44 protein-coding genes, 1 rRNA gene and 1 riboswitch (1 of these 46 only partly in view) are annotated in these 52,499 nt (G+C 55.7%); of the genes, 22 read left to right on the forward strand and 23 right to left on the reverse strand.

The genetic code is table 11. From position 1 onward, the window contains the following. A protein-coding gene (gene cpxR / locus PI91_RS05740; protein WP_006179159.1) for an envelope stress response regulator transcription factor CpxR crosses the window boundary here: on the reverse strand, positions 1-237 show its beginning. Its footprint begins 462 nt before the window's first position; only the first 237 of its 699 coding nucleotides appear in the window; it begins with the start codon at positions 235-237; its stop codon lies beyond the left edge, outside the window. Positions 238-387: 150 nt separating this feature from the next. Between cpxR and cpxP the strand changes: the two genes are divergently transcribed. After that, positions 388-894, forward strand: a complete 507-nt coding sequence (gene cpxP, locus PI91_RS05745; protein WP_021242802.1) for a cell-envelope stress modulator CpxP — start codon at positions 388-390, stop codon at positions 892-894. A gap of 145 nt (positions 895-1,039) precedes the next feature. On the opposite strand, the gene PI91_RS05750 is transcribed toward cpxP, so the two are convergent. Continuing rightward, positions 1,040-2,548, reverse strand: coding sequence for a polysaccharide pyruvyl transferase family protein (locus PI91_RS05750; protein ID WP_039265636.1), 1,509 nt, complete (start codon positions 2,546-2,548; stop codon positions 1,040-1,042). 487 nt (positions 2,549-3,035) lie between these two features. On the opposite strand from PI91_RS05750, the gene fieF reads away from it, so the two are divergent. From fieF to PI91_RS05775, 5 genes are all read left to right on the forward strand, one after another. Continuing rightward, positions 3,036-3,929: a CDF family cation-efflux transporter FieF gene (gene fieF / locus PI91_RS05755; RefSeq protein WP_039265637.1), complete on the forward strand. Its 894-nt coding sequence runs from the start codon at positions 3,036-3,038 to the stop codon at positions 3,927-3,929. Positions 3,930-4,103: 174 nt separating this feature from the next. Then, entirely contained in the window at positions 4,104-5,066 is a 963-nt protein-coding gene (gene pfkA, locus PI91_RS05760) for a 6-phosphofructokinase (protein ID WP_008501816.1), read from the forward strand. 209 nt (positions 5,067-5,275) lie between these two features. Then, positions 5,276-6,265: a sulfate ABC transporter substrate-binding protein gene (locus tag PI91_RS05765; RefSeq protein WP_021242803.1), complete on the forward strand. Its 990-nt coding sequence runs from the start codon at positions 5,276-5,278 to the stop codon at positions 6,263-6,265. Positions 6,266-6,372: 107 nt separating this feature from the next. Beyond that, positions 6,373-7,116: a CDP-diacylglycerol diphosphatase gene (locus PI91_RS05770; RefSeq protein ID WP_025912303.1), complete on the forward strand. Its 744-nt coding sequence runs from the start codon at positions 6,373-6,375 to the stop codon at positions 7,114-7,116. A 73-nt stretch (positions 7,117-7,189) separates the two neighbouring features. Then, positions 7,190-8,494 carry an SLC13 family permease gene (locus PI91_RS05775; RefSeq protein ID WP_039265638.1) on the forward strand — a complete coding sequence of 435 codons (1,305 nt, stop codon included), beginning with the start codon at positions 7,190-7,192 and terminating at the stop codon, positions 8,492-8,494. 81 nt (positions 8,495-8,575) lie between these two features. On the opposite strand, the gene tpiA is transcribed toward PI91_RS05775, so the two are convergent. After that, positions 8,576-9,343 (reverse strand): triose-phosphate isomerase, encoded by a 768-nt coding sequence (gene tpiA / locus PI91_RS05780; protein WP_003862019.1) that lies wholly within the window; start codon positions 9,341-9,343, stop codon positions 8,576-8,578. 111 nt (positions 9,344-9,454) lie between these two features. Further along, on the reverse strand, positions 9,455-10,051 hold the full coding sequence (locus tag PI91_RS05785; RefSeq protein WP_021242806.1) for a DUF1454 family protein: 597 nt from the start codon (positions 10,049-10,051) through the stop codon (positions 9,455-9,457). Between the two features lie 112 nt (positions 10,052-10,163). Between PI91_RS05785 and PI91_RS05790 the strand changes: the two genes are divergently transcribed. Next, positions 10,164-10,583 carry a DUF805 domain-containing protein gene (locus PI91_RS05790; protein ID WP_008501811.1) on the forward strand — a complete coding sequence of 140 codons (420 nt, stop codon included), beginning with the start codon at positions 10,164-10,166 and terminating at the stop codon, positions 10,581-10,583. Here the strand turns inward: PI91_RS05790 and fpr are convergent, their stop codons facing one another. From fpr to PI91_RS05810, 4 genes are all read right to left on the reverse strand, one after another. Further along, the gene (gene fpr / locus PI91_RS05795; protein ID WP_021242807.1) at positions 10,584-11,330 is read right to left on the reverse strand and encodes a ferredoxin--NADP(+) reductase; all 747 of its coding nucleotides are present in this window, start codon (positions 11,328-11,330) and stop codon (positions 10,584-10,586) included. Positions 11,331-11,426: 96 nt separating this feature from the next. Continuing rightward, positions 11,427-12,440, reverse strand: coding sequence for a class II fructose-bisphosphatase (glpX, locus tag PI91_RS05800; protein ID WP_039265639.1), 1,014 nt, complete (start codon positions 12,438-12,440; stop codon positions 11,427-11,429). A gap of 118 nt (positions 12,441-12,558) precedes the next feature. Further along, entirely contained in the window at positions 12,559-14,067 is a 1,509-nt protein-coding gene (gene glpK / locus PI91_RS05805) for a glycerol kinase GlpK (RefSeq protein WP_008501808.1), read from the reverse strand. Positions 14,068-14,088: 21 nt separating this feature from the next. Continuing rightward, positions 14,089-14,934, reverse strand: a complete 846-nt coding sequence (locus PI91_RS05810) for an MIP/aquaporin family protein (protein WP_014885705.1) — start codon at positions 14,932-14,934, stop codon at positions 14,089-14,091. Positions 14,935-15,344: 410 nt separating this feature from the next. Here PI91_RS05810 and zapB point away from each other — a divergent pair, with 410 nt between their 5' ends. Then, positions 15,345-15,584, forward strand: coding sequence for a septal ring assembly protein ZapB (gene zapB, locus PI91_RS05815; protein ID WP_023326318.1), 240 nt, complete (start codon positions 15,345-15,347; stop codon positions 15,582-15,584). Between the two features lie 584 nt (positions 15,585-16,168). On the opposite strand, the gene rraA is transcribed toward zapB, so the two are convergent. The 7 genes from rraA to priA all read right to left on the reverse strand — a co-directional run bounded on the left by rraA (position 16,169) and on the right by priA (position 24,128). Then, entirely contained in the window at positions 16,169-16,654 is a 486-nt protein-coding gene (gene rraA, locus PI91_RS05820) for a ribonuclease E activity regulator RraA (RefSeq protein ID WP_008501805.1), read from the reverse strand. Positions 16,655-16,746: 92 nt separating this feature from the next. Further along, on the reverse strand, positions 16,747-17,667 hold the full coding sequence (gene menA / locus PI91_RS05825; RefSeq protein ID WP_008501804.1) for a 1,4-dihydroxy-2-naphthoate polyprenyltransferase: 921 nt from the start codon (positions 17,665-17,667) through the stop codon (positions 16,747-16,749). A gap of 68 nt (positions 17,668-17,735) precedes the next feature. Then, entirely contained in the window at positions 17,736-19,070 is a 1,335-nt protein-coding gene (gene hslU / locus PI91_RS05830; RefSeq protein ID WP_008501803.1) for an HslU--HslV peptidase ATPase subunit, read from the reverse strand. Positions 19,071-19,079: 9 nt separating this feature from the next. After that, positions 19,080-19,610 carry an ATP-dependent protease subunit HslV gene (hslV, locus tag PI91_RS05835; RefSeq protein WP_008501802.1) on the reverse strand — a complete coding sequence of 177 codons (531 nt, stop codon included), beginning with the start codon at positions 19,608-19,610 and terminating at the stop codon, positions 19,080-19,082. Positions 19,611-19,704: 94 nt separating this feature from the next. After that, positions 19,705-20,694 (reverse strand): cell division protein FtsN, encoded by a 990-nt coding sequence (gene ftsN, locus PI91_RS05840; protein ID WP_032622950.1) that lies wholly within the window; start codon positions 20,692-20,694, stop codon positions 19,705-19,707. 93 nt (positions 20,695-20,787) lie between these two features. Next, positions 20,788-21,813, reverse strand: a complete 1,026-nt coding sequence (gene cytR / locus PI91_RS05845; protein ID WP_008501800.1) for a DNA-binding transcriptional regulator CytR — start codon at positions 21,811-21,813, stop codon at positions 20,788-20,790. 119 nt (positions 21,814-21,932) lie between these two features. After that, positions 21,933-24,128, reverse strand: coding sequence for a primosomal protein N' (gene priA, locus PI91_RS05850; RefSeq protein WP_039265640.1), 2,196 nt, complete (start codon positions 24,126-24,128; stop codon positions 21,933-21,935). A gap of 200 nt (positions 24,129-24,328) precedes the next feature. On the opposite strand from priA, the gene rpmE reads away from it, so the two are divergent. Beyond that, entirely contained in the window at positions 24,329-24,541 is a 213-nt protein-coding gene (rpmE, locus tag PI91_RS05855) for a 50S ribosomal protein L31 (protein ID WP_003862040.1), read from the forward strand. A 48-nt stretch (positions 24,542-24,589) separates the two neighbouring features. On the opposite strand, the gene metJ is transcribed toward rpmE, so the two are convergent. Then, the gene (gene metJ / locus PI91_RS05860; protein WP_003862042.1) at positions 24,590-24,907 is read right to left on the reverse strand and encodes a met regulon transcriptional regulator MetJ; all 318 of its coding nucleotides are present in this window, start codon (positions 24,905-24,907) and stop codon (positions 24,590-24,592) included. Positions 24,908-25,183: 276 nt separating this feature from the next. Here metJ and metB point away from each other — a divergent pair, with 276 nt between their 5' ends. The 4 genes from metB to katG all read left to right on the forward strand — a co-directional run bounded on the left by metB (position 25,184) and on the right by katG (position 32,221). After that, positions 25,184-26,344 (forward strand): cystathionine gamma-synthase, encoded by a 1,161-nt coding sequence (metB, locus tag PI91_RS05865; RefSeq protein WP_021242813.1) that lies wholly within the window; start codon positions 25,184-25,186, stop codon positions 26,342-26,344. Positions 26,345-26,346: 2 nt separating this feature from the next. Then, entirely contained in the window at positions 26,347-28,779 is a 2,433-nt protein-coding gene (locus PI91_RS05870) for a bifunctional aspartate kinase/homoserine dehydrogenase II (RefSeq protein WP_039265641.1), read from the forward strand. Between the two features lie 226 nt (positions 28,780-29,005). After that, positions 29,006-29,893 (forward strand): methylenetetrahydrofolate reductase, encoded by an 888-nt coding sequence (gene metF, locus PI91_RS05875; RefSeq protein ID WP_039265642.1) that lies wholly within the window; start codon positions 29,006-29,008, stop codon positions 29,891-29,893. Positions 29,894-30,040: 147 nt separating this feature from the next. Beyond that, entirely contained in the window at positions 30,041-32,221 is a 2,181-nt protein-coding gene (katG, locus tag PI91_RS05880; RefSeq protein ID WP_039265643.1) for a catalase/peroxidase HPI, read from the forward strand. Between the two features lie 91 nt (positions 32,222-32,312). Here katG and PI91_RS05885 read toward each other — a convergent pair whose 3' ends face one another. The 5 genes from PI91_RS05885 to argE all read right to left on the reverse strand — a co-directional run bounded on the left by PI91_RS05885 (position 32,313) and on the right by argE (position 39,128). After that, entirely contained in the window at positions 32,313-33,416 is a 1,104-nt protein-coding gene (locus PI91_RS05885) for a glycerol dehydrogenase (protein ID WP_039265644.1), read from the reverse strand. Positions 33,417-33,428: 12 nt separating this feature from the next. Continuing rightward, positions 33,429-34,091: a fructose-6-phosphate aldolase gene (gene fsa, locus PI91_RS05890; protein WP_039265645.1), complete on the reverse strand. Its 663-nt coding sequence runs from the start codon at positions 34,089-34,091 to the stop codon at positions 33,429-33,431. Between the two features lie 128 nt (positions 34,092-34,219). After that, positions 34,220-34,984, reverse strand: coding sequence for an AraC family transcriptional regulator (locus PI91_RS05895; protein ID WP_008501792.1), 765 nt, complete (start codon positions 34,982-34,984; stop codon positions 34,220-34,222). A gap of 94 nt (positions 34,985-35,078) precedes the next feature. Beyond that, the gene (ppc, locus tag PI91_RS05900) at positions 35,079-37,730 is read right to left on the reverse strand and encodes a phosphoenolpyruvate carboxylase (protein ID WP_023345106.1); all 2,652 of its coding nucleotides are present in this window, start codon (positions 37,728-37,730) and stop codon (positions 35,079-35,081) included. 246 nt (positions 37,731-37,976) lie between these two features. Continuing rightward, a complete protein-coding gene (gene argE / locus PI91_RS05905) occupies positions 37,977-39,128 on the reverse strand; it encodes an acetylornithine deacetylase (RefSeq protein ID WP_008501790.1) in 1,152 nt (383 codons plus the stop codon). Between the two features lie 88 nt (positions 39,129-39,216). Between argE and argC the strand changes: the two genes are divergently transcribed. From argC to oxyR, 4 genes are all read left to right on the forward strand, one after another. Beyond that, the gene (argC, locus tag PI91_RS05910; protein WP_025912295.1) at positions 39,217-40,221 is read left to right on the forward strand and encodes an N-acetyl-gamma-glutamyl-phosphate reductase; all 1,005 of its coding nucleotides are present in this window, start codon (positions 39,217-39,219) and stop codon (positions 40,219-40,221) included. 6 nt (positions 40,222-40,227) lie between these two features. Then, positions 40,228-41,004: an acetylglutamate kinase gene (gene argB / locus PI91_RS05915; protein ID WP_023616404.1), complete on the forward strand. Its 777-nt coding sequence runs from the start codon at positions 40,228-40,230 to the stop codon at positions 41,002-41,004. A 105-nt stretch (positions 41,005-41,109) separates the two neighbouring features. Then, a complete protein-coding gene (gene argH / locus PI91_RS05920) occupies positions 41,110-42,483 on the forward strand; it encodes an argininosuccinate lyase (protein WP_039265647.1) in 1,374 nt (457 codons plus the stop codon). 294 nt (positions 42,484-42,777) lie between these two features. Then, the gene (oxyR, locus tag PI91_RS05925; protein WP_039265648.1) at positions 42,778-43,695 is read left to right on the forward strand and encodes a DNA-binding transcriptional regulator OxyR; all 918 of its coding nucleotides are present in this window, start codon (positions 42,778-42,780) and stop codon (positions 43,693-43,695) included. Here the strand turns inward: oxyR and sthA are convergent. Continuing rightward, positions 43,678-45,078 (reverse strand): Si-specific NAD(P)(+) transhydrogenase, encoded by a 1,401-nt coding sequence (gene sthA / locus PI91_RS05930; protein ID WP_039265649.1) that lies wholly within the window; start codon positions 45,076-45,078, stop codon positions 43,678-43,680. The two genes, oxyR and sthA, sit on opposite strands and share 18 nt — an antisense overlap. Before the next feature lie 196 nt (positions 45,079-45,274). Here sthA and fabR point away from each other — a divergent pair, with 196 nt between their 5' ends. Both fabR and PI91_RS05940 read left to right on the forward strand, forming a co-directional pair. Then, a complete protein-coding gene (gene fabR, locus PI91_RS05935) occupies positions 45,275-45,913 on the forward strand; it encodes an HTH-type transcriptional repressor FabR (protein WP_008501784.1) in 639 nt (212 codons plus the stop codon). Positions 45,914-45,922: 9 nt separating this feature from the next. Then, a complete protein-coding gene (locus tag PI91_RS05940; protein ID WP_008501783.1) occupies positions 45,923-46,282 on the forward strand; it encodes a YijD family membrane protein in 360 nt (119 codons plus the stop codon). 79 nt (positions 46,283-46,361) lie between these two features. Here the strand turns inward: PI91_RS05940 and trmA are convergent, their stop codons facing one another. After that, positions 46,362-47,462 carry a tRNA (uridine(54)-C5)-methyltransferase TrmA gene (trmA, locus tag PI91_RS05945; RefSeq protein ID WP_039265650.1) on the reverse strand — a complete coding sequence of 367 codons (1,101 nt, stop codon included), beginning with the start codon at positions 47,460-47,462 and terminating at the stop codon, positions 46,362-46,364. A gap of 104 nt (positions 47,463-47,566) precedes the next feature. Further along, positions 47,567-47,743, forward strand: a riboswitch (cobalamin riboswitch). 65 nt (positions 47,744-47,808) lie between these two features. Between trmA and btuB the strand changes: the two genes are divergently transcribed. The 3 genes from btuB (at position 47,809) to PI91_RS05960 (ending at position 52,372) form a co-directional block, all read left to right on the forward strand. Then, positions 47,809-49,656 (forward strand): TonB-dependent vitamin B12 receptor BtuB, encoded by a 1,848-nt coding sequence (btuB, locus tag PI91_RS05950; RefSeq protein ID WP_023326300.1) that lies wholly within the window; start codon positions 47,809-47,811, stop codon positions 49,654-49,656. Further along, a complete protein-coding gene (gene murI, locus PI91_RS05955; RefSeq protein WP_023293583.1) occupies positions 49,601-50,452 on the forward strand; it encodes a glutamate racemase in 852 nt (283 codons plus the stop codon). The genes btuB and murI overlap by 56 nt, the downstream gene beginning before the upstream one ends. Positions 50,453-50,833: 381 nt before the next feature. After that, a 16S ribosomal RNA gene (locus tag PI91_RS05960) occupies positions 50,834-52,372 on the forward strand. The last annotated feature ends 127 nt before the right edge of the window (positions 52,373-52,499 follow it).

Here is a 52,499-nt window from a genome sequence, read left to right on the forward strand (position 1 = left end):
CGCGGTCAGCATGATAACGGGAGTCTGGTGTGTCTGTCGAAGCTCTTTCAGCGTATCAATGCCGTTTTTCTTCGGCATCATCACGTCGAGCAAAAGTAAATCGATGCTGTCGTCAAGGAGACTCAGCGCCTGCTCGCCATCATGGGCAACCAGGACGTTGAAACCTTCCATGTCGAGCAACTCCTTTAAAAGGGATGTGAGCTCTCGGTCATCATCAACTAACAGGATTTTATTCATTGTTTAAATACCTCCGAGGCAGAAATTACGACATCAAGGCTGTCTAATCCATGACTTTACGTTGTTTTACACCCCCTGACGCATGTTTGCAGCCTGAATCGTAGACTGTCTCTCGTTGAATCGCGACACGAAAGATTTTGGGAGCAAGTGATGCGCAAAGTTACCGCTGCCGTCATGGCCTCAACGCTGGCGTTCAGTGCGTTTAGCCAGGCTGCTGTAGCTATCATCAGCGATAACGGTCCCTTACAAGAGGGCGCAACGCAGAACAGCAGCCAAAGCCATATGTTTGACGGCATAAGTTTAACCGAACATCAGCGTCAACAGATGCGAGATCTGATGCAGAGGGCGAGACACGACCAGCCCCCTGTTAATGTTAGCGAAATGGAGACAATGCATCGCCTTGTCACCGCAGAAAATTTTGACGAAAGCGCTGTGCGCGCTCAGGCCGAAAAAATGGCACAGGAACAGGTTGCTCGCCAAGTAGAGATGGCGAAGGTCCGCAACCAGATGTTCCACCTGCTAACGCCGGAGCAGCAAGCGGTTTTGAACACCAAACATCAGCAGCGTATGGATCAGCTGCGTGAGGTTGCACGGATGCAGCGAAGCTCAGAAACCTCGTTTTTCAGTAGCAATAGCAGTACCCGTAGTAACCAGTAAACCCTGTTTTCCTTGCCATAGACACCATCCCTGTCTTCCCCCACATGATGTGGGGGTTTTTTTTGCCTGTTGATTCTTCACATCATGAGAAAATGGTATTGAGCGTTCCTCGTTGCTATTACCAGGGAGTTTTCATGTCCCTGTATTATTTTATGAGTGCATTTTTTATTTTTAATTTTATGTTATTAATGGTTTTAATCAAATTATAGGTCCTTGATTTTTTCATTTCATCAATCCATTTTTCAGCATCGGATTTTTGTTTAAATAATTCTTTGTTTTGCAGTTGAAGGGCGTTGAATGTATCCTGCAATTCATTGTTGGCTCTACTAAAGGTATTGAGATTGTCCTTCAACTCAATATTCAACTTACATAATTCGGCGTGTTTATCCTGTAGCTCTACATATTTTATGTGGGTGTCTCTACTGAGATTATCCAGTTGACTGAACTCGGATTGTAATGTACTGAAAGATTTGTTTATATTGGATATGGTATTAGAAAAGCTAATAAGGAAATTATCACTTCCTTTCTCTCTCGTTTTAGTTGATACGAGTAAGTCAATAATAGTGTCAAAGTGCTGATGCAGAGATGCTATTTTATCATCTAAAATAACTGGAGACATTTTTTTGTGACATTGTACTGTACGCTCGTATAGGAAATTAGAATCAGTTATGTAATAATCCTGAAGATCTAACATCTTGAAGAGATCTTTAGTTTTTCCGTTCAGCATATAATCAAAGGCCACAACTTTTTTCCCATGACAGGCTGCGGTAATTGCGCCATGGAAACTCACACCAATATAAGTGTGGCAACCTGCCAGCATGCTCATAATTTCGTACATATTGAGTTCTTTTTCATAAAGAGTATATCGGGAATCTGCGTTTTGATTTATCTCCCTAAGAATGCTTTCATCATCATGAGTATATGCCAGTGGTAACAGTATGATTTCAAAGTCTAAGTTGTAAAAATAGTCTAATGATTTTACAACATCAGGAATTGCACTTTTGGGTAGGAATCTATTCGCGTGATAAACAATGTATTCTTTATCGCTGTTTCTTAAATTATTTAACGATTTTTCAATAATTTCATGAGGAATGCATTCTGTCATCATAAATGCAGAATCAGGAAATACGTTAATTAATGTATCCTCTATGCCACTATCAGTCAGGATTTTTTTAGTATAGTTGTCCCGGACTGATATATAGTCAATAGGGTCGCATAAGGCCTGAGTAAGTTTCTGATAAAATGGTGAGAAATCATGGTAGCCGCCAAGTAGATTCCAGATTAGTTTTATGTTGTGTTTGTATGCAACAATCGAAGGAATAACCCATGTTTCAAACACTGGGTAGTCTACGAACTCGTCCGAGTCTCTTTTTATTTTTTGTTGCCCACTTGCATAGTGGAATATTCCACCGCCACCAACAATAATTGCATCGAAATTATGTTTTAGATGCAATGATTCCATCTCATTTAATGGGTAGACAATCTCATTTAATGATAGGCTTTGTGTTCCCCCCACCGGTGAGAAAAGATAAAGTTTGATATTCAGACCTTTCATTTTCATGATTTTATCGAAAATAATCGGAAATAAATGATCTCCATAATTTGCGATATCATAAACGCCAGTAAACGCAATTTTTAGTGGTTCATTAGACATATATATTCTCTTAAGATAAATTTTTCCAGTACAACATGTATAGCATCAAGTGTACTATATCGCTGAAATTAAAAAATATTAAGTTATCCTATAAATTTAATAAAGAACAATGAGTTAGATGGTGTGGTGGTTTTTCAGAGTAGTGGCAGGTTTTATTGTTTGACACAATGCAATAGCATCTGTTGAGCGATTGGATACGGAAGCAACTTATCCTTTCAGTATTTTCTAAGTCGCAGTGACAGTGTCGTCGATGGTGCATATCAACGTAACAACCAAACCGGATGTGTAGTCTGGATGTAACGGGTTGTTGTAATAAAATTCTTTTAATACAAGTGGTTATTTTTTTTCTTTCTTCTCTGTTCCTGTCTTCTCCCACATCAGGGTGGCTCTGCACCATATTCTGGTTTGTTAACCGTTTATTCATCTATTCATCCTTCGACTCCACAAGCTTCCGTTATACTACCGGCATGACATGACAGGAGCGTTTATGAATCAATCCTATGGAAGACTGGTCAGCCGGGCCGCCATCGCGGCGACCGTCATGGCATCCAGCCTGTTACTGATTAAAATCTTTGCCTGGTGGTATACCGGCTCGGTCAGTATTCTGGCGGCGCTGGTGGATTCGCTGATGGACATTGCCGCCTCATTGACCAACCTGCTGGTCGTACGTTACTCGCTGCAGCCAGCGGATGAAGAGCACACCTTTGGGCACGGTAAAGCGGAGTCGCTGGCCGCGCTGGCGCAAAGCATGTTCATATCCGGTTCTGCGCTGTTCCTGTTTCTCACCGGCATTCAGCATCTCGTCTCGCCGACACCGATGAACGATCCCGGCGTCGGCGTCGTTGTGACGGTCGTTGCACTTATTTGCACACTTGTTCTGGTAACGTTCCAGCGCTGGGTCGTTCGCAAAACGCAAAGTCAGGCCGTACGGGCGGATATGCTTCATTATCAATCTGATGTTATGATGAATGGGGCTATTCTTATTGCGCTCGGTCTGGCCTGGTATGGCTGGCATCGGGCCGATGCGTTGTTTGCGTTAGGGATTGGTATCTATATTTTATATAGCGCCCTGCGGATGGGGTATGAAGCAGTGCAATCGCTGCTTGACCGCGCCCTCCCGGACTCAGAACGTAATGAAATTTTTTCTATCGTGACCGCCTGGCCCGGCGTCAGCGGTGCACACGATCTTCGAACGCGGCAGTCAGGGCCGACCCGCTTTATTCAGATTCATATTGAAATGGAAGACAACCTGCCACTGGTTCAGGCTCACATGATTGCTGAGCAGGTCGAGCAGGCGATATTGCAGCGTTTTCCTGGTTCAGACGTCATCATTCACCAGGATCCCTGCTCGGTTGTACCCGGACATGTTGGGCTTTCGTAATTCGTTGTAAAAAAGTGAGCCAGGCCAGCTTTTTGTGTATAAATTACCGCCATTTGGTCTGACCTGAATCAATTCAGCTGGAAGGGATTGATATACTATTTGCAGTATTCGTTGGTCGATAAGTTTCTTCCGGCAACAGATTTCAATTTTGCATTCCTAAGTTCAGAGGTAGTCATGATTAAGAAAATCGGTGTGTTGACAAGCGGCGGTGATGCGCCGGGCATGAACGCGGCAATTCGTGGGGTTGTCCGCGCGGCGCTGACGGAAGGTCTGGAAGTTTTTGGTATCTATGATGGTTACCTGGGTCTGTATGAAGACCGTATGGTTCAGCTCGACCGTTACAGCGTGTCTGACATGATCAACCGTGGCGGTACCTTCCTTGGGTCTGCGCGCTTCCCGGAATTCCGTGATGAACACGTTCGTGAAGTGGCTATCGAGAACATGAAAAAACGTGGACTGGACGCCCTGGTGGTTATCGGCGGTGACGGCTCGTACATGGGTGCAAAACGTCTGACTGAAATGGGCTTCCCGTGCATCGGCCTGCCGGGCACCATCGACAACGACATCAAAGGCACCGACTACACCATCGGTTACTTCACCGCGCTGGGCACCGTTGTGGAAGCAATTGACCGCCTGCGTGACACCTCTTCTTCCCACCAGCGTATCTCTATCGTTGAAGTGATGGGGCGTTACTGCGGTGACCTGACCCTGGCTGCGGCAATTGCGGGGGGCTGTGAGTTTGTCGTGGTTCCGGAAGTGGAGTTCAGCCGTGAAGATCTGGTAGCTGAAATCAAAGCGGGCATCGCGAAAGGCAAAAAACATGCGATCGTGGCTATCACCGAGCACATCTGTGACGTAGACGAGCTGGCGAAGTACATCGAAACCGAAACCAAGCGTGAAACCCGTGCAACCGTACTGGGGCACATCCAGCGTGGCGGCTCCCCTGGCCCGTATGACCGTATTCTGGCGTCCCGTATGGGCGCGTACGCAATCGAACTGCTGCTGCAGGGCCACGGCGGCCGCTGCGTCGGTATTCAGAACGAGAAACTGGTTCACCATGACATCATCGACGCGATTGAAAACATGAAGCGTCCGTTCAAAGGTGACTGGCTGGACTGCGCGAAAAAACTGTACTGATTGGCTCTGTTGCCCGGTGGCGCTGCGCTTACCGGGCCTACAAAAGCACGACTCGTAGGCCGGGTAAGGCGTAGCCGCCACCCGGCTTTTTTATGCGTGCACGCTTTTTTATTCCACTACGTTATAGCCAATCTTTTTTTATTCTTTAATCCTCGATTCGCTTTCTGGCACGCTGCATTCATCAAAACACTACACAAGAGAGCTGGGCGATGAATAAATGGGGCGTGGGTTTAACATTATTGCTGGCATCGACCAGCGTTCTGGCTAAGGATATCCAGTTACTGAACGTGTCATACGACCCGACGCGTGAACTGTATGAACAATACAACAAAGCGTTTGCGGCACACTGGAAGCAGGAAACCGGCGACAATGTCGTGGTTCGCCAGTCTCACGGTGGTTCTGGCAAGCAGGCGACCTCCGTCATCAACGGTATTGAAGCCGACGTGGTGACCCTGGCGCTGGCCTACGATGTTGACGCGATCGCCGAGCGTGGCCGTATCGACAAAAACTGGATCAAACGCCTGCCGGATAACTCCGCGCCCTACACCTCGACCATCGTTTTCCTGGTACGTAAAGGCAACCCGAAACAGATCCATGACTGGAATGACCTGATTAAGCCGGGCGTGTCAGTTATTACCCCTAACCCGAAAAGCTCCGGCGGCGCACGCTGGAACTATCTGGCCGCCTGGGGCTATGCACTGCACCACAACAACGGTGACCAGGCTAAAGCCCAGGAGTTCGTGAAAGCGCTGTACAAAAACGTGGAAGTGCTGGACTCCGGCGCGCGCGGTGCAACCAACACCTTCGTGGAGCGCGGCATTGGTGACGTGCTGATTGCGTGGGAAAACGAAGCCCTGCTGGCGACCAACGAACTGGGTAAAGATAAGTTTGAGATCGTGACCCCAAGCGAATCTATTCTGGCTGAGCCGACCGTTTCCGTGGTCGATAAAGTGGTGGAAAAGAAAGACACCAAAGCGGTGGCGGAAGCCTACCTGAAGTACCTCTACTCGCCGGAAGGTCAGGAGATTGCAGCGAAGAACTTCTATCGTCCACGCGATGCGGCTGTGGCGAAGAAATATGACGGCGAATTCCCGAAACTGAAGCTCTTCACCATTGATGATGTTTTCGGTGGCTGGACGAAAGCGCAGAAAGAGCACTTCTCTAACGGCGGCACCTTTGACCAGATTAGCCAGCGCTGAACATAAATAAACGACACGGTGACCCGGCGTGAGAAATCCGCCGGGTTTTTTATTTGGTCATCATTTTGCGTTACTCTTTTGCCTCTATTGAAAACAGGGAACGCGTTGTGAAAAAAATTATCTTATTGATCCTCATTGTCATCGCCCTTGCCGCTGGCGGCTGGTACTGGATGAAAGCGGGTAATCCGAATGCGTTGCGACATATCGTTCTCGACCAGTGCCTGCCGAATCAACTGCAACACCGTAACCCGGCACCGTGTGCGCAGGTGAAGCCTGACGCAGGCTATGTAGTCTTTAAAGACCGCAACGGGCCGCTGCAATACCTGCTGATGCCGACATATCGCATCAACGGCACCGAAAGCCCGCTGTTGACCGAAGCGCATACGCCGAACTTTTTCTGGCTGGCCTGGCAGTCGCGTAGCTTTATGACCCTGAAGCGTGGAAGCGAGGTGCCCGACAGCGCCATTTCACTGACGATTAACTCGCCGACAGGGCGCACGCAAAACCATTTTCACATTCATATCTCCTGCCTGCGCCCGGACGTGCGCGAGAAGCTGAACGCCGCGCAGGGAGACATCAGCACCCAATGGCTACCCCTTCCTGGCGGCCTGGAAGGGCATGAGTATCTTGCTCGTCGGGTGACGGAGAATGAACTGGTGCAGCGCAGCCCGTTCATGATGCTGGCTGAAGAGCTGCCGGAAGCGCGCGACCATATGGGGCGCTTCGCGCTGGCAATGGCGCAGCAGTCAGATGGTTCGTTTGTGTTGCTGGCCACCGAGCGCAACCTGCTGATGCTTAACCGCGCGTCGGCTGAGGAACTGCAGGATCATCAATGCGCTATCCTGAATTGACCCCACCATAAATAGCGTTTACTCGCCCTGCCTGTCGCCGTAGACTTGCTGAAAAATTCTACAGGAGACAGGTATGTCGCTCTGGTCAACGTATCCTCTGTTGCTGCCTTCACTGATTGTGGGCGTCACCATCGTACTATGGGCGACGTCGCTATTGCCGGAGTTCATTACCGCGCTGCTGTTCTTCACGGCGGCAATGACTGCGAAGATCGCCCCGCCGGAGGTGATTTTCGGCGGTTTTGCCTCGTCGGCTTTCTGGCTGGTCTTCAGCGGATTCGTGCTCGGCGTGGCGATACGTAAAACCGGGCTGGCGGACCGGGCCGCCCGGGCGCTGTCGGCAAAGCTCACCGACTCCTGGGTATTAATGGTAGCGAGCGTGGTGCTGCTGAGCTATGCGCTGGCGTTTGTGATGCCATCGAATATGGGACGTATTGCGCTGCTGATGCCGATTGTCGCCGCAATGGCGAAACGCGCCGGTATCGCTGACGGCTCCCGCGCCTGGTTTGGTCTGGCGCTGGCGGTAGGGTTCGGGACGTTCCAGCTTTCGGCGACGATTCTGCCCGCTAACGTGCCTAACCTGGTGATGAGCGGTGCGGCGGAAGGCTCGTACGGCATCCACCTGAACTATGTCCCGTATCTGCTGCTGCACACGCCGGTGCTGGGCATTCTCAAAGGCCTGATCCTGATTGGCCTGATCTGCTGGCTTTTTCCCGGCAGCCCAAAACCGCCTCAGGAACAGGTGCCGTCTGAACCCATGGGCCGGGATGAAAAGCGTCTTGCCTGGCTGCTGGCGATAGTGCTGGGGATGTGGGTGACGGAGAGCTGGCACGGCGTGGGGCCCGCCTGGACCGGGCTGGCGGCGTCGGTCATCGTTATGCTGCCGCGCATCGGTTTTATCACCGGGGAGGAGTTTTCTGCCGGTGTGAATATGCGCACCTGTATCTACGTTGCCGGTATTCTGGGGCTGGCGATCGTCGTGACGCAAACCGGTATCGGCACGGCGGTGGGCGAGGCGTTGCTCCGTATTATGCCGCTCGATGCAGACCGACCGTTCACCAGCTTCCTGGCGCTGACCGGTATTACCACCGCACTCAACTTCATCATGACCGCTAACGGCGTTCCGGCGCTGTATACCACCCTGGCGCAGAGCTTCTCGGATGCGACCGGCTTCCCGCTGCTGTCGGTGATCATGATTCAGGTGCTGGGCTATTCCACGCCGCTGCTGCCGTATCAGGCGTCGCCGATCGTGGTGGCGATGGGGTTAGGAAAAGTGCCTGCCAGGGCGGGGATGGTGCTCTGTCTGGCGCTGGCGGTGGCAACGTATCTGGTGCTGCTGCCGCTGGATTATCTGTGGTTTAGCCTGCTGGGACGGCTGTAAAAAAGCCCGGTGGCGCTGACGCTTACCGGGCCTACAGAACCGTAGGGCGGGTTAGCAAAGCGCCACCCGCCACAAAGGCAATTACGCCTGTTTAGCCGCTTCTGCCGCTTTAACGATCACCGCGAAAGCGTCCGCTTTCAGGGATGCACCGCCAACCAGCGCGCCATCGATGTCTGGCTGGGTGAACAGCTCAGCAGCGTTAGACGCGTTAACGGAACCACCGTACTGGATGATCACTTGCTCAGCCACTTTGGCGTCAGCTTTCGCAATGTGGTCACGGATGAATTTGTGAACCGCCTGAGCCTGCGCAGGGGTGGCTGATTTGCCGGTACCGATCGCCCAGACTGGCTCGTAAGCGATAACCGCGCCTTCGAACGCTGCTGCACCCTGCGTTTTCAGCACTGCGTCGATCTGACGTGCGCACACTTCTTCAGTTTTGCCCGCTTCGTTTTCTGCTTCGGTTTCACCGATGCACAGAACCGGGATCAGACCCTGCTCTTTCAGCACGGCGAATTTCTTCGCGATGAACTCGTCGGATTCTTTGTGATAGGTGCGACGCTCGGAGTGGCCGATGATGATGTATTTCGCGCCGATATCTTTCAGCATTTCAGCGGACGTTTCACCGGTGAACGCGCCAGACAGGTTAACGTCAACGTTCTGCGCGCCCAGAATGATGTGGCTGCCGTCAGCGGCACGTTTAGCCAGATCCAGGTACATATCCGGCGGAGCGATAGCAACCGCGCAGCCGGTCACGCCAGCCAGCTCTTTACGCAGGTTCGCAACCAGTTCGTTTACCATGTGGCGGCTGCCGTTCAGTTTCCAGTTACCCATCACTAAAGGATGTCGCATTTCAATTCTCCACGCTCAATAAGCGAATTAAGGAATATGGCCACCCTGTCGGGCAGCATGGTCTGTGAATCAGTATAGAGATTTTCCCTCGAAAGGCTTTGCTTTTTGTCATTAATTCGCCCCGCCGAGGGTGTCAGATAGTGCCAGCTTAATCGGTTCAACAGCGAAGGTCAGTCCTTTTTCGCCGTTGTCCGCCACCACATAGCGGATCGCGCCTTCGGTATCGGCGTAATAACGCTTGTTTTTACCGGCGGTGAGGAGTTTTTGCAGCTTTTGCTGGCTTTGCTTTTTCGTCAGCGCAGGGGTAAACGCCTGCAGGACCGCGCTCATGTACTCCAGCGCTTTCGCCTTCGCGGCTTTCTGCTCTGGGCCCTGTATTGGCAGCCAGGTGATTTGCATGCTTTTGATTTTTAACGTCCCGCGCTCCAGCGCCGTGGAGGCATACAAATTCTCGTTAATCTTGCTTGCTGCACGGGTCAGGGTAGGCGTGTCGCGAGGGCCATCAATGGCACGAAACTCATCCAGCGGCAGCGTGGGGTTGGCCTGATTGAAGGCTTCACGAAACTGGCTGATGGACTGATCGAACGACGGTGCGCCCGCCAGCAGGTACGGTGCGGTGGTCGGGGCTGTGGTTTCGGCGGCGTGCAGGGTAAAACCCGCGCTGAGCAGCGCTAAACACAGGAAAAGAGAATGTGCCGAACTTTTCATCAACATTGCCCCTGGCCGTAAGTGCTCATGATTAAAACGATATCTGGTCGGCTTGTCAAAAGGTCACAACTCCAGGGTAAAATGCGGGCTAAACGATAATAAGGAACCTTACATGACCATACAGCAGTGGCTGTTTTCATTCAAAGGGCGTATTGGACGCCGTGATTTCTGGATCTGGATGGTGACGTGGGTTGTCGCCATGCTGCTTCTGTTTTTCGTCGCCTATAACGCGTGGCTGAGCACGCAAACGGCGGCCTTCGCGCTGGTCTGCCTGCTCTGGCCAACGGCGGCAGTCGTGGTGAAACGCCTGCACGATCGCGGCCGCTCCGGCGCGTGGGCATTTCTGATTATTCTGGCGTGGATGCTGGTGGCGGGAAACTGGGCGATGCTTCCGTCCATCCTGCCGTGGGTGGTGGGCAGGCTGCTGCCGTCGGTCATCTTCGTGATGATGGTTGTCGATCTGGGCGCGTTTATTGGCACCCAGAGCGAAAACAAATACGGTAAAGACACCGTTGAGGTGAAATACCGCTGATCACCAGTAGTGTTCGGCGGTCATATGGCCCGGTCGGCGGCGAAGATGTTTCGTCATCTGCCGGGTATCCTTCAGAAGCTGCTGCGTGTCGCGTACCATCTGCGGGTTGCCACACAGCATGACGTGGCTGGTTTCAGCCGTCATCGGTAAACCCACCGCCTCTTCCAGGGCACCATTCTCAATTAACGCCGGCACGCGACCGGTCAGCGTTCCTGCTACGGTTTCGCGGCTGACCACCGTCTGAATCTTTAACTTTCCGCCGTACTGCTGTTCCAGCGCCTGCATCTGCGGCAGGTAGCTCAGGTCTGCGGCGTAGCGCGCAGCGTGAACCAGCACGATGTTTTTAAATCGCTCCAGGTCTTTGCCGTACTGCAAAATAGAGAGATAAGGGCCGATGGCCGTACCGGTTGCCAGCATCCAGAGCGTGTCACAATCCGGGATCTCTTCGAGCACAAAGAAGCCTGCTGCTTCACTCACGATTTGCACGTCGTCGCCGGGCTTGAGGGCGGCAAGGCGCGGGCTGAGTTTACCGTCAGGAACGGTGACCAGATAGAACTCGAGATCCGGGTTATCAGGCGCGTTAACGTAAGAGTAGGCGCGCTGCACGCGCTCGCCGTCGACATCCAGCCCCAGCTTCGCAAATTGCCCGGCTTTAAACGGGTGGACGGGAGCATGCAGGGTGAGACTAAATAGCGCATCGGTCCAGAACTGTATCTTTGTGACTTTACCTGTTACCCAGTCCGCCATGATCTTCTCCTGTGCTGTTTCTCTGTTCTATCTTCCGTACTTAACGGGGAGATTTCCAGCCCATTTGGGCCGGAAAGCTCTATCGATCAAACGGTTTTACAGAATGTGCGTCTGTACGTCCGGGTCTTTGCGGTCGAGATAGTGGATAGACTGGATGCGGCGAATGGTGCGTGATTTTCCGCGGATCAGCAGCGTTTCAGTGGTGGCCACCATATTGCCCTTGCGGCTGATGCCGTCCAGCAGATCGCCTTTGGTGATACCTGTCGCCGAGAAGACCACGTTATCGCTACGGGCCATATCATGCAGCGCCAGCACTTTGTTGGCCTCGATGCCCATCGCTTCGCAGCGTGCCAGCTCGTTTTCCCCGATACGGCGGTTCTCTGCGCTGTCGCCTTTCACCTCGTGGCGGGGCAGCAGACGAGCCTGCATATCGCCGTCCAGCGCGCGGATCACTGCTGCAGAGACTACGCCTTCCGGCGCGCCGCCGATGCCGTACAGCACGTCTACTTCGCTGTCCGGCATGCAGGTCAGGATTGAGGCGGCAACGTCACCATCCGGAATGGCAAACACGCGCACGCCGAGCTTTTGCATCTGCGCGATGGTGGCGTCGTGGCGCGGTTTGGCCAGAATGGTGACGGTGAGTTCGCTCAGCGGTTTGTTCAGCGCGCGGGCGACGTTACGCAGGTTCTCTTCCAGCGGCAGGCTAAGGTCGATTGCGCCTTTCGCGCCAGGACCGACAATCAGCTTTTCCATGTACATATCCGGCGCGTTGAGGAAGCAGCCCTTATCGCCCACGGCCAGCACCGCCAGGGCGTTGGCCTGACCCATTGCGGTCATGCGCGTACCTTCGATCGGGTCGACGGCGATATCCACGGCATCACCTTTGCCGGTACCGACTTTTTCACCGATGTAGAGCATTGGCGCTTCGTCGATCTCGCCTTCGCCGATCACGATGGTGCCGTCGATGTTGACCTGGTTAAGCACAATGCGCATGGCATGGACGGCTGCGCCGTCTGCGGTATTTTTGTCACCACGACCCAGCCACTTATAGCCTGCAAGGGCAGCCGCTTCGGTGACGCGGGAAAACTCGATAGCAAGTTCACGTTTCATGAGGTACTCGTACAATCAAAAGGAATTGCACGAAGTTTATCACAGAGTGGGGAGGGGCGAGGGGACCGCTGCGGTCCCCTCGCCCTGACCCTCTCCCCAGGGGAGAGGGAATATATGATTACTCTTCGTGCTCTTCCCACGCCAGGGCGCGTTTCACCGCTTTCTTCCAGCCGCTGTAGCGGAAGTTACGCTCGGTGGTTTCGATGCCCGGGCGGAATTCGCGTTCGATCACCGCTTTTTCCTGCAGCTCGTCCAGGTTCTGCCAGAAGCCTACCGCCAGACCGGCAAGGTATGCCGCGCCCAGCGCCGTGACTTCACGCACTTCAGGACGCTCAACGCGGGTGCCCAGAATGTCGGACTGGAACTGCATCAGGAAGTTATTCGCTACCGCACCGCCGTCCACGCGCAGGGCGTGCAGACGAATGCCGGAGTCCGCCTGCATCGCTTCCAGCACGTCGCGCGTCTGGTAGGCGATGGATTCCAGGGTGGCGCGAATAATGTGGTTAGAGTTAACACCACGCGTCAGGCCAAAAATTGCGCCGCGTGCATACGGATCCCAGTACGGCGCGCCCAGACCGGTGAATGCAGGCACCACGTACACGCCGTTGGTGTCTTTCACTTTGGTCGCGAAGTACTCGGAGTCGAACGCATCGCTGATCAGCTTCATCTCGTCGCGCAGCCACTGGATAGACGCACCGGCCATGAACACCGCACCTTCCAGGGCATAGTTCACTTCGCCGCGTGGTCCACAGGCGATGGTGGTCAGCAGGCCGTTTTCTGATTTCACCGCTTTCTCGCCGGTGTTCATCAGCATAAAGCAGCCGGTGCCGTAGGTGTTCTTCGCCATCCCTTCTTTGACGCACAGCTGGCCGAACAGCGCCGCCTGCTGGTCACCGGCAATACCGGCGATAGGAATACGGGTGCCGCCTTTACCGCCGATGTTGGTCTGGCCGTAAACCTCAGAAGACTTGCGCACGTCAGGCAGCATCGCGCGTGGGATATCCAGCGCGTCCAGCATTTTGTCATCCCACTCCAGGGTGTTGATGTTGAACAGCATGGTACGCGAGGCGTTGGTGTAGTCGGTGACGTGGACGCGTCCCTGGGTCATCTTCCAGATAAGCCAGGTGTCGACGGTGCCGAACAGCAGCTCGCCGCGTTTTGCACGCTCGCGTGAACCTTCCACGTGGTCGAGGATCCACTTCACTTTGGTGCCGGAGAAATACGGGTCAACCACCAGACCGGTGGCGCTGCGCACGTACTCTTCCATGCCGTCGCGCTTCAGCTGCTCGCAGATCTCAGAGGTACGGCGGCACTGCCAGACGATGGCGTTGTAAATAGGCTTACCGGTTTCACGTTCCCAGACAATCGTCGTTTCACGCTGGTTAGTGATACCAATCGCGGCAATCTCGTCGGAACTGATATCGGCTTTTGCCAGCACTTCGACCAGCGTGGAGCTTTGTGACGCCCAGATCTCCATTGGGTCGTGTTCGACCCAGCCTGGACGAGGATAAATTTGCTCAAATTCGCGCTGTGACACGCTGACGATGTTCGCGTCATGATCCATTACGACAGCGCGGGAGCTGGTAGTGCCCTGGTCGAGCGCAACGATATATTTTTTTTCGGTCATGGTATGTGTCCCGTAGTCAGATTACAGCGAAGCTTTTTGTTGTGCGGTAGAAGTCGTTTCCTTCTCCTCTTCCACACAGGTGTCGCACGGTAAATGGCGACCAATTAATTTGCGGTAGCTGAACGCACCCAGCGCAGCCCCGACAACTGGCGCAAACAGCGGTACCAGGAAGTAAGGAATGTCTTTGCCACCGGTGAAGGCGACGTCGCCCCAGCCTGCGATAAAGGCGAACGCTTTAGGTCCGATATCACGCGCCGGGTTCATCGCGAAGCCGGTCAGCGGGCCCATGGAGGCACCAATCACCGCAATCAGCAGGCCAATCAGCAGTGGGGCCAGCGGGCCGCGCGGAATGCCGTTTCCGTCGTCGGTCAGCGCCAGGATAACGCCCATCAGAATAGCGGTAATCACCATTTCAACTGCGAACGCCTGCACAAAATTGATATGCGGGTTTGGATAGGTTGAGAAGATGCCTGCCAGATCCAGACTTTCGACGCTGCCGCGCACCATATGATGCGTCTGTTCGAAGTCGATGAAAAGATTGTAATAAAGCCCGTAAACTAACGCCGCTGCGCAAAACGCGCCGGCAAACTGAGAAAGAATGAAAGGAACTACTTTGCGTCCGTCGAAGCACGCGAACAGCCACAGTGCGATAGTCACCGCCGGGTTAAGATGTGCACCAGACACCCCTGCAGTCAGGTAGATGGCCATCGCCACGCCCAGACCCCAGATGATACTGATTTCCCACTGACCAAAACTGGCACCCGCCACTTTCAGTGCAGCGACACAGCCCACTCCGAAGAATATCAACAACCCGGTACCAAGGAACTCGGCAATGCACTGGCCTTTTAAGGTTGATGTCTGACTCATAATCGGAATCCTGAAGAAATTGATGTTTATTGTTAGCATGGCCGCCCGTGACAGCCACGATGCCCTGTAGACATAGTGTTAATTTATCGTTAACGAGCAAAAACGAGAAATATCGAAATCGAAATGTGTGGTCTGCGTCAATAAAATGAGCGTTTTCGCGCCATAAAGCACATTTTTGCAGCACTACAGGATCAGTACAGGAATGTGAGCTGAATCATTTCATTAACGAATCAGTTAACAATTTAGGGGTATATGACGCGAACGCACCAGGACCAGACCTAAAAGTGTTGCAAACCGCGATCTGCGCGGTGTGTCGCTGGACACAGAGCGCCGCGCTCCATACAATCGACGGTATATGTCGTGCGCGTTTATGTTAAAGCGTCGCCTTGCAATTCAGGAGAGGTAGCATCATGTCTTTAGAAGTGTTTGAGAAACTGGAATCGAAAGTACAGCAGGCGATTGACACCATCACCCTGCTGCAGATGGAAATTGAAGAGCTGAAAGAGAAGAACAGCAGCCTGGCGCAGGAAGTACAGAACGCGCAGCACAGCCGCGAAGAACTGGAGCGCGAAAACAACCAGCTGCGCGAACAGCAGAACGGCTGGCAGGATCGCCTGCAGGCGCTGCTGGGACGTATGGAAGAAGTCTGATTCCCACTGGGATGAACTGAACAGGCCGGGTAAGGCGATGCCGCTACCCGGCTTTTTTTATGGTTCTCGCTGACTGACACCCAACCATAAAAAAGGCCGCCAAAGGCGGCCTTAACGCTACTTGTCCTGCGCTATCATAGTAAAAGCAACGAACACATTCGGTTCATCACTCTTTACCACGAGTACGCTGGCGACAATGAACGCGATACATAAATAGCGTTTCATTATGCGGTCCCTGCAGCTAACCGCTCCACCGTTCACCACCGGTGATAAGTCGGTGGACACAAGCCCGGTTAAAGGTTGCTATACGGTTGTGAATACACCTTTCCCTGGACCGATGCCCATGTGCGAGATGGCGGAAAGGGACAATGCATCATAATGAGCAGCAGCAGCGTAGTTAAGGTTTTAATAGTTAATTAGGAATTTATAAAGGGTCGATGGGGTTACCTGAGATTTGAACCAGGGTAAGATAAAAATCCTGGTTAAAGGTTGCAAAACTCCCCAACGGACCGCGAATCCCGAGGGACAAAAAAACCGCCACATTGCTGTTGGCGGTTTTTTTATGGTCCACGCTTACGGTTTTATTACTCAATATCCAGCGGATCTTCGGAAAGGATAATGCCGGTATTATCGGCGTAGAGATGGTCGCCGGAGAAGAAGGTCACGCCGCCGAAATTGACGCGCACGTCGCTTTCGCCGATGCCGTCACCTGCCGCCCCTACCGGTATGGCTGCGATGGCCTGAATCCCGATATCCAGGTCTTCCAGATCGTCCACCTGACGCACGGAACCGTACACCACAATGCCTTCCCACTCGTTTTGTGCGGCAATACCGGCCAGTTCAGCATCAATCAATGCGCGGCGTACGGAACCACCGCCATCGACCACCAGTACGCGGCCACGGCCGTTCTGTTCGAGCAGATCGTACAACAACCCGTTATCCTCGAAACATTTCACCGTGACGATCTGTCCGCCAAACGACGACCGCCCACCAAAGTTGGAGAACAGCGGTTCAACGACGTTGACATCTTCCTGGTAGATGTCACAAAGCTCGGAGGTATCGTATTTCATAGGTTTAACGCTCAGTTGCTGCGAATGTGTTCAGTATATCGTGCGAAATGCGTTGTTGGCAAAATCATCAATTGTTAATTGATATTTGTCAGCTAACTGAGCGTCTGGCTTAAGACAATCCCGATGACGAACAACAGGTTAGTCAGCAGCGCGCCTTTTACCGTGCGTTCCAGCATTGGCGGCATGGCGGCCGGGCTACGTTCACGCATCACAAAACGGGCCTGCTTAATCAGCAGCGGCGCGGCAAGCACAAACAGCCAGCCCCACAGACTGTGCAGGGAAATCAGGTTAAACAGCGCCAGGCAGACCAGGGCACCCATGAGCAGGCAGGCATGGTAGCGACGCGCATTCACCGGCCCCAGACGGACCGCCAGGGTGTTTTTGCCGTTCTCCCGGTCGCTGTCGATGTCGCGCAGGTTGTTGATGTTGAGCACCGCGGTCGCCAGCAGACCGCAGGCGGTCGCAGGCAGGAACAGCGCAGGGATCACCGTATGCGCCTGTAAGTACCAGCTTCCCATCACGCTCAGCCAGCCGAAGAACACCAGTACGGAGATATCCCCGAGCCCAATGTAGCCGTAAGGACGCGTGCCGACGGTGTAGGTGATGGCCGCGATAATGGCCAATAAGCCCAGCACCAGAAAACCAATGAAATCGCTGGGAGTCTTAGACGCCACCGTCACCAGCGCCAGACCCGATAAACAGATCAGCACCACGGTGATAATCAACGCGCGCTTCATCTGCGCCTGGGTAATCACCCCTTTTTGCATTCCACGCAGCGGCCCGATACGGTCAGGTTTGTCGCTGCCTTTCACCGCGTCGCCGTAGTCGTTGGCGAGGTTGGAGAGAATTTGCAGCAGGCCGGCGGTAATCAATGCCAGCGCGGCAACTAGCGGATCGAAATAACCCTGCCACCAGGCAAGCGCCGTACCGACGATAATCGCGGCAAAGGCCAGAGGGAGTGTTTTAGGGCGCAGACTTTCGAGCCACGCCTGAGTACGGCTGATGTCAGTCATAAGTATTTAGCCAATAAAAATGGGGGCATTAGCCCCCATTAAACGTGATGAGAATCCAGTAACCGCGATTATAGGATAAAACGGCTCAGATCTTCATCTGCCACTAACGCATCCAGATGTTTACTCACATATTCTGCGTCAATGGTAACGGTTTGACCGTTTAGATCGCTCGCGTCGTAAGAGATATCTTCCACCAGGCGTTCCAGCACGGTATGCAGACGACGCGCACCGATGTTTTCGGTGGTTTCGTTCACCTGCCATGCGGCCTGGGCAATACGTTTGATACCGTCTTCGGTGAACTCGAGGTTCACGCCTTCGGTCGCCATCAGCGCTTTGTACTGAACGGTTGCAGAGGCGTTTGGCTCGGTCAGGATACGTTCGAAGTCTTCGGTCGTCAGCGCCTGCAGCTCAACGCGGATAGGCAGACGGCCCTGCAGTTCCGGGATCAGATCCGACGGGCTGGCAACCTGGAAGGCACCTGATGCGATAAACAGGATGTGGTCCGTTTTCACCATGCCGTGCTTGGTGGAGACAGTGCAGCCTTCAACCAGCGGCAGCAGGTCGCGCTGAACGCCTTCGCGGGATACATCCGGGCCGGAGCTGTTGCCGCCGCGCTTACAAATTTTGTCGATTTCGTCGATAAACACGATACCGTGCTGCTCAACCGCGTCGATAGCGTCCTGCTTCAGCTCTTCCGGATTCACCAGCTTCGCCGCTTCTTCTTCAATCAGCAGCTTCATCGCGTCTTTGATTTTCAGCTTACGCGTTTTTTGCTTCTGACCGCCCAGGTTCTGGAACATGGACTGCAGCTGGCTGGTCATCTCTTCCATGCCCGGAGGTGCCATGATTTCCACACCCATTGGCGCGGCAGCGAGATCGATCTCAATCTCTTTATCATCCAGCTGGCCTTCACGCAGCTTTTTGCGGAACGCCTGACGCGCCGCGGACGGTTCCGCCTGCTGTTCAGCCTGACCCCAGTTGTTTTTTGCCGGTGGGATCAGCACGTCGAGAATGCGCTCTTCGGCCATCTCTTCCGCGCGATAGCGGTTTTTCTCAATGGCCTGGACGCGCACCATTTTGATCGCCGAGTCGGTCAGATCGCGGATGATGGAGTCCACTTCTTTACCCACATAGCCCACTTCGGTGAACTTGGTGGCTTCAACTTTGATGAACGGTGCGTTAGCCAGCTTCGCCAGACGACGGGCGATTTCGGTTTTACCGACGCCGGTCGGGCCGATCATCAGAATGTTTTTCGGCGTCACTTCGTGGCGCAGCTCTTCGTCAAGCTGCATACGACGCCAGCGGTTACGCAGGGCGATAGCCACGGAACGCTTGGCGTTATCCTGGCCGATAATGTGTTTGTTCAGTTCGCTGACAATTTCGCGTGGGGTCATTTCAGACATGGGAGATCCTTACGCTTTGGAGGTCAATTCTTCGATGGTGTGGTTGTGGTTGGTATAGATGCAGATATCACCTGCAATATCCAACGCCTTCACCGCGATATCACGCGCGTTCATGTCGGTATTTTCCAACAGTGCGCGGGCAGCAGCCTGGGCATAAGGGCCGCCAGAGCCGATAGCAATCAGGTCATTTTCCGGCTGAATTACGTCACCGTTACCGGTGATGATCAGCGAAGCGGTTTCATCGGCGACCGCCAGCAGCGCTTCGAGCTTGCGCAGCATGCGGTCGGTACGCCAGTCTTTCGCCAGCTCAACGGCGGCTTTCACCAGATGACCCTGGTGCATTTCCAGTTTACGTTCAAACAGTTCAAACAGCGTGAAGGCATCCGCCGTGCCGCCTGCAAAGCCGGCGATCACTTTGTCGTTGTAGAGACGACGCACTTTCTTCACGTTGCCTTTCATGACGGTATTGCCCAGCGTGGCCTGGCCATCACCGGCGATTACCACATGGCCGTTACGGCGTACACTTACTATTGTTGTCACGAGCAGACCCCCTGGTTACAGAATCGGGAAACAGAAGCCCTGAGCCTGTGCCCAGGGCTGAATTAAATGATAGATGGGGGGGATTTTGGGGGTTTCAACCCCCGGAGGCGAGTCGAATGCAGTTTGTGTGACCGGCGATTTTCAAACGAGAAAGGGTGCCATCGGCATTTTCTTTGCCTTTGACCGGACCAATCACCACGCGATTCCAGCCGTTATTGGTGGTAATACGCGAATCAAACCCTTCAAAGGCCAGCTGCGCGCGCACCGTTTCCGCCTGCTCCGCACCTTTGAACGAACCGCACTGTACCATCCAGCGACGTTCGTCTTTTTTCTCAGCCGTCTGCTTCGGCGCTTCGGTCTCTTTCGTGACCGGCGCGGCCTGCTGCGTTTTCGGCTGCTGGGCGGTGGTGTGCGCTGGCGTCTGGAGCAGATCCTGATACGGCTGAGCCGCCTGCTTCTGCTGCTGCGCTTTAGGCTGCTGCTGGACAGGCTGAGACTGCACCGTACGCGTCGGCTGCTGATACGGCTGTTCCGTTACCCGCGGCTGTGCCTTAGGCTGCTGTACCGGCTGGGTTTGCGCCCACTGCTGTTGCTGCTGAATCTGCTGTTGTGCCTGGCGACGCTGCAGCGTTTGCTGACGCTGTTCCGGCGTCTGCTCATTCCACGGCACTTCGTTCAGCTGCGTAGGCTGCTGGCGCATATCGGCCTGCATTTGTGCCAGCAGCTGACGCTGTTCATCCGTCAGCTGATTCGCATTCTGTACTTCACCTCCCGCAGAAGGTTCCGTTGGCGCACGTACCCCAGGCTGACGGCTTTCCAGCTCTTTGATATAGCGCCAGCGCTCTTCAGGCTTCGGAGGGAGGCCATTTCCGGCGACTTTACTGGCCTGAAGCGCCTCAGACTCTTCTTTTTTATGGTGCGTGATAAAGTACAGGCCACCAATAAAGGCGACGACTACAGCCGCAGCAATAGCGACCATTGCTGGCGAGACAGCAGGCAGGTTACGTTGCTTTTTTCTTGAGCTACTCTTTTTGCGTCGCGAAGGTGCCGGCTGGCCGCGACGTACATAATCTCGTTGTGCCACTATCGTTTCGCTGTATTTATTCGTTCGTCAGTCCGCCATGTTACTTAAGCGGCGGGGCTTTGACCAGATAAGGGTATCCGAAAGACGTTTACTTTAAGTCAATGCCTGGGTCGTGCCGCGGACGATCAGTTCGCAGTCCAGCAACCGTGAGCCGCTGCTAACTGTTTGACCGTGAAGCTGATCCAGCAGAAGCAGCATCGCTTCGCGGCCGATTTGGTAGCGCGGCTGAGCGACCGTTGAGAGCGGCGGATCGCAAAATTCCGAAAGCGAAATATTATCGAAACCGATGATGGATAAATCTTTCGGTATGCGAAGGCCGCGGCGTTTGGCATACGATAATGCGCCCAGCGCCATCACGTCGCTGTGACAAAATACGGCGGTTGGCGGCTCAGGCAGGTCCAGAAGTTTCTCCAGCGCCTGTCCACCGGCTGCGAAGGTAAAGTCTCCGCGCGCAATGTAATGCGGATCGACCGTAGCGCCGGTACGGCGCAGCGCCTGAACGTATCCCTGCAGGCGGTAGTGACACAGCGGCATCTCTTCCGGCCCGGCAATGCAGCCTATACGCTTGTGCCCCAGCTCCTGGAGATAGTTTACGGCGTTGAACGCGGCGGTAAGGTTATCGATATGGACCGTCGGCAGCTCCAGCTCTGGCGCAAACTCGTTGGCCATCACCATCGGCGGTAAATTACGCTGCTCTTCGATGCTGGCATCAAACGGCAGGCGAGAGCCAAGCAGCAGCATGCCGTCGATCTGCTTGGTGATGATGAGGTCGATGAAGGTTTTTTCCTGTTGGTTCTGATGGGCGCAGTCGCCAATCAGGACCAGGTACCCCTGCTCCGCCGCCGTGACTTCAATACCGCGGATAATCTCGCTGAAGAACGGATCGCAGATGTCCGGCACAATCACCAGGATAGTGCGCGATTCATTGCGCTTCACGTTACGTCCCATCGCCTGTGGGAAGTAACCCACTTCCAGCGCTGCCTGCTCAACCTTGTTACGGGTCGCCTGGGAGACTTTGTCCGGGTTCATTAATGCGCGGGACACGGTTGCCGTTGAGACTTGTGCTTTCTCGGCAACGTCTTTCATGGTCGCTGTGGCAACCTCTTTCCTGGACTTCAACGTCTTCTCCTCGCCTGAACACCGAACTTCTGCCATCACCATTTTTACAGATAGTTAATGGAATCGGTTACAGAATTTTCATAAAAAGTGTGAGGAGCGTTAAATTTTTCGATCCGTCTTCAACCTTCGATGGGATCGACGTCCAGTACCCACTTCACTTTTCGCGCTTCGGGCAGGGTATTAATCAGTGCCAGCGCGCCGCTGACGATGTGCTGAAGACGAACGCGCGAGGGGTGCTGGAGCAAAATTTGCCAGCGGAAACGGCCGCCGCGTTTTGGCGCCAGCGCCGGCACCGGGCCCAAAATCCACAGCTGACTATCCACCAGCGGGCTGGCCTGCAGGAGGTTTCTCAGCTGCTGCAGGAAAAGTGGCGCCTGCTGGTTGTTATGATCTTCCGCGCGGATGATGACGTGGCTGGTCCACGGCGGTAGCTGCATGGTCTGGCGTTCGGCCAGCGCCTGCTCGGCAAAGGCGTCATAGCCTTTGTCCAGCAGGGTTTGCAGCAGCGGGTGCTCCGGGTGGTGCGTTTGCAGCACCACTTCGCCCTGTTTACCGGCGCGTCCTGCACGCCCTGCAACCTGGGTGTAAAGCTGGGCGAAGCGCTCGGCTGAACGAAAATCTGCCGAGAACAGCGCGCCGTCCACGTCCAGCAGGGCGACCAGCGTCACGTCCGGGAAGTGGTGGCCTTTGGCCAGCATCTGGGTGCCAATCAGGATGCGCGCGCCACCGCGATGCACTTCCGCCAGCTGCTGTTCGAGTGCGCCTTTGCGGCTGGTGGTGTCCCGGTCGATACGCGAAATCGGCACGTCCGGGAAAAAGGGCCCAAGCGCCTGCTCCAGCTGTTCCGTCCCCAGACCGACCGGCACAATATGCGTTGAACCACATGACGGGCACTGGCGCGGCACCGGACGCTGGCTGTCGCAGTGGTGGCAGCGCAAATGACGCTGGGCCTGATGGAAGGTGTAGTAGTGATCGCAGCGCGGGCATTCGGCAATCCAGCCGCAGTCGTGGCACAGCAGGGCGGGTGCAAATCCGCGACGGTTGAGGAACAGAATGACCTGATTCCCCGCCTGCAAATGCTGGCGCATGCGGGTAATCAGCGCGGGCGCTAGCCCCGCCTGGACCTGCTGGCCTTTCAAATCCAGCACGTGCTGAATGGCCGGACGGGCATTCCCCGCGCGACGCGTCAGGCGCAGCATGTGGTATTTACGCTGGCGCACGTTGTGCAGCGTTTCGAGCGCAGGCGTGGCGGATCCCAGAACAATGGGAATTTGCTCGCTGTGTGCGCGGTAGACGGCCAGATCGCGGGCGTGATAGCGCCAGCCTTCCTGCTGTTTATAGGAGCTGTCGTGCTCTTCGTCGATCACGATAACGCCAAGATTTTTAAACGGCGTGAACAGCGACGAGCGGGTGCCGATCACAATCGCCGCTTCGCCGTTTTTCGCTTTCAGCCAGGCGCTGAGGCGCTCGCTGTCGTTCAGGCCGGAGTGCAGCACCTCAACCGGCGCGTTAAAGCGCTCGCGGAATCGGGCGATGGTTTGCGGCGTCAGGCCAATTTCCGGCACCATCACCAGCGCCTGTTTCCCCTGGGCGAGCACGTTTTCCAGCACGCTCAGGTAAACTTCGGTCTTGCCGGAACCGGTGACCCCAGCCAGCAGCCAGGCAGAGAAACGATCGGAGGCGCTATGAATTGCGCCTACCGCGGTGGCCTGCTCGGTATTCAGACGCAGGCGATCCCCTGAAACGGAGAAACTCTCCCGCCAGTCGTTAAGGGCAGGCGCTTCGCTTGCCAGGTCGCTCAGCCCTTTCTTTCTCAATGCCTGTAGCGCCGTTTCGCTGACCTCAAGCTCGTCGACCTGATGCCGCCAGATTTTCCCCTGACGCAGCGCCGCCAGCGCCTGCTGCTGTTTCTGCGAGCGCTTCAGGCTGTTGATGTCGACGGCCTGGCCTTCCTCCGTGGCAAACCAGTACCACATCGGCGCATGGCTGGCGCTCTTGCCCTGACGCAGCATAATTGGCAGGGCGTGGAACAGGACGTCGCCGATGGGGTGATGATAATAATCCGCCGCCCACAGCAGCAGTCGCCAGGTGCTGGTGGAGTAGACGGGCTCGCTGTCCAGCACCTCAACGACCGATTTCAGTTCGTTAAGCGGCAGTTCGCTCTTATCGCTGACGGAGACGACGATCCCCACGCGCTGCTGTTTGCCAAACGGCACGGTCACGCGACAGCCCGCTTTGGCGCTCATGCTGTCGGGCAGCAGATAGTCAAAGGTGCGGGGAAGCGGAACGGGCAGGGCAACGTGAGCGACGGGCATCGAATCTTCCTGACTTGAAAAGTGGCGCGTTAGTATACACATTAGTAAAAGCGGCGTGCGGATCAGTTTGCATACGTTGGTCAAATTCTGTATGATTCGCCGCCTTTGGTGTACTTTACGCCAAAGAACTTACAATCAACATCGCGTGGTGTCTGGCGTTAGGGCTGGAAGAGCGACGCGGCCTTAACTGAGGTTCTCCCATGAAAAAAGATATTCACCCGAAATACGAAATGATTACTGCAAACTGTTCTTGCGGTAACTCTATCCAGATCCGCTCTACCGTGGGTCACGATCTGAACCTGGACGTGTGCGGCAAATGCCACCCGTTCTACACTGGTAAGCAGCGTGATGTTGCAACCGGTGGCCGTGTTGACCGCTTCAACAAGCGTTTCAGCATCCCGGGCGCTAAATAAGTTTCCCGAAAAAAAGGCACCGCAAGGTGCCTTTTTTGTATCCGCTTCTCAGTATTCCCACGTCTCCGGGTCAATACCCAGTTCACGCATGATCACCTTCGCCTCTTCCGGGATTTCGTCACTACGCTCTTTGCGCAGATCGTCATCGTTCGGCAACGGTTGACCGGTAAACGCATGCAGAAACGCTTCGCACAGCAGTTCGCTGTTGGTTGCGTGGCGCAGGTTGTTCACCTGACGACGCGTACGTTCATCGGTGAGGATCTTCAACACCTTCAGAGGAATGGAAACCGTAATTTTCTTTACTTGCTCACTCTTCTTACCGTGCTCAGCGTATGGGCTGATATATTCGCCGCTCCATTCAGCCATGAGATACCTTTAATCCTCTCAGTCATTTATCTAAAGGTGCAAAACCGGTAACCACCCGTTTTGAACCGCAATCTTGCCTAGTTTACCGTAGAGACGATACCGTGGCACGGATATTGCCGCTGCAGCGTGCACTAAAGCATATAATTTTAACGGCTATTTGCGCATTGCTCAATCTATACGCAAAGAAGTTTAGATGTCCAGATGTATTGACGTCCATACTTTCAATGTTTACTCTGGTGCCTGACTTTTCACCTCATTCGCCAGGAAGCCCTCACCATGACGCGTAAACAGGCCACTATCGCAGTGCGTAGCGGATTAAATGATGACGAGCAGTACGGCTGCGTTGTCCCGCCCATTCATCTTTCCAGTACCTACAATTTCACCGGATTTAATGAACCCCGTGCGCATGATTACTCGCGTCGTGGCAACCCTACGCGTGACGTGACCCAGCGTGCGCTGGCCGAACTGGAAGGTGGCGCAGGCGCCGTATTAACCAATACCGGCATGTCTGCCATTCATCTGGTGACCACGGTGTTCCTGAAGCCTGGCGACCTGCTGGTTGCGCCGCACGACTGTTACGGCGGCAGCTATCGCCTGTTTGATAGCCTGGCAAAACGCGGCTGCTATCGCGTGCTGTTTGTCGATCAAAACGACGAACAGGCGCTGAAACAGGCGCTGGCAGAGAAACCGAAGCTGGTTCTGGTGGAAAGTCCAAGCAATCCATTGTTGCGCGTTGTCGATATTGCGAAAATTTGTCAGCTCGCAAGGGATGCGGGAGCGATAAGTGTAGTGGATAATACGTTCCTCAGTCCGGCCCTTCAGAACCCACTCGCACTGGGTGCCGATCTGGTATTGCATTCATGCACTAAATATCTGAACGGCCATTCTGACGTGGTGGCAGGCGTGGTGATTGCCAAAGATCCGGATGTTGTCACCGAACTGGCATGGTGGGCCAATAACATTGGCGTCACCGCAGGTGCCTTCGACAGCTACCTGCTGTTGCGCGGCATCCGTACGCTGTCGCCGCGCATGGACGTGGCGCAGCGTAATGCTCAGGCGATTGTCGACTTCCTGAAAACCCAGCCGCTGGTGAAGAAGCTGTATCACCCGTCGCTGCCGGAAAACCAGGGGCACGAGATTGCCGCGCGCCAGCAGAAAGGGTTTGGCGCGATGTTAAGTTTTGAACTGGACGGTGACGAGCAAACGCTGCGTCGCTTCCTGAGCGGGCTGTCATTGTTTACGCTGGCGGAATCCTTAGGTGGGGTTGAAAGCTTGATCTCCCACGCCGCGACCATGACGCACGCAGGTATGGCACCCGAAGCACGTGCCGCCGCCGGGATTTCTGAGACGCTGCTGCGGATCTCAACCGGTATCGAAGATTCTGAAGATTTAATTGCCGATCTGGAAAATGGCTTCCGGGTCGCAGCCAAGGGGTAATCATGAGTGTGATAGCGCAGGCAGGGGCGAAGGGTCGTCAGCTGCACAAGTTTGGTGGTAGTAGTCTTGCTGATGTGAAATGTTACCTGCGTGTCGCAGGGATTATGACGGAATATTCACAGCCGGGTGACATGATGGTTGTCTCGGCGGCGGGCAGCACCACCAACCAGTTGATTAGCTGGCTGAAACTGAGCCAGACCGATCGCCTTTCTGCGCATCAGGTGCAACAGTCATTACGTCGCTATCAGAGCGAATTGATTGCCGGCCTGCTGCCTGCGGACGTGGCGGACGGGCTGATCGGCGCCTTCACGCACGATCTTGAGCGTCTGGCCGCTCTGCTGGACAGCGGCATTACCGATGCGGTGTATGCCGAAGTGGTTGGCCACGGTGAAGTGTGGTCTGCGCGCCTGATGGCTGCGGTTCTGCAACACCTGGGCGTGGACGCCGCCTGGCTCGACGCGCGTGATTTCCTGCGTGCCGAACGCGCCGCGCAACCGCAGGTGGATGAAGGGTTGTCCTACCCACTGCTGCAACAGCTGCTGGTGCAACATCCCGGTAAACGCATTGTGGTTACCGGCTTTATCAGCCGCAGCAACGCGGGTGAAACCGTGCTGCTGGGCCGTAACGGCTCCGACTACTCGGCGACGCAAATCGGTGCTCTGGCGGGCGTGTCCCGCGTCACCATCTGGAGCGACGTGGCCGGTGTTTATAGCGCGGACCCGCGCAAAGTAAAAGATGCCTGCCTGCTGCCGCTGCTGCGCCTGGATGAAGCCAGCGAGCTGGCGCGTCTGGCGGCACCGGTGCTGCACGCCCGTACGCTGCAGCCGGTTTCCGGTAGCGATATCGACCTGCAGCTGCGCTGCAGCTACAGCCCGGATCAAGGCTCCACGCGCATTGAGCGCGTGTTGGCCTCTGGTACCGGGGCGCGTATTGTTACGAGCCACGACGACATCTGCCTGATTGAGTTCCAGGTTCCTGCGGGCCAGGACTTCAGGCTGGCACATAAAGAGATCGACACGATCCTGAAACGCGCCCAGGTGCGTCCGCTGGCCGTGGGTGTGCATAATGACCGCCAGCTGCTGCAGTTCTGCTATACCGCAGAAGTGGCGGACAGCGCGCTGAAAATTCTGGATGAAGCGGGCCTGCCGGGCGAGCTTCGCCTGCGTCAGGGGCTGGCGCTGGTGGCGATGGTGGGCGCGGGCGTCACCCGTAACCCGCTGCACTGCCACCGCTTCTGGCAGCAGCTGAAAGGCCAGCCGGTAGAGTTCACCTGGCAGTCGGAAGAGGGCATCAGCCTGGTTGCCGTTCTGCGCAAAGGGCCAACCGAAAGCCTGATTCAGGGTCTGCATACCTCTCTGTTCCGCGCGGAAAAACGCATCGGCCTGGTGCTGTTTGGTAAAGGCAACATCGGTTCCCGCTGGCTGGAGCTGTTCGCCCGCGAACAGGTCACGCTCTCGGCGCGTACCGGGTTTGAATTTATTCTCGCAGGCGTGGTGGACAGTCGCCGCAGCCTGCTGAACTACGAAGGGCTGGATGCCAGCCGCGCGCTTGCCTTCTTTAATGATGAAGCCGTTGAGCAGGATGAAGAGTCGCTGTTCCTGTGGATGCGCGCGCACCCGTATGACGATCTGGTGGTGCTGGACGTTACCGCCAGCGAACAGCTTGCCGATCAGTATCTTGATTTCGCCAGCCACGGTTTCCACGTCATCAGTGCGAACAAATTGGCTGGGGCAAGCAGCACCGATAAATACCGCCAGATCCACGACGCGTTTGAAAAAACCGGCCGTCACTGGCTGTATAACGCCACCGTGGGCGCGGGCCTGCCGGTAAACCACACCGTGCGCGACCTGATTGAAAGCGGTGACAGCATTCTGGCGCTGAGCGGTATCTTCTCCGGTACGCTCTCCTGGCTGTTCCTGCAGTTTGACGGCACCGTGCCGTTCACTGACCTGGTGGATCAGGCGTGGCAGCAGGGCTTAACGGAACCCGATCCGCGCGTTGACCTCTCCGGTAAAGACGTGATGCGTAAGCTGGTGATCCTGGCGCGCGAAGCCGGTTATGACATCGAGCCGGATTCCGTCCGCGTCGAGTCGCTGGTGCCTGCCGGCTGTGAAGAGGGTTCTGTGGATCATTTCTTTGAAAATGGTGAAGAGCTTAACGAGCAGATGGTGCAGCGTCTGGAAGCGGCGAACGAGATGGGTCTGGTGCTGCGCTACGTGGCACGTTTCGAGGCCAACGGAAAAGCGCGCGTCGGTGTCGAGGCGGTGCGTCCTGAACATCCGCTGGCGGCGCTGTTGCCGTGCGATAACGTCTTCGCCATCGAAAGCCGCTGGTACCGCGATAACCCGCTGGTGATCCGCGGCCCGGGCGCCGGGCGCGACGTCACCGCCGGGGCGATCCAGTCCGACATCAACCGTCTGGCTAAGCTGCTGTAAAAACTCAATTTCCCTCTCCCTGTGGGAGAGGGTTAGGGTGAGTGCAGTCTGATGCACTCACCCCCATCATGAATTTCCCTCACCTTCCCTGAGCAAACCTCACCGTTATTGTTGATTATTTCTATTGACGTCCCTCCGCTTTTCCGTCATTTTTACATCTGGACGTCTAAACGTATAGAAGTTCACAACACAACAGACAATGACACGCGATTGATAGGGGTAGGGTATGAGCTTTTTTCACGCCAACCAGCGGGAAGTACTGAACCAGAGCCTGGCCGAAGTAAACGGCCAGATTAACGTCTCTTTTGAATTTTTCCCGCCGCGCACCAGTGAAATGGAGCAAACCCTGTGGAGCTCTATCGATCGTCTCAGCAGCCTGAAACCAAAGTTTGTCTCCGTGACCTACGGTGCGAACTCTGGCGAGCGTGACCGTACGCACAGCATCATTAAAGGCATCAAAGATCGTACCGGTCTGGAAGCGGCGCCGCACCTCACCTGTATCGACGCTACCCGCGACGAGCTGCGTGCCATCGCCCAGGACTACTGGAATAACGGCATCCGTCATATTGTCGCACTGCGCGGCGACCTCCCGCCCGGCAGCGGCAAGCCAGAGATGTATGCGGCCGACCTGGTTGGGCTGCTGAAAGAGGTGGCAGATTTTGATATCTCCGTGGCTGCTTACCCTGAGGTTCACCCGGAAGCGAAAAGCGCCCAGGCGGATCTGCTTAACCTCAAGCGTAAAGTGGAGGCTGGTGCCAACCGCGCCATTACCCAGTTCTTCTTTGATGTCGAAAGCTACCTGCGCTTCCGTGACCGCTGCGTCTCCGCGGGCATCGACGTTGAAATTATCCCGGGCATTCTGCCGGTCTCTAACTTCAAACAGGCGAAGAAATTCGCCGATATGACCAACGTGCGCATTCCGCTGTGGATGTCCAAAATGTACGAAGGTCTGGATGATGACCCGGAAACCCGCAAGCTGGTGGGGGCCAATATCGCCATGGACATGGTGAAAATCTTAAGCCGTGAAGGGGTGAAAGACTTCCACTTTTACACGCTAAACCGCGCGGAGATGAGCTATGCCATCTGCCATACTCTGGGCGTTCGCCCCGCGTAAAACACCAAAAGCCCTCTTAAATAGAGGGCTTTTTAACAGGGTAAAAAGTTAAAAGGTATCAGCTATCGAATCTGTGGATTAATTCAACTATAACTTATTGCTAGTGGTGTATATCGTAACGGTAACACTGTAAAAGGGAGCATAGCGATGAGCACGTCAGACGAGACCAATAAAGCGGCATCAGTCGGCAAATGCCCGTTCCATCAGGGCGGCGTCGATCACAGCGCGGGCGCAGGTACAGGCAGCCGCGACTGGTGGCCAAAACAACTCCGCATCGATCTTCTTAACCAACATTCCAATCGTTCGAACCCGCTGGGTGAAGACTTCGACTACCGCAAAGAATTCAGCAAGCTTGATTACTCTGCCCTTAAAGGCGACCTCAAAGCACTTTTAACCGACTCTCAACCGTGGTGGCCTGCCGACTGGGGCAGCTATGCGGGCCTGTTTATCCGTATGGCGTGGCACGGTGCGGGTACCTATCGCGCCGTGGACGGGCGCGGTGGGGCAGGACGCGGTCAACAGCGCTTTGCGCCACTGAACTCCTGGCCGGATAACGTAAGCCTGGATAAAGCGCGCCGTCTGCTGTGGCCTATCAAGAAAAAATACGGACAAAAAATCTCCTGGGCCGACCTGTTTATCCTCGCGGGTAACGTGGCGCTGGAGAACTCCGGCTTCCGTACCTTTGGTTTTGGTGCCGGGCGTGAAGACGTCTGGGAACCGGATCTGGACGTGAACTGGGGTGATGAAAAAGCCTGGCTGACCCACCGTGACCCGGAAGCGCTGGCTAAGCGTCCTCTGGCAGCCACCGAAATGGGCCTGATCTACGTGAACCCGGAAGGGCCGAACGCCAGCGGTGAACCGCTGTCAGCGGCGGCAGCGATTCGTGCGACCTTCGGCAACATGGGCATGAACGATGAAGAGACCGTCGCGCTGATTGCAGGCGGCCACACCCTCGGCAAGACTCACGGCGCGGGTGAAGCCACCCACGTGGGTACCGACCCCGAAGCCTCACCGATTGAAGCACAGGGCCTGGGCTGGGCCAGCACGCACGGCACGGGGGTTGGCGCTGATGCCATTACCTCCGGTCTGGAGGTCATCTGGTCACAAACCCCGACCCAGTGGAGCAACTACTTCTTCGAGAACCTGTTCAAATACGAATGGGTACAGACCCGCAGTCCGGCAGGGGCGATTCAGTTTGAAGCCGTGGATGCGCCGGAAATCATGCCCGATCCGTTCGACCCGTCGAAAAAACGCAAGCCTACCATGCTGGTCACCGACCTGACGCTGCGCTTCGACCCGGAATTCGAAAAGATTTCCCGCCGCTTCCTGAACGATCCGCAGGCCTTCAACGAAGCCTTCGCGCGTGCCTGGTTCAAGCTGACCCACCGTGATATGGGGCCAAAATCGCGTTACCTTGGCCCGGAAGTGCCGAAAGAAGATCTGATTTGGCAGGACCCGCTGCCGCAGGCGGTATTCAATCCGACCAAAGAAGACATTGAAAGCCTGAAGGCGGAAATTGCGGCCTCGGGTCTCTCCGTGAGCGAACTGGTTTCTGTGGCCTGGGCGTCAGCCTCGACCTTCCGCGGTGGCGATAAACGTGGCGGTGCCAACGGCGCGCGTCTGGCGCTGGCGCCTCAGCGTGACTGGGACGTGAACGCTGCGGCGGTTCGCGCGCTGCCAGCCCTGGAAGCTATCCAGCGCACCACCAACAAAGCCTCTCTGGCCGATATCATCGTGCTGGCGGGTGTGGTAGGCGTTGAGCAGGCCGCAAAAGCGGCAGGTGTGTATGTCACCGTACCGTTCACGCCGGGCCGCGTTGATGCGCGTCAGGATCAGACGGATATCGAGATGTTTAACCTGCTCGAACCGATTGCCGATGGTTTCCGCAACTACCGTGCGCAGGTGGATGTGTCCACCACGGAGTCTCTGCTGATTGATAAAGCCCAACAGCTGACGCTGACTGCGCCAGAACTGACGGTGCTGATCGGCGGCCTGCGCGTACTGGGTGCCAACTTTGATGGCAGCAAGAACGGCGTGTTCACCAACCGTGAGGGCGTGCTGAGCACTGATTTCTTCGTGAACCTGCTGGATATGAACACGCAGTGGAAGGCGACCGATGAGTCCAATGAGCTGTTTGCCGGGAGCGATCGCACCAGCGGTGAAGTGAAATATACCGCCACACGCGCCGATCTGGTCTTCGGCTCTAACGCCGTCCTGCGCGCGCTGGCCGAGGTTTACGCCAGCGATGATGCGCATGAGAAGTTTGTCCGCGACTTCGTTGCCGCCTGGGCGAAGGTCATGGATCTGGATCGGTTTGACGTGAAGTAGCCAGTGTGCCGGGTGGCGGCTACGCCTTACCCGGCCTACAAATTAAAGTGCCATGTAGGCCGGGTAAGCGCAGCGCCACCCGGCTTTTTTATTACTCCCACTCCTGCAGGAATCGCTGTCCATACTGGTCTGCCACCAGCAGCGCCGCATACACCTGATCCGGCGTGACGCCCCCCGGCATGTTGTGGATCGTTTCTCCTTCCGCACATGAGGCTTCGGCAATCAGACGCATTTTGGCTGGAATATCCTCTTTGATGTTCAGCTGTGCCAGGGTGATCGGCAGCCCTACGCTGTGGCAAAGCGCCGCGACGGTCTCAATTTCTTCTACCGGCGCGTTTTCCAGCACCAGCTGCGTCAGCGTACCAAACGCCACTTTCTCCCCATGATAGAAGTGATGCGCGTCCGGCACCGCCGTCATGCCGTTATGAATAGCGTGTGCAGCCGCCAGCCCGCCGCTTTCAAAGCCGACGCCGCTGAGATAGGTGTTGGCTTCGATAATGCGTTCCAGCGCAGGCGTCACCACATGCTGTTCCGCCGCCAGCATCGCTTTTTCACCCTCTTCAACCAGCGTGTTGTAGCACAGCTCGGCGAGCGCTAATGCCGCCTGTGTGCATTTACCCCCGGCCATAGTGGTCGCGCCGCTGCGCGAGCAGGCGCGTGCTTCAAACCAGGTCGCCAGCGCGTCGCCAATCCCGGCGGCCAGCAGACGTGCAGGCGCACCTGCAACCACTTTCGTATCCACAATGACCATGTTCGGGTTGTGCGGCAGCATCAGGTAGCGATCGAACTCGCCGCTGTCGGTGTAAATAACGGAAAGGGCGCTGCACGGCGCGTCGGTGGACGCGATAGTCGGCGCAATGGCGACCGGCACGTCCATAAAGTGAGCCAGGGCTTTCGCGGTATCCAGCGTTTTACCGCCACCAATACCCAGTACTGCCAGGCAGTCGGCGCTGTCGGCCAGCTTTTTCAGACGATCGATTTCATTTTGCGAACATTCGCCGCCAAACGGCGCAATTTCGGCATGCAGTTCGGCTTTTTTAAAACTCTGGCGCAGGGTCTCTTCGGCAAAACCCAGCACAAACTTATCGCCGACGACCAGCCAGCGGTTTGACAGGGGTTTCAGATAGTCGCCGAGACGGGTCAGCACATCCGCGCCCTGGATATATTTCCCCGGCGATTGAATGATACGGTCCATAACAGTTCTCCCTTAGAGGTTGAGGTTACCAAACGCGTTTTTCCAGTCCTGCTCGAACTTCTCTATGGCTGACTCTACCGCCGGCGTACCGAGCATGTGTTGCGCTACGTCTAAGGGAAGCGTGATTGCTTCACATCCTGCCAACAGGCAGTCGAGCGCCTGACGCGGCGTTTTGAAGCTGGCGGCCAGCACTTTACTGCCCGGCGCGTGCAGCTCCAGCAGGGACTGCAGTTCCTGAACCATGCGAATGCCGTCACCGCCCTGCGCGTCGACGCGGTTGACGTACGGCGCGACATATTTCGCCCCTGCGAGTGCGGCGAGCATGCCCTGCGCCGCGCTGTAAACGGCAGTCCCCAGCGTGGTTATCCCCTCTTTTTTCAAGGCCTTAATTGCGATAAGTCCCTGAGCCGTCACCGGGATTTTCACCACAATGCCCGTAATAGCGTTACTTAGACGTTTGGCTTCTGCCACCATGCCTTCGGCATCGCGGCTCATGGTTTGAGCAAACAGCGTGCCTTCCGGCCCGATGGCTTGTTGCAGGCGCGGCAGCACGTCCCAGATGGATTCACGGCTGGCGGCAATGATGCTCGGGTTGGTGGTGACGCCCGCGATGGGAAAGATGCGCGCCAGGCGTTCAACTTCCGCCACGTTGGCGGTATCCAGGTACAGTTCCATTATTTTTCCTTAAGTCAAAAAGGTTGAATAAAGGATACGGCGCACCCAGGCGCGGCGAATACAGGTCAATTTTGCCAAATACTGGACAAATGTAATGTCCTTGGCGAAGTGAGAGAGCGATCACAATGCTACTTTTTGGCGATCAGCTGGCTGTGGTACTGGCGTCGATATTCGGAAGGGGAACGTTCGGTGTGCTTGCGAAAGAGACGGCAAAAGTAGTTGCTGTCCGTAAATCCACAGCGTGTGGCGATATCTTTAATTTTGAGATCGTAGCCTTTCAGCAGCTGACGCGCATGTTCCAGGCGCGTTTTTGTTAAATATTCATTGAATCCGACGCTGCCGACTTTCTGGAATAGATGGGAAAGGTAGTTTGGTGAGATGTAGAACGCCTGTGCCACGGATTCGCGAGTTAACAAAGAGGCATAATTTTCTTCGATATAGCTCCGAACGGCTTCGAACAGTGCCCGGCTGCGGCTGTCGGTGTGAATTTCGCTTCCAAGCAGATCCCGGCAGTGGCTGAGCAGGCTTAAAACCACCAGCCTTGCTGTGTCCTGCTCTTCTGGCTGCATCTGTAATTCGGTGAGCGTTTGCAGAAGAAAAGCCCCCGTTCGCGGACCACGTCGGGCAACCTGGAGTTGTTGTAAGAGCACATTGTCATGCTGTAACTCGATTGTAAGCTGCTGCTTACCGAAATGTATGCTCAGGGCGTGAGGCGCAGGATGCGTAATTTGTCCAAAAAAAGAAAAAATCGCCTCGCAGGGTGTGTCAAGGGTAATGCCGAGGCAGGGAGAGGTTCGGGGATGCTGTTCAGCCAGCGCTGAGAAATGAATCTGACCCAGCGGTAACGTGCGGTTCACCAGGTCTGTCAAAATCTGGGTGATATCGGAATGCATAAGGAGACTACCGAAATTTGCCCGGTGGCGCTAACGCTTACCCGGCCTACTTATCGTAGGCCCGTGCAAGCGCAGCGCCGCCGGGCGTAAAGCATTAGCCGGTGTTACGCATACCTGCCGCAACGCCCGCAATCGTCACCATCAGCGCCTGTTCAACGCGTGGATCCGGCTCTTTCCCTTCTTCTTCTGCCAGACGCGAACGGTGCAGCAGCTCTGCCTGCAGGACGTTCAGCGGGTCGGTGTAGATGTTACGCAGCTGGATAGACTCGGCAATCCACGGCAGGTCCGCCATCAGGTGTGAGTCGTTAGCGATGTCCAGCACCACTTTGATGTCGCCTTCCAGCAGTTCGCGCAGCTCTTTGCCCAGCGCCCACAGCTCTGGCTTCACCAGGCGCTGATCGTAGTATTCCGCCAGCCACAGGTCGGCCTTCGAGAAGACCATCTCCAGCATTCCCAGACGGGTAGAGAAGAACGGCCAGTCGCGGCACATGGTTTCCAGTTCGCTCTGTTTACCGTCTTCCACCACTTTTTGCAGCGCGGCACCGGCACCCAGCCAGGCGGGCAGCATTAAGCGGTTCTGCGTCCAGGCGAAGATCCACGGAATGGCGCGCAGGGATTCAACGCCGCCGGTCGGACGACGCTTGGCAGGACGTGAGCCCAGCGGCAGTTTACCCAGCTCCTGCTCAGGCGTGGCTGAACGGAAGTAAGGCACGAAATCTTTGTTTTCACGCACATAGCCGCGGTACAGATCGCAGGAGATGTCTGACAGCTCGTCCATGATGCGGCACCAGGATTCTTTTGGCTCCGGCGGTGGCAGCAGGTTGGCTTCCAGGATCGCGCTGGTATAAAGCGACAGGCTGCTGATGGTCACTTCCGGCAGGCCGTACTTGAAGCGGATCATCTCGCCCTGCTCGGTCACGCGCAGGCCGCCTTTCAGGCTTCCCGGCGGCTGTGACAGCAGTGCCGCGTGTGCTGGCGCGCCGCCACGGCCAATGGAGCCACCGCGTCCGTGGAACAGGGTCAGCTCGATACCGGCTTTCTCGCAGGTTTTAATCAGTGCGTCCTGCGCCTGATACTGCGCCCAGGATGCCGCCATTACGCCCGCATCTTTTGCGGAGTCGGAATAGCCGATCATCACCATCTGTTTGCCCTGAATAAAGCCGCGATACCAGTCGATGTTCAGCAGCTGGCTCATCACGTCGTTGGCGTTGTTCAGGTCATCGAGGGTCTCAAACAGGGGGGCGACAGGCAGGGCGTAGTCGATGCCCGCTTCTTTCAGCAGAAGATGAACGCCCAGCACGTCGGACGGGGTTTTCGCCATGGAGATCACATAGGCGGCGACCGATCCTTTCGGCGCGTCAACGATCGCTTTACAGGTGTTGAGCACTTCGCGGGTATCGTTGCTTGGCTCCCAGTTGCGCGGCAGCAGAGGGCGCTTGGAGTTCAGCTCGCGGATCAGGAACGCCTGCTTGTCGGCTTCGGACCAGCTTTCATAGTCGCCGATGCCGAGATAGCGGGTCAGCTCGCCCAGCGCTTCGGTATGACGGGTACTTTCCTGACGCACGTCGATACGCACCAGCGGCACGCCGAAACACTTCACGCGACGCAGGGTGTCGAGCAGTTCGCCGTTGGCGATAATGCCCATCCCGCACGCCTGGAGTGATTTATAACAGGCGTACAGCGGCTCCCAGAGCTGTTCGTTCTGGCTGAGCAGGCCTTCTGGTTTTGGCAGACGCTGGCCTTTCAGGCGCGCTTCCAGCCAGGCCTGAGTGGCCATCAGCTGACCACGCAGTTTTTTCATCAGGAAACGGTACGGCTCGCTGGCGCCTTCTTCACCGGCCAGCGCGCGCAGTTCCGGCGTCGCTTCTACCATCGACAGCTCGGAGATCAGTACCTGAATGTCTTTCAGGAACAGATCGGTCGCTTTCCAGCGGCTCAGCAGCAGGACGTGACGGGTGATTTCTGCGGTGACGTTCGGGTTGCCGTCGCGGTCGCCGCCCATCCAGGAGGTAAAGCGCACCGGCACAAAGTCGACCGGCAGACGGTAGCCCAGGTTCGCTTCCAGCTGTTCGTTTAGCTCGCGCAGGTAGTTCGGTACCCCTTCCCACAGGCTGTTTTCCACCACCGCAAAGCCCCATTTAGCTTCGTCGACCGGGCTTGGGCGATGCTTACGAATTTCATCGGTGTGCCAGGACTGAGCAATCAGCTGGCGCAGGCGGCGCATCAGCTGGTTGCGTTCATAGTCGGCAATGTCTTTGTTATCCAGCTGTTTCAGGCAGTTGTTCACTTCCACCATTTTGTGGATCAGGGTGCGACGGGTGATCTCGGTTGGGTGAGCGGTCAGTACCAGCTCCAGCGAAAGTGACTCCACCGCTTTTTTGATGGTGGCTTCGTTGAGGTCTGGCTGGTCTTTCAGTTTACGAAGGGTGCGGGCAATGACTTCCGGGTTGCTGGCCGCTTCGCCGTTTGGCGAAATGCTGTGGTATTGCTCAGCGGTATTTGCCAGGTTCAGGAACTGGCTGAATGCGCGTGCAACGGGCAGCAGCTCGTCGTTCGAGAGGTTCTGCAAGGTGGTGAGCAGCTCCTGACGACTGGCCTCGTTACCGGCACGGGAAGATTTAGACAGCTTGCGGATGGTTTCAACGCGGTCGAGGATGTTCTCCCCCAACGCATCTTTGATGGTATCTCCAAGCACTTTGCCGAGCATACTGACATTACTACGCAACGCGGAATATTGTTCGTTCATAAAAACCCAGTCACCCCATCATTTTTGTTTATGCCCAGGCAAAAATCTTCTGGACATTATTTTGTCATCTCCCTTTATAAAGCCACGTAAAACCCCCGTCGTCAATTGCTGCGAAAACGGTTCAGCAAACGAATAAATGTGGGCAATTTACGAAATTTAATTCGCATTGCGTCAGATAAGAGATGCTTATGGAAATGTGACGGAGATCGCGGGATTTTCCCCTCTCTTCCGAGAGGGGAAAGGTCATTAATGCCAGCAGAAATGATGTACAACCTGGGTAATCAGTTCGCGGGTGGGCTTGATAAAGCGGGTTTCAAGATATTCATCCGGCTGGTGCGCCTGGTTGATGGAGCCAGGGCCAAGAACCAGCGTCGGGCACAGCGTCTGAATAAACGGCGCTTCGGTGCAGTAATTCACCACGTCAGTTTTTTCACCGAGCAGCTTTTCCACCACTTCGACCAGCTGATGGTCCGGCGGGCATTCATAACCCGGGATCGGCGGGTGCAGTTCCGAGACCGTCAGACGGCCCGGCCAGCGCTCACTCACCGGGGCCAGCGCTTCGTTCAGTAAACCATCCAGATCGCTCAGGGTCATGCCCGGCAGCGGTCGGATGTCCATGTGCAGCTCGCAGCAGGCGCAGATACGGTTCGAGGCATCACCGCCGTGCAGGCTGCCGAGATTGAGCGTTGGATACGGCACGGTGAACGCCTCATAGTGGTAACGCTCTTTCAGATCGTCGCGCAGGGTCATGATGCGGCCGATGGCGTCATGCATCAGCTCAATGGCGTTGACGCCGCGCGCCGGATCGCTGGAGTGGCCGGACTGGCCGAGCACGCGCACGGCGGTAGAGATATGGCCTTTATGTGCGCGAATCGGTTGCAGAGACGTCGGCTCGCCGATGATCGCGCAATCCGGACGAATCGACGTGTTTTCTGAGAAGTAGCGCGCGCCCGCCATGCTGGTCTCTTCATCGGCGGTCGCCAGAATGTAGAGCGGTTTTTTCAGCTTCGTCACGTCCACGTCACGCAGCGCGTCGAGGATAAAGGCGAAGAAGCCTTTCATGTCTGCGGTGCCCAGACCGTAGAGCTTGTTGTCGTGCTCGGTCAGGGTGAACGGATCGCGCGTCCAGCGGCCATCGTCAAACGGCACGGTGTCGGTGTGACCGGCCAGCAGCAGGCCGCCCGCACCGGTTCCGGTACTGGCGAGCAGGTTAAATTTGTGACGAGTGCCGGGGACGGGCTGAACCTCAACGTTAAACCCAAGATCGCTAAACCAACCCGCCAGCAGATTGATTAAAGACTCATTGCTCTGATCCAGCGCTTCTTCCGTTGCGCTGATGGACGGTGTGGCAATCAGGGCGCGGTAGATCTCGATAAATGGCGGTAAGTTCATTTTCATTGTTGACACACCTTAGGTCGTGATAGTATCAATATTCATGCAATAAATGTGAATAAAAATACATTAACGTTGAGCATAAAGGAACCCGATGTTGAATACGCTGATTGTAGGCGCTAGCGGTTATGCGGGCGCAGAGCTTGTAAGCTACGTGAATCGCCATCCACATATGACCATAACCGCTTTGACCGTGTCAGCGCAAAGCAATGATGCAGGAAAGTTAATTTCCGATTTGCATCCGCAGCTTAAGGGGCTGGTCGATCTGCCTTTGCAGCCCATGTCTGACATCAGCGAGTTTACCGACGGCGTCGACGTGGTGTTTTTAGCCACCGCACACGAGGTCAGCCACGACCTGGCGCCGCAGTTCCTGGCGGCCGGCTGCGTGGTCTTCGACCTCTCCGGCGCGTTCCGCGTTAACGACGGCGCGTTCTACGAAAAATATTACGGTTTCACCCATCAGCATCCGGATCTGCTTGAAAAAGCGGTGTACGGCCTGGCGGAGTGGAGCGCAGATAAACTGAAAGAAGCGGACCTGATTGCCGTTCCGGGCTGCTACCCGACGGCGGCGCAGCTTTCCCTGAAGCCGCTGATCGACGCGGGTCTACTGGATCTGAACCAGTGGCCGGTGATCAACGCCACCAGCGGCGTGAGCGGTGCAGGACGCAAGGCGGCGATTTCCAACAGCTTCTGCGAAGTGAGCCTTCAGCCGTATGGCGTGTTTAACCACCGCCATCATCCTGAAATCACCACCCATTTGGGCGCGGACGTGATTTTCACGCCGCATCTGGGCAGCTTCCCGCGTGGGATCCTCGAAACCATTACCTGCCGCCTGAAGCCGGGTGTGACCAAAGAACAGGTGAACGAGGTCTTCACGCAGGCGTATGCGGACAAACCGCTGGTGCGCCTGTACGACAAAGGCGTGCCGGCGCTGAAAAATGTGGTCGGCCTGCCGTTCTGCGATATCGGCTTTGCCGTGCAGGGTGAGCATCTCATCGTGGTGGCCGCAGAAGATAACTTACTGAAAGGCGCTGCCGCTCAGGCAATACAGTGTGCAAATATTCGTTTCGGTTTCCCGGAAACGCAGGCTCTTATTTAAGGTGTGATGATGAACCCATTAATTATCAAACTCGGTGGTGTACTGCTGGACAGCGAAGAAGCGCTGGAGCGTCTGTTTACCGCGCTGGTGAACTATCGCGAATCACACCAACGTCCGCTGGTGATTGTGCACGGCGGCGGCTGCGTGGTGGATGAGCTGATGAAAGGGCTCAACCTGCCGGTGATCAAGAAAAACGGCCTGCGCGTGACGCCTGCGGACCAGATTGACATTATCACCGGTGCGCTGGCGGGTACAGCGAACAAAACCCTGCTGTCCTGGGCGAAGAAACACCGCATTGCTTCCGTTGGCCTCTACCTGGGCGATGGCGACAGCGTAAAAGTGACCCAGCTCGACGAAGCGCTCGGTCACGTTGGACTGGCGCAGCCGGGTTCGCCTAAGCTGATTAACACGCTGCTGGAAGGCGGTTTCCTGCCGGTGGTGAGCTCTATCGGCGTGACCGAAGAGGGCGACCTGATGAACGTTAACGCTGACCAGGCGGCAACTGCACTGGCGGCAACGCTGGGTGCGGACCTGATCCTGCTTTCCGACGTGAGCGGCATTCTGGACGGAAAAGGCCAGCGCATTGCAGAAATGACTGCGGCAAAAGCCGAGCAGCTGATTGCGCAGGGCATCATCACCGACGGCATGATCGTGAAAGTGAACGCCGCGCTGGATGCGGCGCGCACGCTGGGCCGTCCGGTAGATATCGCCTCCTGGCGTCACGCGGAGCAGCTTCCGGCGCTGTTTAACGGCACGCCGATTGGCACGCGTATTCTGGCTTAAGATTCTGTGCCGGATGGCGCTTCGCTTATCCGGCCTACGTGAATTTTGTAGGCCCGGTAAGCGCAGCGCCACCGGGCTAAAATATCATCATTAAGGAAATTCGTTATGGCACTTTGGGGTGGGCGTTTTACACAGGCAGCGGATCAGCGGTTCAAACAGTTCAACGACTCTTTGCGCTTCGACTACCGCCTGGCCGAACAGGATATCGTCGGCTCTGTGGCCTGGTCCAAAGCGCTGGTGACGGTGGGCGTGCTGACCCCGGAGGAACAGCTGCAGCTGGAAGAGGCGCTGAACAACCTGCTGGAAGAGGTGCGTCTGGATCCGCAGCAAATCCTGCAGAGCGATGCCGAAGATATTCACAGCTGGGTGGAAGGCAAGCTGATCGACAAAGTTGGCCAGTTGGGTAAAAAGCTGCACACCGGTCGTAGCCGTAACGACCAGGTCGCCACCGACCTGAAGCTGTGGTGTAAAGATACCGTCGCGGAGCTGCTGGCGGCTAACCGTCAGCTGCAGACCGCGCTGGTGGAGACCGCACAGAACAATCAGGACGCGGTGATGCCGGGTTATACCCACCTGCAGCGCGCGCAGCCGGTGACCTTTGCGCACTGGTGTCTGGCCTACGTTGAGATGCTGGCGCGTGACGAAAGCCGTCTGCAGGATACCCTGAAGCGTCTGGACGTCAGCCCGCTGGGCAGCGGCGCGCTGGCGGGTACCGCTTACGAAATCGACCGTGAACAGCTGGCAGGCTGGCTGGGCTTTGCCTCCGCCACCCGCAACAGCCTGGACAGCGTCTCTGACCGCGACCACGTGCTGGAGCTGCTGTCGAATGCGTCTATCGGGATGGTGCATCTGTCGCGCTTTGCCGAAGATCTGATCTTCTTTAACTCTGGCGAAGCGGGCTTCGTCGAGCTGTCCGACCGCGTGACCTCAGGCTCATCCCTGATGCCGCAGAAGAAAAACCCGGACGCGCTGGAGCTGATCCGCGGCAAGTGTGGCCGCGTGCAGGGCGCGCTGACCGGCATGATGATGACCCTGAAAGGGCTGCCGCTGGCGTACAACAAAGATATGCAGGAAGACAAAGAGGGGCTGTTCGACGCGCTCGACACCTGGCTCGACTGTCTGCATATGGGCGCGCTGGTGCTGGACGGCATTCAGGTGAAGCGTCCGCGCTGTCAGGAAGCGGCGCAGCAGGGCTATGCGAACGCGACCGAGCTGGCGGATTACCTGGTGGGGAAGGGCGTACCGTTCCGTGAAGCTCACCATATTGTCGGTGAAGCGGTAGTGGAAGCCATTCGTCAGGGTAAACCGCTGGAAGATCTGGCGCTGGCCGATCTACAGAAATTCAGCGCGGTTATCGGGGATGATGTGTATCCGATTCTGGCGCTGCAGTCCTGCCTGGATAAGCGTGCGGCGAAAGGCGGCGTGTCGCCTAAGCAGGTGGCGCAGGCCATTGCGGAGGCGAAAAACCGCCTGATTTGATGCCTGAAACGTCGGGTGGCGGCTTCGCCTTACCCGACCTACAAAACCCCAGCCCAACCCTGAGTTGGGCTTTTTTACGCAAAAAAAAGCGGACCACGGGGTCCGCAAAAGTTCACGTTGGCTTTAGTTGTTCGAGTTTTGAGAGAAACTCGCTGACGGTGCGGGGACGTCAAGGGTCAAACACGTGCCGCCTCGTCTATGTGGTGTATTATTCAACAGAATGCTTGATAGGGATAATCGTTCGTTGCTATGCTATCTATCGCCATGAACTATCGTGGCGACGGAGGATGAATAATGAATATTCGTGATCTTGAATACCTGGTAGCGTTAGCCGAGCATCGTCACTTTCGCCGCGCGGCAGATTCCTGCCACGTCAGCCAGCCCACGCTGAGCGGCCAGATCCGCAAGCTTGAAGACGAGCTGGGCGTGATGCTGCTGGAGCGCACCAGTCGTAAGGTTCTGTTCACACAGGCAGGTCTTCTGCTGGTGGATCAGGCGCGCACCGTGCTGCGCGAGGTCAAAGTGCTCAAGGAAATGGCAAGCCAGCAGGGGGAGGCCATGTCCGGCCCGCTGCATATTGGCCTGATCCCAACCGTTGGCCCGTACCTGTTACCGCACATCATTCCGATGCTGCACCAGACGTTCCCGAAACTCGAAATGTACCTGCATGAAGCGCAGACGCATCAGCTGCTGGCGCAGCTGGACAGCGGCAAGCTCGACTGCGCCATTCTGGCACTGGTAAAAGAGAGTGAAGCCTTTATTGAAGTGCCGCTGTTCGATGAGCCGATGATGCTGGCGGTCTATGAAGATCACCCGTGGGCGAACCGCGATCGCGTGCCGATGGCCGATCTGGCGGGTGAAAAGCTGCTGATGCTGGAAGACGGCCACTGCCTGCGCGACCAGGCGATGGGCTTCTGTTTCGAAGCGGGTGCTGATGAAGATACCCACTTCCGCGCAACCAGCCTGGAAACCCTGCGAAATATGGTCGCGGCGGGAAGTGGTATTACGCTGCTGCCTGCGCTGGCGGTGCCGCACGAGCGTAAACGTGATGGCGTGGTCTACTTGCCGTGCATTAAGCCAGAGCCGCGTCGTACGATTGGCCTGGTCTATCGTCCTGGGTCACCGCTGCGCAGCCGCTATGAGCAGCTGGCAGAGGCCATCCGCGGTGCGATGGATGGCCATTTTGACAGCGCGTTAAAACAGGCGGTTTAAGCCGTTCAGCGCGGCTACCCGATAGGCTTCCGCCATGGTCGGGTAGTTAAAGGTGGTGTTGACGAAGTACTCAATGGTGTTACCACCACCTTTCTGCTCCATGATCGCCTGGCCGATATGAATGATTTCCGCGGCGCGTTCACCAAAGCAGTGAATCCCAAGGATCTCTTTCGTCTCGCGATGGAACAGAATTTTCAGCGTACCCACGCTCATCCCCACGATTTGCGCCCGCGCCAGATGTTTAAACTGCGCACGACCCACCTCGTAAGGCACCTTCATTGACGTCAGCTGCTGCTCGGTTTTGCCGACTGAGCTGATTTCCGGGATGGTGTAGATACCCGTCGGGATATCTTCGATCAGATGCGCCGTCGCTTCGCCTTTCACCAGCGCCTGAGCGGCAATGCGGCCCTGGTCGTAAGCGGCTGAGGCCAGGCTTGGGTAGCCAATCACGTCGCCGACCGCGTAAACGTGCGGCAGGGCGGTCTGATACATGCTGTTGACCTTCAGCTGACCGCGGCTGTCGGTCTCAAGCCCGATATTTTCCAGCTTCAGAGAATCGGTGTTGCCGGTACGGCCGTTGGCGTACAGCAGGCAGTCCGCTTTCAGCTTCTTGCCTGACTTGAGGTGCATGATCACCCCGTCGTCGCAGCCTTCGATCTTCTCGTACTCTTCGTTGTGGCGAATGACCACGCCGCTGTTCCAGAAGTGGTAGGAGAGGGAGTCCGACATCTCCTGATCGAGGAAGGCCAGCAGGCGGTCGCGAGTATTGATCAGGTCAACTTTGACGTCCATTCCGCGGAAGATCGACGCATATTCGCAACCAATGACCCCTGCGCCATAGATAATGACGTGGCGGGGTTCATGGTGCAGGCTCAGAATCGAGTCGCTGTCGTAGACGCGCGGGTGCGAGAAGTCCACGTCGGCCGGATGGTACGGGCGTGAACCGCAGGCAATCACAAATTTTTCAGCGGTGATGGTTTCAACCGACCCGTCGTGGCATTCGAGTGCCAGGGTGTGTTCATCCACAAAATGCGCGTTGCCCTGCAAAATTTCACAGTGGTTACGCTCATAAAACCCCTGACGCATGCGCGTCTGCTGGTTAATGACGGTATCCGCGTGATTCAGGATGTCGGCAAAAGAGGAACGAAGAAGTCGGGAGTGGTCGCTGTAAAGAGGATTCTGGTTAAATTCGATAATGCGGCTAACGGCGTGGCGGAGGGCTTTCGAAGGGATGGTGCCCCAGTGGGTGCAACCGCCGCCGACATTATGGTAGCGCTCAATGACCGCTACTCTGGCTCCCTGTTTCACCAGACCCATAGCAGCGCCTTCGCCGCCGGGGCCGGAACCAATAACTATTGCGTCGTAATCGTAGGAATGTGGCATGGTAAGGCTTACCTGTTCTTATACATAAAAGCAACAGAATCATAACATCATTGCCAGAGTAACCCAATTATCGTTGTGCTTTTTTCCGGCAGTGGAGCACAAACCGCACGTAAACAATCATTCACAAAGCCAGGTAAACAGATTAATTTTATTCTCTGGTATAGTGCCATCAGGCCTTTGGAAGGATTCAACTATCGTGATGGGCGTAAGAGCACAACAAAAAGAGAAAACCCGGCGTTCGCTGGTGGAAGCCGCATTCAGTCAACTGAGTGCTGAGCGAAGTTTTGCCAGTTTGAGCCTGCGCGAAGTCGCACGCGAGGCCGGGATTGCGCCAACGTCCTTCTATCGTCACTTCCGTGATGTGGATGAACTGGGCCTGACCATGGTCGACGAGAGCGGTTTGATGCTGCGCCAGCTGATGCGCCAGGCGCGTCAGCGTATCGCCAAAGGGGGCAGCGTGATCCGTACCTCCGTGTCGACCTTTATGGAATTTATCGGCAATAACCCCAACGCGTTTCGTCTGCTTCTGCGCGAGCGTTCGGGCACATCGGCGGCGTTTCGTGCCGCCGTCGCGCGCGAAATTCAGCACTTCATCGCGGAACTTGCCGACTATCTTGAACTCGAAAACCATATGCCGCGTGCGTTTACCGAAGCACAGGCCGAGGCGATGGTGACGATTGTTTTCAGCGCAGGTGCCGAAGCGCTGGATGTCAGCATTGAACAACGCAAGCAGCTTGAAGAGCGACTGGTATTGCAGCTCAGGATGATCTCCAAAGGCGCGTACTACTGGTATCGCCGTGAACAAGAGAAATTGGCACATCAAACCGAAGAGTGAAGGTGAGTAATGAAACAGTCAGGTCAGGATAAAGGGACGCTGTTGCTGGCATTGATCGCTGGCTTATCCATTAATGGTACGTTCGCCGCTATTTTTAGCTCCATCGTGCCGTTTTCGATTTTCCCGCTGATTGCGCTGGTGCTGACGGTGTACTGCCTGCATCAACGCTACCTGAACCGCACCATGCCGGTGGGGTTGCCGGGGCTGGCCGCCGCCTGCTTTATTCTGGGCGTATTGCTGTACAGCACGGTGGTGCGCGCGGAGTATCCGGATATCGGCTCTAACTTCTTCCCTGCGGTACTGTCTGTTGCGCTGGTGTTCTGGATTGGCTCGCGCATGCGTAGCCGTAAGAGCCAGTTACCAGAGTAATGAATTATTTGTAGGGCAGGTAAGCGAAGCGCCACCTGCCAAAAACGCCGGATGGCGCTACGCTTATCCGGCCTACAGATCACCGTGCGGTAAGTAAAACGCCGCACTCCATATGGTGCGTATACGGGAACTGATCGAACAGCGCCAGACGTTCAACCTTGTGCGTCTGGCTTAACGTTTCCAGGTTTTTGCACAGCGTCTCCGGGTTACACGAGATGTACAAAATGCGCGGGTACGCCTGCACCATCTTCTCGGTTTCGCTGTCCAGGCCACTGCGCGGCGGGTCGACAAAAATCGTCTCACACTGGTAGCTCTTCAGATCGATTCCTTCCAGACGGTTAAACTGGCGTACGCCGTTCATTGCCTGCGTGAACTCTTCTGCGGCCATACGAACGATCTGCACGTTGTCGATATGGTTGGCGGCAATGTTGTACTGCGCGGCGGCCACCGACGGTTTGGCGATTTCGGTTGCCAGAACGCGCTCGAAGTTACGCGCCAGCGCCAGCGAGAAGTTGCCGTTACCGCAGTAGAGTTCAAGCAGATCGCCCTTAGACCCTTCCGTCGCCTTCAGCGCCCACTCCAGCATCTGCACGTTCATCGCGGCGTTCGGCTGGGTAAAACTGTTCTCCACCTGACGATAGACCATCTCTTTACCCGCCACCGGCAGGCGCTCGTCGACGTAGTCCTGATCCAGCATGATTTTGGTTTTTGTCGCACGGCCAATCAGGTGAACGTTGATGTTCTGCGCACGCAGCGCATCACGCAGGGCTTCGGCCTGCTCGCGCCACTCGTCGTTCAGGGCTTTGTGGTATAGCAGGGAGACAATCGCCTGGTTACTTTGCGTGGTCAGGTAGTCAATCTGGAACAGCTTGTGGCGCAGCACCGGGTTGTTACGCACGCCTTCAACGATCAGCGTCATCAGCTGATTGATAAGCTCGCTCGCTGCCGGGAAGCTGTCCACGCGAATGCGGGACTTCGTCTGCTGATCGAAAATGATGTGGTACAGGTCGTCACCGTCGTGCCAGATGCGGAACTCGGCACGCATGCGGTAGTGGCTGACAGGAGAGCGGAACACCTCGGGAACGGGCGCGTTGAAAGGCGTCATCATACTTTGCAGGCGGACGACTTTCTCTGCCAGCTGCGCGTCGTACTGTTCTGTCGGGAGGTGTTCTGGGGTCATGATGCGTCCTGAGTGATAAAGAATTACGCGGCGATTGTAGGCATTGTTCAGGGGATGTCCAGAGTTAATGGCCAATAGCTGTCTGGACATCCATACGTGTCTAATTGTAGCATTCTGTTTCCGGTCTCCTGAGAGTGAAAAGGGAATCCAGTGTAAATCTGGAGCTGACGCGCAGCGGTAAAGACTGGCGGGATGAGCGTTGTAGACACTGTGAAAATGGGAAGTCTTCATCCTTATATAGCCACCTAGCCCGAAGACCTGCCGGGATCACGTCGCATTTGGTTTCATCATCGCGTGCTATCGATGAGGCCTGCGGCATCCTTCTTATATTGTGGATGCTTTAACAATGATTAAAAAAGTATCGCTGCTGACGGCGTTGTCCGTCACGGCATTTTCGGGCTGGGCGCAGGATAGCGCAGACTCGTTGGTGGTGACGGCAAATCGTTTTGAACAACCTGAAAAAACTATTCTGGCAGCAACCTCGGTTGTGACGCGTGCCGATATTGACCGTTGGCAGTCAACCTCGGTGCTGGACGTTATGCGTCGCCTGCCCGGCGTGGATACGGCGCAAAGTGGTGGGATGGGGCAACTCTCCTCTCTCTTTATCCGTGGCACCAACTCCAGCCACGTCCTGATCCTTGTTGATGGGATCCGCCTTAACCAGGCGGGCGTCACGGGGTCGTCCGATCTCAGCCAGTTCCCAATCTCCCTGGTGCAGCGAATCGAATATGTTCGTGGACCGCGTTCGGCGGTATACGGCTCAGACGCGATTGGTGGTGTCGTAAACATTATTACTACTCGTGCGAAGGACGGTACCACGCTGAATGCTGGCGTAGGCTCACACGGCTATCAGAATTATGGCGGCAGTACTCAGCAAACACTGGGTGACAGCACGCGCGTCACGCTTGCGGGTGATTACACCTATACCAAAGGGTTTGATGTGGTTGCGGACGGCAACAATGGTGGCCTTGCCCAGACCGATCGCGACGGTTTTATGAATAAAACGCTCTACGGCGCACTGGATCACGCATTCTCAGACCAGTGGAGCGGTTTTGTTCGCGGCTTTGGCTACAGCAACCGTACGGCCTACGACGGCTACTACAGCTCCTTTACCCCTGACGTACTGGTCGATACCCGCCAGCTCTATAGCCAGACCTGGGATGCAGGATTGCGCTTCAACGATGACATCTTCCATTCGCAGCTGCTCACCAGCTATAGCCACAGCAAGGACTATAACTACGACCCAAATTTAGGCCGCTACGATTCGACAGCCACGCTGGATGAAATCAAACAGTACAACGTCCAGTGGCTTAACTCCGTTGATGTTGGCCATGGGAACATTGGCGCGGGCGTTGACTGGCAGAAGCAGAGCACCGAGCCGGGTACAAACTACGTGACCAACGGCTACGACCTGCGTAACACCGGCGTCTACCTGACCGGGCTGCAGCAGTTTGGTGACTTCACCCTGGAAGGGGCGGTTCGCAGCGATGACAACTCTCAGTTCGGTCGTCATGGCACCTGGCAAAGCAGTGCGGCCTGGGAGTTCGTGGAGGGTTACCGTTTCGTTGCTTCTTATGGTACGGCCTATAAGGCACCAAATCTGGGTCAACTCTACGGTTTCTATGGCAATGACCATCTTGATCCAGAAGAGAGCAAGCAGTGGGAAGGTGCGTTTGAAGGCCTGACGGCGGGCGTGAGCTGGCGCGTATCCGGCTACCGTAATGACGTTGATAATCTCATCGACTTCGATAATAACCTTCAGCAATATTACAACGTCGGTAAAGCGCGCATTAAAGGCGTGGAAGCGACAGCATCGTTTGATACGGGTCCGTTGACGCATACTGTTGGCTATGACTACGTAGATGCCCGAAATGCCGCAACCAACGAACTTCTGGATCGTCGTGCTAAGCAGCAGGTGAAATATCAGCTCGACACGCAGATCTATGATTTCGACTGGAGTCTGACTTATCACTATCTCGGTACGCGTTACGACACTGACTTTGGTACTTACCCGTCTGAGAAAGTAAAAATGGGCGGTGTAAGCCTGTGGGATGTCGCAGTTTCGTATCCTGTCACCTCACACCTTACAGTTCGTGGTAAAATAGCCAACCTGTTCGATAAAGATTACGAGACAGTTTATGGCTACCAAACTGCAGGACGGGAATACACCTTGTCTGGCAGCTACACCTTCTAATCCGCGCCCTACCGTGCTGGTGTTTGATTCCGGCGTCGGTGGGCTTTCGGTCTATGATGAGATTCGGCATCTCCTGCCGGATCTCCATTACATCTACGCCTTCGATAACGTCGCTTTCCCGTATGGGGAAAAGAGCGAAGATTTTATTGTCGAGCGCGTGGTGGAAATCGTCACTGCGGTACAACAGCGTTATCCCCTTGCGCTGGCCGTTATCGCGTGTAATACGGCGAGCACCGTTTCTCTTCCCGCCCTGCGTGAAAAATTCCAGTTCCCGGTTGTGGGCGTCGTCCCGGCAATAAAGCCTGCCGCGCGTCTGACGGCGAACGGCATTGTGGGCCTGCTGGCCACGCGAGGTACGGTAAAGCGTCCTTATACCCGCGAGCTGATCGACCGTTTCGCCAACGAATGCCAGATTGCGATGCTCGGTTCGGCTGAGCTGGTAGAGATGGCGGAAGCGAAGCTGCATGGCAAGGCGGTATCACTCGACGAGCTGCGTCGTATTCTTCGTCCGTGGCTGCGGATGCCTGAACCCCCGGATACCGTTGTGTTGGGCTGTACCCACTTCCCGCTACTCCAGGAAGAGCTATTAGAGGTGCTGCCGGAGGGGACACGCCTGGTGGATTCCGGTGCGGCTATCGCCCGTCGTACGGCCTGGTTGCTGGAGCATGAAGCCCCGGATGCGAAATCTACGGATGCGAATATCGCGTTTTGTATGGCGTTAACAAAAGAAACTGAACAACTTTTACCCGTTTTACGCCGTTATGGCTTTGAAACGCTCGAAAAACTGGCGCTATAGCACGGTTTTGAGCAAAAAAGAGACGGTTGAAAGTTTTTTTTAAAAGAGGGGTTGTCAACGTCTGAGAACTCCCTATAATGCGCCTCCACTGACACGGAACAACGGCTTGCAGGCCGCCGGGTTAGCGGGGTTCAGAGATGAACGCCAACAGAGAAAAGCGAAAATAATCACTTGACTCTGAATGAGGAAAGCGTAATATACGCCACCTCGCAACGGTGAGCGAAAGCCGCGTTGCACTGCTCTTTAACAATTTATCAGACAATCTGTGTGGGCACTCAAAGTGACATGGATTCTTAACGTCCTCGGACGAAAAATGAATACCAAGTCTCTGAGTGAACATACGTAATTCATTACGAAGTTTAATTCACGAGCATCAAACTTAAATTGAAGAGTTTGATCATGGCTCAGATTGAACGCTGGCGGCAGGCCTAACACATGCAAGTCGAGCGGCAGCGGAAAGTAGCTTGCTACTTTGCCGGCGAGCGGCGGACGGGTGAGTAATGTCTGGGAAACTGCCTGATGGAGGGGGATAACTACTGGAAACGGTAGCTAATACCGCATAACGTCGCAAGACCAAAGAGGGGGACCTTCGGGCCTCTTGCCATCAGATGTGCCCAGATGGGATTAGCTAGTAGGTGGGGTAACGGCTCACCTAGGCGACGATCCCTAGCTGGTCTGAGAGGATGACCAGCCACACTGGAACTGAGACACGGTCCAGACTCCTACGGGAGGCAGCAGTGGGGAATATTGCACAATGGGCGCAAGCCTGATGCAGCCATGCCGCGTGTATGAAGAAGGCCTTCGGGTTGTAAAGTACTTTCAGCGGGGAGGAAGGCGTTGAGGTTAATAACCTCAGCGATTGACGTTACCCGCAGAAGAAGCACCGGCTAACTCCGTGCCAGCAGCCGCGGTAATACGGAGGGTGCAAGCGTTAATCGGAATTACTGGGCGTAAAGCGCACGCAGGCGGTCTGTCAAGTCGGATGTGAAATCCCCGGGCTCAACCTGGGAACTGCATTCGAAACTGGCAGGCTAGAGTCTTGTAGAGGGGGGTAGAATTCCAGGTGTAGCGGTGAAATGCGTAGAGATCTGGAGGAATACCGGTGGCGAAGGCGGCCCCCTGGACAAAGACTGACGCTCAGGTGCGAAAGCGTGGGGAGCAAACAGGATTAGATACCCTGGTAGTCCACGCCGTAAACGATGTCGACTTGGAGGTTGTGCCCTTGAGGCGTGGCTTCCGGAGCTAACGCGTTAAGTCGACCGCCTGGGGAGTACGGCCGCAAGGTTAAAACTCAAATGAATTGACGGGGGCCCGCACAAGCGGTGGAGCATGTGGTTTAATTCGATGCAACGCGAAGAACCTTACCTACTCTTGACATCCAGAGAACTTTCCAGAGATGGATTGGTGCCTTCGGGAACTCTAGACAGGTGCTGCATGGCTGTCGTCAGCTCGTGTTGTGAAATGTTGGGTTAAGTCCCGCAACGAGCGCAACCCTTATCCTTTGTTGCCAGCGGTGCCGGGAACTCAAAGGAGACTGCCAGTGATAAACTGGAGGAAGGTGGGATGACGTCAAGTCATCATGGCCCTTACGAGTAGGGCTACACACGTGCTACAATGGCGCATACAAAGAGAAGCGACCTCGCGAGAGCAAGCGGACCTCATAAAGTGCGTCGTAGTCCGGATTGGAGTCTGCAACTCGACTCCATGAAGTCGGAATCGCTAGTAATCGTAGATCAGAATGCTACGGTGAATACGTTCCCGGGCCTTGTACACACCGCCCGTCACACCATGGGAGTGGGTTGCAAAAAAGAAGTAGGTAGCTTAACCTTCGGGAGGGCGCTTACCACTTTGTGATTCATGACTGGGGTGAAGTCGTAACAAGGTAACCGTAGGGGAACCTGCGGTTGGATCACCTCCTTACCTTAAAACCTGCCTTTGTAGTGCTCACACAGATTGTCTGATGAAAAACAGCAGTAAAATCTCTGCAGGCTTGTAGCTCAGGTGGTTAGAGCGCACCCCTGATAAGGGTGAGGTCGGTGGTTCAAGT

It is taken from the genome of Enterobacter sp. FB (genome assembly GCF_000805795.1).
GTDB lineage: Bacteria > Pseudomonadota > Gammaproteobacteria > Enterobacterales > Enterobacteriaceae > Enterobacter > Enterobacter roggenkampii.

Bases quoted from the DNA above. Each gene is read 5' to 3' on its own strand.
- zapB (WP_023326318.1), top strand. From the start codon at position 15,345: ATGTCTTTAGAAGTGTTTGAGAAACTGGAATCGAAAGTACAGCAGGCG.
- metB (WP_021242813.1), top strand. From the start codon at position 25,184: ATGACGCGTAAACAGGCCACTATCGCAGTGCGTAGCGGATTAAATGAT.
- rraA (WP_008501805.1), bottom strand. From the start codon at position 16,654: ATGAAATACGATACCTCCGAGCTTTGTGACATCTACCAGGAAGATGTC.
- argB (WP_023616404.1), top strand. From the start codon at position 40,228: ATGATGAACCCATTAATTATCAAACTCGGTGGTGTACTGCTGGACAGC.
- pfkA (WP_008501816.1), top strand. From the start codon at position 4,104: ATGATTAAGAAAATCGGTGTGTTGACAAGCGGCGGTGATGCGCCGGGC.
- murI (WP_023293583.1), top strand. From the start codon at position 49,601: ATGGCTACCAAACTGCAGGACGGGAATACACCTTGTCTGGCAGCTACA.
- metJ (WP_003862042.1), bottom strand. From the start codon at position 24,907: ATGGCTGAATGGAGCGGCGAATATATCAGCCCATACGCTGAGCACGGT.
- PI91_RS05895 (WP_008501792.1), bottom strand. From the start codon at position 34,984: ATGCATTCCGATATCACCCAGATTTTGACAGACCTGGTGAACCGCACG.
- PI91_RS05765 (WP_021242803.1), top strand. From the start codon at position 5,276: ATGAATAAATGGGGCGTGGGTTTAACATTATTGCTGGCATCGACCAGC.
- argH (WP_039265647.1), top strand. From the start codon at position 41,110: ATGGCACTTTGGGGTGGGCGTTTTACACAGGCAGCGGATCAGCGGTTC.
- fieF (WP_039265637.1), top strand. From the start codon at position 3,036: ATGAATCAATCCTATGGAAGACTGGTCAGCCGGGCCGCCATCGCGGCG.
- glpX (WP_039265639.1), bottom strand. From the start codon at position 12,440: ATGAAACGTGAACTTGCTATCGAGTTTTCCCGCGTCACCGAAGCGGCT.
- PI91_RS05810 (WP_014885705.1), bottom strand. From the start codon at position 14,934: ATGAGTCAGACATCAACCTTAAAAGGCCAGTGCATTGCCGAGTTCCTT.
- priA (WP_039265640.1), bottom strand. From the start codon at position 24,128: ATGCCCGTCGCTCACGTTGCCCTGCCCGTTCCGCTTCCCCGCACCTTT.
- argC (WP_025912295.1), top strand. From the start codon at position 39,217: ATGTTGAATACGCTGATTGTAGGCGCTAGCGGTTATGCGGGCGCAGAG.
- btuB (WP_023326300.1), top strand. From the start codon at position 47,809: ATGATTAAAAAAGTATCGCTGCTGACGGCGTTGTCCGTCACGGCATTT.
- ppc (WP_023345106.1), bottom strand. From the start codon at position 37,730: ATGAACGAACAATATTCCGCGTTGCGTAGTAATGTCAGTATGCTCGGC.
- sthA (WP_039265649.1), bottom strand. From the start codon at position 45,078: ATGCCACATTCCTACGATTACGACGCAATAGTTATTGGTTCCGGCCCC.
- PI91_RS05750 (WP_039265636.1), bottom strand. From the start codon at position 2,548: ATGTCTAATGAACCACTAAAAATTGCGTTTACTGGCGTTTATGATATC.
- katG (WP_039265643.1), top strand. From the start codon at position 30,041: ATGAGCACGTCAGACGAGACCAATAAAGCGGCATCAGTCGGCAAATGC.
- oxyR (WP_039265648.1), top strand. From the start codon at position 42,778: ATGAATATTCGTGATCTTGAATACCTGGTAGCGTTAGCCGAGCATCGT.
- PI91_RS05870 (WP_039265641.1), top strand. From the start codon at position 26,347: ATGAGTGTGATAGCGCAGGCAGGGGCGAAGGGTCGTCAGCTGCACAAG.
- PI91_RS05785 (WP_021242806.1), bottom strand. From the start codon at position 10,051: ATGAAAAGTTCGGCACATTCTCTTTTCCTGTGTTTAGCGCTGCTCAGC.
- trmA (WP_039265650.1), bottom strand. From the start codon at position 47,462: ATGACCCCAGAACACCTCCCGACAGAACAGTACGACGCGCAGCTGGCA.
- PI91_RS05790 (WP_008501811.1), top strand. From the start codon at position 10,164: ATGACCATACAGCAGTGGCTGTTTTCATTCAAAGGGCGTATTGGACGC.
- metF (WP_039265642.1), top strand. From the start codon at position 29,006: ATGAGCTTTTTTCACGCCAACCAGCGGGAAGTACTGAACCAGAGCCTG.
- PI91_RS05885 (WP_039265644.1), bottom strand. From the start codon at position 33,416: ATGGACCGTATCATTCAATCGCCGGGGAAATATATCCAGGGCGCGGAT.
- cpxP (WP_021242802.1), top strand. From the start codon at position 388: ATGCGCAAAGTTACCGCTGCCGTCATGGCCTCAACGCTGGCGTTCAGT.
- menA (WP_008501804.1), bottom strand. From the start codon at position 17,667: ATGACTGACATCAGCCGTACTCAGGCGTGGCTCGAAAGTCTGCGCCCT.
- PI91_RS05775 (WP_039265638.1), top strand. From the start codon at position 7,190: ATGTCGCTCTGGTCAACGTATCCTCTGTTGCTGCCTTCACTGATTGTG.
- rpmE (WP_003862040.1), top strand. From the start codon at position 24,329: ATGAAAAAAGATATTCACCCGAAATACGAAATGATTACTGCAAACTGT.
- hslU (WP_008501803.1), bottom strand. From the start codon at position 19,070: ATGTCTGAAATGACCCCACGCGAAATTGTCAGCGAACTGAACAAACAC.
- PI91_RS05940 (WP_008501783.1), top strand. From the start codon at position 45,923: ATGAAACAGTCAGGTCAGGATAAAGGGACGCTGTTGCTGGCATTGATC.
- tpiA (WP_003862019.1), bottom strand. From the start codon at position 9,343: ATGCGACATCCTTTAGTGATGGGTAACTGGAAACTGAACGGCAGCCGC.
- fpr (WP_021242807.1), bottom strand. From the start codon at position 11,330: ATGGCGGACTGGGTAACAGGTAAAGTCACAAAGATACAGTTCTGGACC.
- glpK (WP_008501808.1), bottom strand. From the start codon at position 14,067: ATGACCGAAAAAAAATATATCGTTGCGCTCGACCAGGGCACTACCAGC.
- argE (WP_008501790.1), bottom strand. From the start codon at position 39,128: ATGAAAATGAACTTACCGCCATTTATCGAGATCTACCGCGCCCTGATT.
- fsa (WP_039265645.1), bottom strand. From the start codon at position 34,091: ATGGAACTGTACCTGGATACCGCCAACGTGGCGGAAGTTGAACGCCTG.